A 56,493-nucleotide genomic window follows, 5' to 3' on the forward strand; every position below is an offset into this window, starting at 1 on the left:
TGAAGCTGGTGGCCGCGATCAGCTGGCGAGGTTGCCAGCGTAGAGTGGGACGAGAGGGCATGCACAGATCCAGAATTGCAGGTCAGGTGCCGACCATACCATGCCTGCGCATTTCATGCCTTTTCAGGCGGCCATAAAGCAGGAAGCCTCCCAATCTCTCGATTGGAAGGCTTCGCGGCGGTAGCTGCCTTTGCCTTTTTCGGCCCGTTCCTGGCGGCAGCGGAACAGGGGTTGGGCGATGATCGACTTGGCCTTGTTGGGGCCGTGTTTTTTGGGCTTCTTGCTCATGGTGGCTTCCCGATTTGAGTGGATTGCGGGCGCACTCTAGGCCTGTAGCGCTATGTGAGCCAATTGATTGTGTTTATGGCGCTCATCGCGGGCGTGACCCGCGATGCGCTTTATTCGGCGGGTAGCGCCAGGCGTTGTCCGGCCATCAGCAGCGACAGCCGCGCCAGGCTGGTCCAGGGCGAGCCTTCGGCCTGGCCCTTGATCTGCGCGTCGATGCGCTGGGCATCCTGCAGCAGCATGGCCCAGCGCTGCGCCGAGAGGCGTTGCAGCGCCTTGCTGACCAGCGGCCGGCGTTTGTCCCACACCGGTGGCCGGGCCTGGCTGAATGCCTTGTCCAGCGGCACGCCCTGGCTGAACTGTTGCGCCAGCCCCGCCAGCAGGCGCAATTCGCGGGCCAGCGCCCAGAGGATCACCGGTGGCTCGACGCCTTCGCCACGCAATCCCTCGAGCATGCGCAAGGCGTGCGCCGCTTCGCCGTTGAGGATGGCATCGACCAGGCCGAAGACATCGAAGCGGGCGCTGTCGGCCACCGCCGCCTGCACCGTCTCGACGGTGATCTGGTTGCCTTCGGCGAGCAACTTGAGCTTCTCGATCTCCTGGGCCGCCGCCAGCAGGTTGCCCTCGACCCGCGCAGCGATCAGGTCCACGGCGTCACGCTGAGCCGACAGGCCAGCCTGGGACAGGCGCTGGTTGATCCACTGGGGCAACTGCTGGGCGTCCACCGGCCAGATCTGGATGAACTGGCACTGGCCGCCCTCGATCAACGCCTTGCCCCACTTGGTCTTCTGCGCGCTGCCGTCGAGCTTGGGCAGGCTGATCAGCAGCAAGGTGTCTTCGGCGGGTTTGGCGCAGTACTCGATCAGCGCAGCTGCGCCTTTGTCGCCGGGCTTGCCGGAGGGCAGGCGCAGTTCCAGCAGGCGGCGCTGGGCGAACAGCGACAGGCTGGCACCGGCCAGCAGCAGGTTGCCCCAGTCGAAGTTGGCGTCGGCACTGAACACCTGGCGTTCGTCGTAGCCTTGCTGGCGCGCCGCGGCGCGAATGGCGTCGGCGGCTTCCTGGCACAGCAGCGGGTCGTCGCCACTGACGATATAGACAGGCGCAAGCGTGCCTTGCAGGTGCTTGTTGAGTTGGGCGGGGGCGAGCTTCATGGCGAAGGGCGGGGCACCTCAGGTGCCCCGTTCGGGCTCAGGGAGCCGGGATTTCCAGGGGCGATTGCTGCGGCGTCTCGTCCTGGATGCGCTGGGCTTCGCGCAGGGCGCGGGCTTCGGCTTCGGCACGCTCGTTGGCCTTGCGTTGCAAGTGCTCGAGGTGCTGCGGGGTCAGTTGTTGCAGGCGGGCCATCATGCTTTGCACCAGGTCGTGGCGGATCTCTTCGCGAACCTGGTTGGCTTCTTGGCCGGAGCCATTGATGTTGTTGCCGTCGTAGACGTAGTACTTCTGCACTTGCAGCTTGTCTTCGAGCAGCAGGGTGTCGTTCTGGCCTTGCAGTGCATAATTCAGCACGGTGGTCAGCTCGTACTCCGCCGAACGGCTACCTCCGGTATAGGTGGCGGCGCGCTGGGTTTCCTGCTCGTTGGTCAGCACCAGCTTGTAGGGGGCCGAGGCGTACACCTTGACGCCGCTGCTTTCCAGGGCGCGACGCAGTTGCATCACGGTGGCGCCGTACTGGTTACGGGCGCTGAGGTCCAGCTCCTTGATGCTCAGTTCGTTGGTGCCGGTGCCGCGCAGCTGGAAACCGCAGGCGCTGAGCATGACGGCCAGGCCCATTACCAGCAGATTGCGTTTGATCATGTTGTTGCTCCCTCGTGGACCGATTACGCCCGCCTGCGCCCTGCGCCGGCGGGCGTTGCCATCAGTTGGCGACGATATTGACCAGTTTGCCCGGTACGACGATGACCTTGCGGATGGTCAGGCCATCGGTGAAGCGCAGGACGTTCTCGTTGTTGCGGGCAGCGGCCTCGACTTCCTCGCGGCTGGCGGCGGCGGGCATTTCCACCTGGCCGCGCAGCTTGCCGTTGACCTGGACCACCAGGGTGACGGTGTCCTGTACCAGCGCACCTTCATCCACTGCCGGCCAGCCGGCGTCGATGACGGCCTGGTCGTGACCCAGCTGCTGCCACAGCTCGTGGGAGATGTGCGGGGTGATCGGCGCCAGCAGCAGGGTCACGGCCTCGAGGCCTTCCTGCAGCAGGGCGCGGTCCTGGGCGGTAGCTTGCGGGGCCTTTTCCAGGACGTTCATCACGGTCATCACCTGGGCAATGGCGGTGTTGAACTTATGGAACTGGCCCACGTCGGTGCTGGCCTGCTTGATCGCGGCATGGATGGCACGGCGGATGACCTTCTGTTCGTCGCTCAAGGCGGCGATGTCCAGGGTGCCCGGCAGGCCCTGGGCCACGTGGGCCTGGGCCAGGCGCCAGACGCGGCGCAGGAAGCGGCTGGCACCCTCGACGCCGGAGTCGGACCATTCCAGGCTCATGTCGGGCGGCGAGGCGAACATCATGAACAGACGGCAAGTGTCGGCGCCGTACTGGTCGATCATCGATTGCGGGTCGACGCCGTTGTTCTTCGACTTCGACATCTTCTCGGTGCCGCCGATTTCCACCGGCAGGCCGTCGGTCTTCAGGCGCGCGCCGATGATCTTGGCCTTGGTGTCACGCTCGACTTCGACGTCGGCCGGGTTGAACCAGTCCTTGCCGCCGTTGCTGGCGACGCGGTAGTAGGTTTCGGCGACGACCATGCCCTGGGTCAGCAGGTTCTTGAACGGCTCGTTGGAGGTCACCAGGCCTTCGTCACGCATCAGCTTGTGGAAGAAGCGCGCGTACAGCAGGTGCAGGATCGCATGTTCGATACCACCGATGTACTGGTCCACCGGCAGCCAGTGGTTGGCCGCTTTCGGGTCGACCATGCCGCCCTCGTAGTTGGGCGAGGCGTAGCGAGCGAAGTACCAGGACGACTCGACGAAGGTGTCCATGGTGTCGGTTTCGCGCTTGGCCGCGGTGCCGCATTTCGGGCAGCTGCACTCGTAGAACTCAGGCATGCGCGCCAGGGGCGAACCGGCGCCGTCCGGCACCACGTTTTCAGGCAGGGTGACCGGCAGCTGGTCTTCCGGCACCGGTACGTCGCCGCAGGACGGGCAGTGGATGATCGGGATCGGGCAGCCCCAGTAGCGCTGGCGGCTGATGCCCCAGTCGCGCAGGCGGAACTGGGTGCGCGACTTGCCCAGGTCCTTGCGGATCAGCGCGGCCTCGATGGCATCGAAGGCGCCCTGGAAGTCCAGGCCGTCGAACTCGCCGGAGTTGATCAACTGGCCGTGCTCGCCATAGGCGGCCTGCCATTCGCTGCCGACCTGGTCGCCGGCGCTGGTGCGCACCACGGCCTTGACCGGCAGGTTGTACTTGTGGGCGAACTCGAAGTCGCGCTCGTCGTGGGCCGGCACGGCCATCACGGCGCCATCGCCGTAGTGCATCAGCACGTAGTTGGCGACCCACACCGGCAGCTTCTCGCCAGTCAGTGGGTGCTCGACGCACAGGGAAGTGGGCATGCCCTTCTTCTCCTGGGTGGCCATGTCGGCCTCGGCAACGCTGCCGCCTTTGCATTCTTCGATGAACACCTGCAGCGCCGGGTTGCCCTGGGCCGCCTGGGTGGCCAGCGGGTGTTCGGCGGCAACCGCGACGTAGGTGGCGCCCATCAGCGTGTCGGGACGGGTGGTGAAGACCTTGAGGGTGCCTTCATGGCCGATGCTGGCCTGGTCGAACGGGAATTGCACTTCCATGCCGCGCGACTTGCCGATCCAGTTGCGCTGCATGGTCTTGACCTGTTCAGGCCAGCCCGGCAGCTCGTCGAGGCTTTCCAGCAGCTCGTCGGCGTAGTCGGTGATGCGGAAGTAGTACATCGGGATTTCGCGCTTCTCGATCAGCGCGCCCGAACGCCAGCCACGGCCGTCGATGACCTGCTCGTTGGCCAGCACCGTCTGGTCGGCCGGGTCCCAGTTGACGGTACCGTTCTTGCGGTAGATCACGCCTTTTTCGAACAGACGGGTGAACAGCCACTGCTCCCAGCGGTAGTAGTCCGGCTTGCAGGTGGTGACTTCACGCGCCCAGTCGATGGCCAGGCCCAGGCTCTTGAGCTGGGTCTTCATGTAGTCGATGTTTTCGTACGTCCACTTGGCCGGTGCGACGTTGTTCTTCATCGCGGCGTTTTCCGCCGGCATGCCGAAGGCATCCCAGCCCATCGGCTGCAGCACGTTCTTGCCCAGCATGCGCTGGTAACGGGCGATCACGTCACCGATGGTGTAGTTGCGCACGTGCCCCATGTGTAGCTTGCCGCTCGGGTACGGGAACATCGACAGGCAGTAGTAGGTGTCCTTGCCTGGCTGTTCGGTAACAGCGAACGATTGTTGCTCGTCCCAGTAGGTCTGGGCGGCGGCTTCGATATCACGGGGTGTGTATTGTTCGTGCATGGCTACTTTGCATTTAGGGATAAGAGACATGTTCCAGGCAGCGCAACCTCGCTGCGTCCGGCACTCCGGTGTCGTGTAAGAGTGAACGCCGTAGCATACATGAGCGCTGCGCGTCGTGGGAAACCCAGTTTGCATTGGCGCTCGCGCGGGCCGTTGGTCGCGGCGCCCGGTCGCTTTTGCGAGTGACGCTAAGCTCAGGTGTGGGGGGAGAAATTCTTACCTTCAATGAGGTGAACGGATGGGAGAGTCGCAGCTAACCACGAGCAAACCGGAGCTTTACGAACGCCTGATCGACCGCCTGGGCCTGGCGCTGGAAGTGGCCAGGACCTCGGTCAGATTGCGCGACGAGATGCCCGCCGAACTGGAGTTGCGTGGCCTGAGCCATGCCGAGTTCGAAGTGATCAAGGCCTACCTGGAATCCCTCCCGGAGGGCCGTTTTGCCAGCGCCGGTGCTTATCCGCAGCCGCAACCGTCCTCGGCCAGAATCGTCTGGCTCAAGGATCGCAAGCGTTCCGCCGCCCCAGCAAGCGCGCGGACACTGCCGTCCCGATAGTCGATCAGGGTTGTAGTCGCTGGTACTTCACAGGTGTCGCTATCGATCGGCGCCGGTTGCCCTTGAGGCCCGGTGCCGATCCTCTTAGGCTGCACGCCTTCCATGGAGGTGTGTGATGCCGTTTCGCTTTTTCCTCAAACAATGGCTGATGCCGCCCGGCGTGCTGTTGCTGTTGCTGCTGGCTGCCTGGTGGTGGCGCCGGCGTCGGCCACGGCTGGCGGCGGCCTGCTTCGCCCTGGGCCTGGGCGGCTTGTGGCTGATGAGCTTGCCGTGGGTGGTGGAGCATGCTGCCCGGGCGCTCGAAACCGAGCCGGCGTTGCGTGTCGATGACTGGGCCAGCCTGGCGTCCAGGGGCGATGCCATAGTGGTGCTCGGGGCCGGGCGTGACCGGGGTGACTCGGCCTGGGCCGATGCCGATCAGCCGAGCTACATGGCGCTGGAGCGCATGCGCTATGCCGCCCAATTGGCCAAGGCCTCAGGGTTGCCGGTGCTGACCAGCGGCGGTTTGCACTATGGCACGCCGCCTAGCGAAGCGCAGATGATGGCCGAGCGCCTGCAGGCCGACTTTGGCGTGCAGGTCAGCTGGAAGGAGCAGGCTAGCCGGACCACTTGGGAAAATGCGCTATTCAGCGCCAAGCTGGTGCAGCCGTTGGGCATCCGCCGCGTGGTGGTGGTGACCCAGGCCTGGCACATGCAACGTGCGCGCTGGAGTTTTGAGCGGGCTGGGTTCGAGGTGGTGCCGGCGCCGGTGGGTTTTCTCGGGCGCGATCATGCGCGACCGTTCGCCGGGTTGCTGCCGGAAAGCCGGGCGATGTGGCAGAGCGGGCAGTTGCTGAACGAGGCGGTGGGGTTGCTGGGGTATCGGTTGTTCTACTGATGTCCTGCGTACACGGCCCCCTGTAGGAGCGGCACGAGGCCGCTCCTACAGGAGGGCGTCGTGGATCAGACGGTCTTGGCAATTCGCCCGGCCAGCAGCGCCCAGCCCAGCAGCAAGGCACAGACGATCGCCAGCGGCCACGAGCGCCATTGCAGGTAGGGCGTCAGTTGCTGCATCGGTACCACTTCGCCGTACAGCACCGCGCGCTGGAACTGCGGGACCTGGGTGGTGATCCTGCCGAACGGGTCGATCAGCGCGGTCACGCCGTTGTTGGTGGCGCGGATCATCCAGCGCCCAGCTTCCAGGGCACGCATCTGGGCCATCTGCAGGTGTTGCAGCGGGCCGATCGAGGTGCCGAACCAGGTGTCGTTGCTGATGGTCAGCAGCAGGTCGCTGCGTGCGGCAAGGCCGGCGGCGAACTCCGGGTAGACCACTTCGTAGCAGATGTACGGGGCGACCTGGTAACCCTTGGCCTGCAACAGCGGCTGGTCCTCGGGGCCACGGGCGAAGTCCGACATCGGCAGGTTGAAGAACTCGATCAGGCCACGCAGCATGTCCTGCAGCGGTACATATTCGCCGAACGGCACCAGCTTCTGCTTGAGGTAGGTGCCGTCGCCTTCACCCGTGGCGGTGACGCCGTTGTAGTAGCGACGCTGCTGGTGCACCACCTGGCGTACCGGCACCCCGGTGATCAGCGCCGAATGCCGCTCGGCGGCAAAGGCGCCCATCATGTCGATGTAGCCCTGGGCCTGGTCCTTGAGCACGGGCACGGCGGTTTCCGGCCATACCAGCAGGTCGACGGGCTTGGAGCTGAAACTCATGTCGCGGTACAACGCCAGTTGCGCGTTGACGTGCGCCGGGTCCCATTTCAGGTCCTGCTCGACGTTGCCTTGCAGGGCGGCGACCTTGAGTGGGTCTCCAGCGGGGGTGGTCCAGGCGTGGTCTTTCAAGGCCAGGCCGATGCCCCAGGGCGCCAGCAGCAACAGCACGCCTACGGCCAGGAACGCCCGGCGCTCGCGCAGACGATACAGGTTGCACAGCAAGGCGGCGCTCAGGGCCAGGACGAACGACACCAGCCACACGCCACCCAGTGGGGCGAGCCCGGCAAGCGGGCCATCGAGCTGGCTGTAGCCGGCATAGAGCCAGGGGAAGCCGGTGAGGAACCAGCCGCGAAACGCTTCTTGCAGCAGCCACAGGGCGGCGAAGCCCAGGGCGTCGGCCAGCGGTGCTTCGTCGCGGCGCAGCCAGCGCGCCCAGAGCCAGGCGGGCAGGGCGAAGAACAATGCCAGGCAGGCGAAGAACGCCAGCAACAGCAGGATCGCCAACAGCGGCGAGGCGCCGCCGTAGGTGTTCATGCTGACGTAGATCCACCAGGTGCCGGCGCCGTACAGGCCAAAGCCGAAGCACCAGCCACGGCCCAGGGCCTGGCGCGGGGTGAGGGTGCGCAGGCCGGCGTAGAACAGGGCGATGGACAGCAGCGCCAGCGGCCAGATGTCGAACGGTGCCAGGGCCAGGAGGGTGGAGGCGCCGGCCGCCATGGCCAGCAGGTTACCGGGCCAGCCGGGGCGGGTGATCCAGCGCATGGTGTTCCTTAACGGTTGATCGGGGTCAGACGCAGCAAGTGTATCCGCCGGCTGTCAGCGTTGAGAATACGGAAGCGGTAGCCGCCGATCTCGGTGGTCTCGTTGCGCTTGGGCAGGTGGCCGAAGGCGCTCATCACCAGGCCGCCGACGGTGTCGAACTCGTCGTCGGAGAACTCGCTGTCGAAGAACTCGTTGAAGTTCTCGATCGGGGTCAGTGCCTTGACCAGGAAGTCGCCGCTGGGCAGCGGCTTGATGTAGCTGTCTTCCTCGACGTCGTGCTCGTCCTCGATGTCGCCGACGATCTGCTCGAGCACATCCTCGATGGTCACCAGGCCCGCCACGCCGCCGTATTCGTCGATGACCACGGCCATGTGGTTGTGGTTGGCGCGAAACTCGCGCAGCAGCACGTTCAGGCGCTTGGACTCGGGCACGAAGGTGGCCGGGCGCAGCAGGTCCTTGATGTTGAAGCTGTCGCCGTTCTCCTTGAGGATCAGCGGCAGCAGGTCCTTGGCGAGCAGGATGCCAAGCACATCGTCATGGCTCTCGCCGATCACCGGGTAGCGCGAGTGCGCGGCGTCGATCACCGCCGGCAGGAACTCGCGTGGCGATTGGCTGGCCTTGATGCTGATCATCTGCGAGCGCGGCACCATGATGTCGCGCACCTGCAGGTCGGCGACCTGAATGGCGCCTTCGACGATGGTCAGCGCTTCGCTGTCGAGCAGCTTGTTCTGATGGGCTTCGCGCAGCAGCTCGAGGAGCTCCTGGCGGTTTTTCGGCTCATGGGCAAAAGCCTGGGTCAGTTTACCCAGCCAGGACTTTTGCCCGTTGCTCGATCGATCTTCGCTCATGGCGGTTACTCGTGATCCTTGCAGTGTTCAGTGTGTGATTGAGTCGGTTTCGTCGTCGGCGTATGGGTCGGGGTGACCCAGTTCGGCCAGCAATTCTCGTTCCAGCGCTTCCATCTCCTCGGCCTCCTCATCTTCGATGTGGTCGTAGCCGAGCAGGTGCAGGCAGCCATGGATGACCAGGTGTGCCCAGTGCGCTTCCAGGGTTTTGCCCTGTTCGGCGGCCTCGCGCTCGACCACCGGCACGCAGATGACCAGATCGCCCAGCAGCGGAATGTCGAGCAGGTCGTCGGGTACATCGGCTGGGAAGGACAATACGTTGGTGGCGTAGTCCTTGTGCCGGTAGGTGTGGTTCAGTTCGCGGCCTTCGGTTTCATCCACCAGGCGGATGGTCATCTCCGAGTCGGCGCTGCGCTGGCGCAGGGCCAGTTCGCACCAGCGGCGGAAGGCGGCGTCATCGGGAGCGGTGGCGTCGGTGGCCCGTTGCAGGTCGAGTTCAAGCATCTTTGCCGGGCGCCTCGGGCTTGGCCTGACGGGCGTCGAAGCGGTCGTAGGCTTCGACGATGCGCTGCACCAGCGGGTGGCGCACCACGTCCTTGGGCTGGAAATGGGTGAAGCTGATGCCCGGCACGTCCTTGAGCACCTCGATCACATGGGCCAGGCCCGATTTGGTGCCACGTGGCAGGTCGACCTGGGTGATGTCGCCGGTGATTACCGCGGTCGAGCCGAAGCCGATGCGGGTGAGGAACATCTTCATCTGTTCCAGCGTGGTGTTCTGGCTTTCGTCGAGGATGATGAAGCTGTTGTTCAGCGTGCGGCCACGCATGTAGGCCAGCGGGGCGATCTCGATCACCTGGCGCTCGATAAGCTTGGCCACGTGTTCGAAGCCGAGCATTTCGTACAGCGCGTCGTACAACGGGCGCAGGTACGGGTCGATCTTCTGCGCCAGGTCGCCCGGCAAAAAGCCCAGTTTCTCGCCGGCCTCGACCGCCGGGCGCACCAGCAGGATGCGCCGCACCTGTTCGCGCTCCAGCGCGTCGACGGCGCAGGCCACGGCCAGGTAGGTCTTGCCGGTACCGGCCGGGCCGATGCCGAAGTTGATGTCGTTGGCCAGGATCTCCTTGACGTAGCGCTGCTGGTTGACGCCGCGCGGGCGAATGTTGCCCTTGCGCGTGCGCAGCGAGACGCTGACTTCATTGACGGCAGGGTTCTCGAGGGTCTCGACCGTCGATTCCTGGAGATACAGGTGCACGGTTTCCGGCGACAGGTCGGTGGCCTTGGCCTCGCGATAGAGGCGGCGCAGCAGCTGTTCGGCGGCGGAGGTGGTTTTCGGTTCGCCAATCAGTTCGAACTGATTGCCGCGGTTGCGGATTTCGATGGCCAGGCGTTGTTCGATCAGGCGCAGGTGCTCGTCGAACTGGCCGCACAAGTTGGCGAAACGGTGGGCCTCGAAGGGTTCGAGGATGAAACGATGAGGTTGTATGGGTGCGTTCAAGGTCGTTTTTAGCCGCTCGACGGCAATGAATGTGAACTCAAGAATAACCCTTGCGTGGCAGTGGTGAAAGCACTGAAACGATCAAGGGTCGGCGCAGTGTGGCAAGGCCAGTTGACGAATCGATGATGCCAGTGTGACCGTTGCCCGGCGGGATGCCGCTCAGGGCAGGGGGGAAAAGGGCGTGCGCCCTTCGGCGTTCTGCAGTTCCAGCAGGTACTTGCGGAAGATCTGGCCGAGCACCTGGGTGGCGTGCTCGAGTTCGTCGCGCGGCATCTGCTCGGTGACTTCGTCGGCCATGTCCAGGGCATCCTCGGCACCGTTGACCGCGGCGATCTTCAGCAGGATATAGGCCTGCACGTTGTTGGCCTTGACCCCTTCGCCATGGAAGAACATCGAGCCGAGTCGGTACTGGGCCTGGGCCTGGCCTTGCAGCGAGGCTTTCTCGAACCACTTGAGGGCGTTGTCCAGTTGGCGTGGCGTGGCGCTGTAGTAGAACTCACCCAGTTCGTACTGGGCTTCGGCATCCCCGCTTTGCGCCGCTTGCTCACAGGCTTTCAGCGCGCTCTCCCGGTCCTCGGGCGCCGCGTCGAGGGTGCAGCGGCCCGCCGCCGGAATCAGCAGCGAATTACCGCCCTCCGCCAGGGCCAGCAGGGGCTGAAGAAGCAACAGGCAGCCCAAGGTCAGGGCGCGGCCGGTGCGGTTCATGGGGATCGACTTACCTCTGCAAAGCTGCGGCCAATGTCTCTGGTGGCACATTATGGGATAAGCAGCGCCTACCTTACAAAGTTTTACTCAGATTTCTGTCCTGCTGGCGAATCGGCTGACTATGTAGGAGCGGCCTTGTGTCGCGAAAGGGCTGCGAAGCAGCCCCTGGGATTTCAGTTTTGATGAGAACAATGCCGGGGCCGCTTTGCGGCCCGTTCGCGGCACAAAGCCGCTCCTACCTGGGCGGTGTGAAGGCTTACTTCAGCTTGGCGAACGCCCGCTCAGCCGCATCCAGGGTGATCTGCAGCTCCTTGTCGCCGTGGGCGATGGAGGTGAAGCCGGCCTCGAACGCGCTGGGCGCCAGGTATACGCCACCGTCGAGCATCAGGTGGAAGAAGCGCTTGAAGCGCTCGGCATCGCTGGCCATCACGTCGTCGAAGGTGACGATGTCGTCCGCACCGCTGAAGTACAGGCCGAACATGGCGCCGGCTTGGGTGGTGACGAACGGGATGCCGGCGGCATCGGCACGCTGTTGCAGGCCGTCGAGCATGCGGCTGGTGAAGGCGCTCAGTTCGTCATGGAAGCCCGGGCGGCTGATCAGCTTCAGGGTGGTCAGGCCGGCGGCCATGGCCAGTGGGTTGCCCGACAGGGTACCGGCCTGGTAGACCGGGCCGAGCGGGGCGATGCAGCCCATGATCTCGCGCTTGCCACCGAAGCAGCCGACCGGCATGCCGCCGCCGACGATCTTGCCGAAGGTCGACAGGTCGGGGGTGATGCCGTAGTGGCCCTGGGCGCCGCCAAGGGAGACGCGGAAACCGGTCATCACTTCATCGAAGATCAGCACTACGCCATGCTTGTCGCACAGGCTGCGCAGGCCTTCGAGGAAGCCCGGCGCCGGCGGCACGCAGTTCATGTTGCCGGCCACGGGCTCGACGATGATGCAGGCCACGGTCTGGCCGACCTCGGCAAGGGTCTTCTCGACCGCGGCGATGTCGTTGAACGGCAGCGTCAGGGTGTGCTTGGCGAAGTCCGCCGGCACCCCGGCCGAGCTCGGCACGCCCTGGGTCAGCAGGCCGGAACCGGCCTTGACCAGCAGGCTGTCGGAGTGACCGTGGTAGCAGCCTTCGAACTTGATGATCGCGTCACGGCCGGTGTAGCCACGGGCCAGGCGGATGGCGCTCATGGTGGCTTCGGTGCCGGAGCTGACCATGCGCACCATTTCCATCGACGGCACGATCGAGCAGACCAGGTCGGCCATCTCGGTTTCCATGGCGGTCGGCGCGCCGTAGGACAGGCCGTGCTCCAGCTGCTTGCGCACCGAATCCAGGACCTCGGGATGGGCATGGCCAAGGATCATCGGGCCCCAGGAGCCGACATAGTCGACATAGCGCTTGTCGTCTTCATCGATGACATAGGCGCCTTCGGCGTGCTTGAAGAACAGCGGCGTGCCGCCGACGCTCTTGAAGGCGCGGACTGGTGAGTTGACGCCGCCGGGGATGTGTTTCTGGGCTTGGGCGAACAGGGCTTCGGAACGGGACATGGGATCTTCTCTCGAAATCAGCAAGCGAACAGGGCATTGAAGGCGCGGGCGCGGCGGGTGACTTCCTGCGCGCTATCGGCACCGAACAAGCCGTGGATCACCGCCAGCAGGTCGGCACCATGGGCGACCAGCGGGGCGGCGTTGTCGAGGGTGATGCCACCGATCACGGCGATCGGCAGCTTGACCTGGGCGCGGGCCTGCTCCAGCAGGTTGACGTCGGCAGCCGGGGCGCCCGGTTTGGTCACGGAGTTGAAAAAGCGGCCGAAGGCGACGTAGCTGGCACCTTCGCTGGCTGCTTGTTGCGCCAGCTCCAGGCTGGCATGGCAGGTGGCGCCGATGATCGCCTGGCGGCCGAGCAGGGCACGGGCCGTGGTCAGCGGGCCATCGGTCTGGCCCAGGTGCACGCCGACGCCCAGGCGCGCGGCCAGCTCAGCGTCGTCGTTGATCAGTAGTTGCGTGCCGTAGCGCTCGCAGAGCTTGAGCAGCGCTTCGCCCTCACGCAGGCGGCGGGCCGCGTCGTCGCTCTTGTCGCGATACTGCAACAGGTATACGCCGCCCTCGAGCGCCGCTTCGACATGGGAAAGGAAACGGCCGGCCAGCAGTTGGCTGTCGGTGATCGCATACAGACCGCGGAGCGTCATGGGTTGGCCTCGAGTCAGGAGCAGAAATCCAGGGGCAGGCGGCGCGGCACGTACTGGCCCTTGCCCAGTTGCTCGGCGTCACGCAGGGTGCGCCAGGTGTAGTCCAAGGCGCTGCGCACCGCGCTGCTCAGCGCCTCGCCCAGGGCCAGGCGGCCGGCCAGGGCGCTGGCCAGGGTGCAGCCAGAGCCGTGGTAGCTGCCCGGCAGGCGCTGGCAGGTCCAGGTGTGTTGCTGGCCGTCACGGCTGTACAGGCGGTTGTGGATTTCCACTTCGTCGCCGTGACCGCCAGTGATCAGCAGGTGTCTACAGAACGGCAAGAGCTTCTCGGCGCATTCGTCCGCGCTGCCTTCGGGCAACTCGGCGAGGATGCGCGCTTCCGGCAGGTTCGGCGTGGCAATGGTGGCCAGCGGCAGCAGCCGTTCGCGCAGGGTGTAGCCGACCTCGTCCTTGCCCAGTCGACCGCCGCCACCGGCACGCAGCACCGGGTCGCAGACCAACGGCAGGTGCGGGTGGGCGGTCAGCAGTTCGGCGACGGTGTCGACCATCTCGATCGAGCCGAGCATGCCCAGCTTGACCGCGGCTACCGTGGAGTCGGCAAGCACGGCGTTGGCCTGGGCCAGCACCCACTCGCGGTCGAGCACGCGGAAGTCGGAAACGTTGACGGTATCCTGCACGGTCAGGGCGGTCACGGCGGGAGCGGCGTGGCAACCTTGGGCGATCAGGGCTTCGATATCTGCCTGCAGCCCGGCGCCACCACTGGGGTCGTGGCCGGAGAGACAGAGGACAACGGGGCGGGAGCTGTAGGTATTCATGGTCGGCGAGCTTATCACCAAACCTTTTTGCGCGGATCAGCCGCGCGGGGTTAATTCCTGATCGAGTGGTCAGAAGGTGTTGGTCTGTTGCTCTGTAATGCCCGTAATAGAGCCTTTAAAGGCAAAAATGATGTGGCCTCTGGTTGGCCTGAAAAGCTATGCTAGAGTGCTCGGATAACTCGATGAACGGCACTGCCGGATCACGTCGTCTCAAATGGACAGGAGGCAACCGCGACGCGACCGTGACAGGCCATGCTGGGGCTGTATGCGCTATTTGCTGATTGTGCTGCTGGGCTGTGTGCCCCTGTTCGCTGGGGCGGTCGCGTTCGACGACAGCACCGGGCGTCTGCCGTTGGGCCGGTTCATGCAGGTCTATGAAGACCACGATGGCAGCGCCAGTATTGCCCAGGTCAGTTCGGCCGCCTTTGCCAACCGCTTTCAGGCCCATGAGCACGAGGTGCTCAACGCCGGTTATTCGACCTCGGTGTTCTGGCTGAAGGTCGACCTCGCCTACGCTGCCGCGCCGTCCGCCGCCCCACGCCAATGGTTGCTGGAACTGGCCTACCCGCCGCTGGATCACCTCGAACTCTACCTGGCGGACGCCCAGGGCGTGTACCGCCTGGCCGGGCGCACCGGCGACGCGCTGCCCTATGCCAGCCGGCAGATCCAGCAGAACAACTACCTGTTCGGACTGCCCCTGCACCCAGGCCAAGCCACCACCGCCTACCTGCGCCTGCACAGCCAGGGCTCGATCCAGGCGCCGCTGACCCTGTGGTCGACCGTGGCCTACCTGCAAGACCAGCCCACTCGCCTGTATGTACTGGGCATGATCTACGGCGTGTTGCTGGTGATGCTGGTGTACAACCTGTTCATCTACCTCAGTGTGCGTGACGTCAGCTACCTGTACTACATCCTTTATATCGGCGCGTTCGGGCTCTACCAGGTGTCGGTCAACGGCGCCGGCATCGCCTATTTCTGGCCGGATAGCCCCTGGTGGGCGAATGCCGCCACGCCGCTGTTCATTGGCGCTGCGGGGTTGTTCGGCTGCCAGTTCGCCCGCCACTTCCTGCAATTGGGCCGCCTCAGTCGTGGCTTCGACCGGCTGCTGATGCTGCTGATGGTCGCGGGCGCGCTGGTCATGGTCACGGCGCTGACCCTGCGTTATGGCGTGGCGTTGCGCATGGCCACGGTGCTGGCGCTGCTGTTCACCGTGAGCATCTTCACCGCCGGGCTATATGCCTGGTGGCGGGGGGTGCGGGTGGCGCGCTGGTTCATCATCGCCTGGACGGCGTTTTTGCTGGGTGGCCTGGTCAACACCTTGATGGTGCTGGGTTACCTGCCCAACCTGTTCATCACCATGTACGCCAGTCAGTTGGGCGCTGCGCTGGAGGTGGCGCTGTTGTCGCTGGCCCTGGCCGACCGCATCAACAGTTTGCGTGAGCAGCAGGCCCAGGCCCTGCGCGACACCGGGCGCACCCTTGAGCAGTTGAACCTGCAACTGGCCCGCAGCAACCGGCTCAAGGACGAGTTCCTAGCCACCGTGACCCACGAGTTGCGCACGCCGATGAACGGCGTGATCGGTTCGCTGGAACTGCTGCACACCCTGCCCATGAGCGCCGAGCAGGCGCAGTACCATCGTACCGCCACCGGCTCGGCCCAGGACATGATGGCGATGGTCGACGATATTCTCATCCTCACCGAACTACAGGCCGGGCGGCTGCGTAGCCATGGCGTGCCGTTCAGCCTGCGCCGGCTGCTCCAGGAACTGCGCGCCGGCTATGCCGGGCAGGCCCTGGCCAAGGGCCTGTACCTGAGCCTGGACATCCCCGCTGACCTGCCCGACAGCCTGGTCGGCGATGCGCAGAAACTGGCGCGCTGCCTGGCCTGTCTGGTGGACAACGGCTTGAAGTTCACCCACCAGGGCGGCGTCACCGTGCAGGCCCGGGGGCGGCGGACCGGGCCCGATACCTTGGCCTTGAGCCTGACCGTCAGCGACAGCGGGATAGGTTTCGACGACCTCGACCAGGCGGTTTTGTACCAGCGCTTTTCCCAGGTGGACGGATCGATGACCCGACGCTACGGCGGCCTGGGGATAGGCCTGTCGATCTGCCGGCAGTTGAGCGAGTTGATCGGGGCGAGCTTGTCTCACGAATCCACGCCTGGGCTGGGCAGCCGTTTCGAGTTGAGCCTGGTACTGGCCGTGGCGCAGGTGCAGGTAGCACCGGCGCGTGCCGCAGACCCGCAGTTACAGGATGATCGCGGTCTGCGCTTCCTGTAGGAGCGGCCTTGTGTCGCGAAAGGGCCGCAGAGCGGCCCCGGCGATCTTTGTTTCATGCTGAATTCTGGGGCCGCTGCGCGGCCCTTTCGCGACGCAAGGCCGCTCCTACAGGGACAGTGCAGGGTTTGAGGAGCCGATCAGGGCGCGAAGCGCCCCCATGTAGTCCGTTTTGTCACTTTGACTGACCGGCCTGCGGTGCTTCACTGGGTTATCCAGGCATGAGCGGATCCAGGAGGCCCCGATGAACCTGCACCAGTTCGCCGAAACCCACGAAGTCACCAACCAGCCGCCGCCCCTCGACGGCGCCAACCTGTACCGCCTCGACCTGCCGCTGCAGGAGTGGTCGCGGCGTTTCGGCGCCGGTTGGGCCGAGTCGCGGATCGACGCCTACGGTGCCCTGGCCGGTGGTCCGCTGATGGCCGCAGGCTTTCAGGCCAATGCGCACAAGCCCGAGTTCAGCAGCCATGACCGCTACGGCCATCGCATCGACCTGGTCGAGTTCCACCCCGCCTACCACGAACTGATGCGCACCGCCGTCGAGCACGGCCTGCCCTCGTTGCCCTGGGCCGAACCTCGCTCCGGTGCCCACGTGGCCCGGGCCTCGATGACCTACCTGCACAGCCAGGCCGAAGCCGGTACCGGCTGCCCGCTGACCATGACCTTCGCCGCCGTGCCGGCCCTGCGCCTGCAACCGGAACTGGCCGGTTACTGGTTGCCGAAGGTCCTCGCCCGCGAGTACGACCCGCGCAATGTCGGCGACCGGCACAAGGCCGGGGTGACCATTGGCATGGCGATGACCGAGAAACAGGGCGGTACCGACGTGCGCGCCAATACCACCCGCGCCTACCCGGTGGGTGCGCCGGGGCCGGGCCAGGCCTACGAGCTGGTGGGGCACAAGTGGTTCTGCTCGGCGCCGATGTGCGACGCCTTCCTCACCCTGGCGCAAACCGACAAAGGCCTGAGTTGCTTCCTGCTGCCGCGCCACCGGCCGGATGACAATCGCAACCAGTTCTACATCCAGCGCCTGAAGAACAAGCTCGGCAACTGCTCCAATGCCTCCAGCGAAGTGGAGTTCCGCGGGGCCCTGGCCTGGATGGTCGGCGAGGAGGGCCGTGGCGTGCCGACCATCATCGAGATGGTGGCCATGACCCGCTTCGATTGCATGGTCGGCTCCAGTGCCCTGATGCGCCAGGCCCTGACCCAGGCCGCGCACCATTGCGCCCACCGCAAGGTCGGCGGTCGGCTGCTGGCCGAGCAGCCGTTGATGCAGAACGTGCTCGCCGACCTGGCGCTGGAGAGCGAAGCCGCCCTGGCCTTGAGCCTGCGCATGGGCCAGGCCCTGGACCAGCTGGACGATCCGCAGCAGGCGCATTTCGCCCGGCTGGTGACGGCAGTGGGCAAGTACTGGATCTGCAAGCGCGCCCCAGGGATGATCAACGAGGCCGCCGAATGCCTGGGCGGCGCGGGTTATGTCGAGGACAGCATCCTGCCCCGGCTGTACCGAGAGGCCCCGGTCAATTCGACCTGGGAGGGCTCGGGCAACGTGCAGTGCCTGGACGTGCTGCGCGCGCTGTCGAAGGAACCGGGTGTGCTCGAGGCACTGTTCGTCGAACTGGGTGATGGCCATGGCGATCCGCGGCTGGCGGCGTTCATCGGCAACCTCAAGGGCGCGTTCGCCGACACCGACGACATCCAGTACCGCGCACGGCAACTGACCGAGGATATCGCCGTGGCGTTGCAGGCCAAGTTGTTGCTGGAGGCGGGCAACGCCACGGTGAGCGATGCGTTCATCGGCAGTCGCCTGGGCGCTGGCGGGCGGGTGTATGGCGCCTTGCCGCGCGGGGTGGATGCCGTGGCGCTGGTGGCCAGGGCCACGCCTGTCTGGGCTGGTTGAAAGCCGTTCGTGCAAGGAATGGCACAGCACCGACACTGGGGGTGTATTTGCCTGGCAACGCAGGCAAGATGGCTGGCATGCATGTTCCCAAGACAGGAAGCCCAGCGTGAGCCAAGCGTTTGAAGTCGTAGCTACCCCCGAACAGGCCGTCGACCGACTGGCGGCCTTGCATGCACAGGCCACCGGGGCCCTGAGCCAGGCCCTCAAGCGTTACCTCAAGGACCGCACCGAACCGGGTGACGAGGAGCGGGCGTTGTTCCGCTACCCGGCGCTGCGCCTGACCTACTTCAGCCAGGGCGAAGTCGCCGCTACCACCCGCGCCTATGCCAAGGTCCAGGTGGCCGGCACCTACAGCGTTACCGTGACCCAGCCCGCGGCCTTTCGCAGCTACCTGTTGGAGCAACTGCGCCCGCTGATGCACGACTACACCGTGACCGTCGAAGTTGGCGTCAGCGAGCAGAACATCCCGTACCCCTACGTGGTCGACCAGGGCGACGAGCTGGCCGGCAGCGGCATTACCGCCGCGCAGCTGGCGCGGGTGTTCCCCAGCACCGACCTGTCGGCGGCCACCGACAACATCGCCGACGGCCTGTACGACTGGGAAAGCGCCCAGACCCTGCCGCTGGCGTTGTTCGATGCCGCCCGCGTCGACTTCTCGCTGCGCCGCCTGGTGCACTACACCGGCAGCGACTGGCGCCATGTGCAGCCGTGGATCCTGCTGACCAACTACCACCGCTATGTCGACCAGTTCATCGCCCATGGCCTGGAGCAACTGCGCGACGACCCGCGCTTCGTGCGCATGGTGTTGCCGGGCAACGTGATCATCGACAAGGGCATGGACAACGGCGAGGCCCAGGCCCTGGTGGCCGGCGTGGTCTGGCACCGCTACCAGATGCCGGCCTACCACCTGATCGCCGCCGACGGCGATGGCGTCACCCTGGTCAATATCGGCGTCGGTCCGTCCAACGCCAAGAACATCACCGACCACCTGGCCGTGCTGCGCCCGCACTGCTGGCTGATGATCGGCCACTGCGGCGGCCTGCGCCAATCGCAGACCATTGGCGACTATGTGCTGGCCCACGCCTACATGCGCCGCGACGGTATTCTCGACCGCGTGGTGCCGCCGAACATCCCGATCCCGGCCCTGGCCGAAGTGCAACTGGCGCTGCAGGAAGCCGCGGCCCAGGTTACCGGCGAGCGTGGCGAGCAGTTGAAGAAGCGCCTGCGCACCGGCACCGTGCTCACCTACGACGACCGCAACTGGGAGCTGCGCTGGGCCCAGGAGCGGCCGTTGATCAACCTGTCCCGGGCCGTGGCGGTAGACATGGAAAGCGGCACCATCGCGGCCCAGGGCTATCGCCTGCGGGTGCCGTACGGCACCTTGCTGTGCGTGTCGGACAAGCCGCTGCACAGCGAGATCAAGCTGCCAGGCTCGGCCAACGCCTTCTACAACCGCGCGGTCAGCCAGCACCTGAAGATAGGCATCGCCGCCCTCGACTTGCTGCGCACCGAGCTCAACTCGCTGCACTCGCGTAAACTGCGCAGCTTCGATGAGCCGCCGTTCCGCTGAGGATCCATGCCCCTGCCACCCCGCAACCCACCGCGCCGCCCGGCGGCGCGTCCTGCCGGCCCAAGGCGCCAGCCCAAGGCACCGCCGACCGAGCCGCGCCTGATCCTGTTCAACAAGCCGTTCGATGTGCTCACCCAGTTCAGCGACGGCGAGGGGCGCGCCACGCTCAAGGACTATATCGACATCCCCGGCATCTACCCCGCCGGGCGCCTGGACCGTGACAGCGAAGGGTTGTTGCTGCTGACCAACGACGGCCGCCTGCAGGCGCGCATCGCCGACCCCAAGCACAAACTGGCCAAGACCTACTGGGTGCAGGTGGAGGGTGAACCGAGCGCCGAGCAGTTGCAGCGCCTGCGCGAGGGCGTCGAGCTCAATGACGGGCCGACCTTGCCGGCCGAGGCGCGCCTGCTCGACGAGCCGACGCTATGGCCGCGCAATCCGCCGGTGCGCTTTCGCAAGAGCGTGCCGACCGCCTGGCTGGAACTGGTGATTCGCGAAGGGCGCAACCGCCAGGTGCGGCGCATGACCGCGGCGGTGGGCTTGCCGACCTTGCGTCTGGTGCGGGTGAGGATTGGCGACTGGACCCTCGACGGGCTGGACCAGGGCTGTTGGCGCGAGGTGCCGGCCAAGCTTTAAGCCGCACGCGTCCCCGGCAATTTCTGCCTTGATGCTGAAATCTGGGGCTGCTTTGCAGCCCTTTCGCGACACAAGGCCGCTCCTACAAGGAAGGGTGGAGGGCGTCGGGCCGCTACACCCCTTCGAGAAACCCCACCACCACGCTCTTGATGATGAACGCCAGCACGCCAAGGCCCAGCACGAAGAACAGGATCAGCGTGCCGAAGCGCCCAGCCTTGGACTTCTTCGCCAGGTCCCAGACGATGAAGCCCATGAAGGCGATCAGTACGGTGACGAGGATGATCATCATCCATTCTTCGAATACTGCGGGATCCATCGGTTCACTCCAGGCAGATTGAGCCCACGATCATACGCCGGGCGCGCAGGGATTCAACGCAGGTGGGTCAAGGGCAGCTCGGTGCTGGCCAGTACCTGGTTGAGCACGAAGCTCGAACGCACGCTGGTCACCCCCTCGATACGGGTCAGGCTGCCGAGCAGCAGTTTCTGGTAGTGGTCCATGTCTGGTACCACCACTTTAAGCTGATAGTCGGCGTCCATCCCGGTGACCAGGCTGCACTCGAGCACCTGCGGCAGGCTGCGGATCGCCGCCTCGAAGGTCTCGAAGCGCTCGGGGGTGTGGCGGTCCATGCCGATCAGCACGTAGGCGGTCAGGCTCAGGCCGAGCTTCTTGCGGTCCAGCAGCGCCACCTGGCGCGAGATGTAGCCATCGTCTTCGAGCTGCTTGACCCGGCGCGAGCAGGGCGACGGCGACAGGCCAATACGTTCGGCCAGCTCCTGGTTGGAGATGCGCGCATCGCGTTGCAATTCGGCGAGGATGCTCAGGTCGTAGCGGTCGAGCTTGCTCATGGAAAAGGCCTTTTCTGTTCAGATTGCGGCGAATTATCGATCCTGAGTGAAAAATTGCGCAAGTGCTATTTATCAGAGCAATCTTAGCAATCCTCTGCTCCGGCGTCTGGCCTATCTTTATCACCAGAATCACTGCCCGGACATCAGTCCACGGCGACGCGCCCTAGGCGGGCGGTCGCGGCCAGCCATCCAACAGGATCCGCCAGGCCCCCGGGCTACGCACTGTCCAGAAGACGGCGCGAGGTGAGCCGGTGTCACAAGCGCCGAGCACGGACGACAATTGCAGAAGGGAGACCCTGAGGTCTCCCTTTTTTATTGCGTCTGTCCCGCGATCGATACGCGGCGCCGTGGCCAGGCGGCCACCAACAGCACCAGCAGCCCGCCGGCCAATGCAATGAAGAAGCCGTTGCGCGGCGTGGTGGCGTCCACCCACTGACCAGCGCTTGCAGCCCCGATCGCCACGCCGATGTTAAGGCCGGCGAGCAGCCAGGTCAGGCCCTCGGTCAGTTGGTGTTGCGGCACGCTGCGCTCGACCAGGGCCATGGCCACGATCATGGTCGGTGCGAAGAAGATGCCGGCCAGCAGCACCGCGCCGCCGAGTTGCATGACAGTGTCGGCCAGCAACAGCGGCAGTGTGCTCAGCGCGGTCGCCAGTGCCCCGAGCAACAGTTGGCGATGTAGCGCCAGGCGCCAGTGCCGCGCTCCGAACATCAGCCCGGCGAGGCATGAGCCGGCGGCATAGGCCGACAATACCAGGCTGGCGGCGGCAGGCTGGCCCTGTTCGCTGGCGAAGGCCACGCTGACGATGTCCACCGTGCCTACGATCATTCCCATAGCCATCATCAGCAACGTCAGTTGCGCCACGGCGCGGTGTCGCCATAGCGCAGGCGCAGGTGTTGCCAGCTCGCGGGGCGCCAGTGGCGGTTCGCTACGTGCCTGGCAAACCAGTGCCAGCGTTCCCAGTGCCAGCAACAGCGTTGCCGCCAACAGGCCAGCCGGTGGCCATAGGCTGACACTGAGGCCGACCGCCAGAGGTGGCCCGGCGATGAAGCTGATTTCGTCGAGTACGGTCTCCAGCGAGTAGGCCGCCTGCAGTTGTGGCCGGCCACGGTACAGATGGGTCCAGCGCGCCCGGACCATGGCCGACATGCTCGGCATGCAGCCGCTGAGCAGGGCGGCGACGAACAGCACCCAACTGGGGCTGCCCAACCAGGCGCCGGTGGCCATCAGCACCAGGCCCAGCACGCTCAGCAAGGCGGCCAGGGGCAGCACCCGGCGTTGCCCCCGGCGGTCCACCAGGCGCGAGACCTGGGGCGACAGCAGGGCGTAGGTCAGCACGAAGGTCGCGGATACCGCGCCGGCCAGGGCATAGCTGCCGCGTGTTTGGGCCAGCAGGGTGATGATGCCGATACCGGCCATGGGCAAGGGCAGTCGCGCCAGCAGCCCGGCTGCGGTAAAGCCGCGGGTGCCAGGGAGGGCAAACAGTTCGGCGTAGGGGTTGGGCATGAAGGCTGTTCCTTTTACATTCAGTTCGTATGATTGTTTATTCATACGCTATGTATGTAAATGCTGCAAGCCAAGCATTGCTGTCGTCACTTTCATCTGCTGGTATGGGCAGTCGCGGTAGACTTTGGGCCTGCAAGGGCAAGTGTTGTCATCGAGAGGAAGATCATGAGGTCGCGCATCTGGCAGTGGGCCGGTATTGGTGTGCTGGGCATGGGTATCAGCCTGGGCGCCTGGGCCGAGGAATCCGGGGCAGGGCATGACGGCCAGGGAGCGCAACGCGGCTCGCCGCTCACTTCCCGGGAGGAAGTACGCCAGACCCAGCCGCCGCGCCAGGGTTACTACCAGGACATTCCCCGCCGCCATGGCGACAACCGTTACTGGGCAGCCGGTGGCCCGGGGCAGCGACCGGGCGGTGACTGGTCGGGCCGGCCGGACGGCCATGGCAATGGCTGGGGGCCGGGGCCGCAATACCATCCGGGACACCAGGTCGAACACTTCCCGGATCGCTATTGGAAAGTGCCCTATCGGGGGCAGGATTACTTCTACTCCGGCGGCTACTGGTATCGCCCGCACAGCGGCGGTTACGTCGTGGTCACGCCGCCCTATGGGGTGAGGGTCGGCTACTTGCCGCCTTATGCCCGCGAGGTGTGGCTGGGTGGGGCGCTGTTCTTCCTGGTGGCGGATACCTACTACCAGTACCAGGCCGACAGCCGTGACTATGTGGTGGTCAACCCACCCTCGCTGGCGCCTGCGCCGGCTGCGCAGCAGCCCCAGGGTTATGACGTGGTGGCCTACCCGATGTACGGGCAGGGGCCGGAGCAGCAGGAGCAGGACCGTTTCCAGTGCCACCGCTGGGCAGTCAGCCAGTCGGGGTTCGACCCGGCGACGGCCAGCTATGCGCCACCGGCGAATGTGGCGGACAACTACCGGCGGGCACTGGCAGCGTGCTTGAGCGGGCGGGGATATAGCACCAACTGAGGCCGTCGTTACACGGGGTCGGCATGCACCATCACGTCGGCCCGTGGGTAGCGCGCCCGAATCGCCTGCGATGCCTGCACGCACAGGGCATGGGCCTCGTGCAGCGGCAACTGTCCCGGCAGCTCCAGGTGCAACTGCACGAACCAGTGGCTGCCCGACACCCGCGTGCGCAGGTCGTGCGCGCCTTGCACCCCGGGGATCGCCAGCACCAATTCGCGCATGCGCTCGCTGACATCCGTCGGCAGCTCCTGGTCCATGAGGATCGCCGTGCTTTCCCGGGCAATCTGCACCGCGCTCCAGAGGATGTACAAGGCGATCCCCAGCCCGAACAGCGCATCCAGCTGCGGCCAGCCAAACCGTGCCAGCAGCAGCGCCAGCAGGATGCTGCCATTGAGCAGCAGGTCGGAGCGGTAATGCAGGGAATCGGCCCGCACCGCGGTGGAGCCGGTCAGGCGCACGACCTTGCGTTGGAACGCCAGCAACGCCACGGTCAGCACCAGTGACAACAGCATCACCGCGATGCCGGCGGCGGTGTCGCCCAACGGCTCTGGCTCTTGCAGGCGCTGCACCGCCTGCACCCCGATCAGCACCGCGCTGACGCCGATGAACAGGGCCTGGGCGATGCCGGCCAGGGCCTCGGCCTTGCCATGGCCGAAACGGTGGTCGTCGTCGGCTGGGCGCAGTGCGTAATGCACCGCCAGCAGGTTGAGCAACGAGGCGACCGCATCGAGCGCCGAGTCGGTGAGCCCGGCCAGCAGGCTGACCGAGCCGCTGAGCCACCAGGCCACGGCCTTGCTCAGGACCAGGATGCTGGCCACGGCTAGCGAGGCGCGGGTGGCCAGGCGCAGCAGGCGTTGGTGTTCGGCCGAGGTGGTCATGCCTTGGAGGTCTTCCTTGAGGGGCTCAGGCTGCTGGCACCAGGCCGAGGCTGGCCAGTTGCTCGACGCTGCCGCGTTGCTGGATCAGGCGTGGGTCGTTCAGCGGCAGGCGCTGGCCCAGTTCGGTCTCCAGGATAGCCTGCAGCTTGAGCCTGTCGACCTGGCCGTTGGCGTCGACCGCCGGGGCCAGCTTGGCCGGGTCGACCTGGGCGGTCTTGCCGCCGGGGTAGTAGATGGCCCCGGTGGCGAAGTCGATGCCGAAGGCGATCAGGCCTGGCAGCACGTAGAACAGGATACCAATGGCGTCCATGGCCGCGACGACGGGGTCGATCTTGCCTTCGATCTGACCACGGCGGTCCGGGTAGAACAGGGTGCCGCAGGCCGTCAGTTGGGTCAGCAGGGTGGCGACCAGGGCGCCACCGATGACGCGGGAAGGGATGCGCATGTAAATCTCCGGGAAGGTAGCACTGCAAGGGCGCGGCAAACGTCCGCGCCTGAGCTTAAGACCATGTTAGGCCAGCCTCGGTTCGCCGTTATACTCGGACGATTGTTCGAGGACCACCATGATTTCATTACCGATCGATGCCGTACTGTCCGACCTGCGCCTGGCCCTGGGCGCGCGTGACGAAGCGGTGCTCGAGGCGCCGCCCGGCGCCGGCAAGACCACCCGTGTGCCGTTGGCGTTGCTCGACGAGCCGTGGCTGGCCGGGCAGACCATCCTCATGCTCGAGCCCCGGCGCCTGGCCGCCCGCGCCGCCGCCGAGCGGCTGGCCAGCGAGCTGGGCGAAAAGGTCGGCCAGACCGTGGGCTATCGCATCCGCCTGGACAGCAAGGTTGGCCCGAACACGCGTATCGAGGTGGTCACCGAGGGCATCCTCACCCGCCGCCTGCAAGCCGATCCGGCGCTGGAAGGGGTGGGCTTGCTGATTTTCGACGAATTCCACGAGCGTAGCCTGGATGCTGACCTGGCCCTGGCCCTGAGCCTCAATGGCCGGGCCCTGCTGCGTGACGAGCCGCCGCTGAAGATCCTGCTGATGTCGGCGACGCTGGAGGGCGAGCGCTTGTCGCGCTTGCTCGACGACGCGCCGGTGGTGAGCAGCCAGGGCCGTATGCACCCGGTGGACATCCGCTGGGGCAGGCCCTTCCAGCTCGGCGAGTTCGTCGAACCACGGGTGGTCGACTGCGTGCTCCAGGCGCTGGCCGACGAGAGCGGCAGCCTGCTGGTGTTCCTGCCCGGCCAGGCGGAGATTCGCCGGGTCCACCAAGCCTTGCAGGAGGCCTTGGGCGAGCACCTGGGCATCTTGCTGTGCCCGTTGCATGGCGAGCTCGACCTCAATGCCCAGCGCGCCGCGATCGATCCAGCGCCCAAGGGCCAGCGCAAGGTGGTGCTGGCCACCAACATCGCCGAGACCAGCCTGACCATCGACGGCGTGCGCGTGGTGATCGACGCAGGCCTTGCTCGGGTACCGCGTTTCGACCCAGGCAGCGGCATGACCCGCCTCGATACCCAGCGCATCTCCCGCGCCAGTGCCACCCAGCGCGCTGGCCGGGCCGGGCGCCTGGAGCCGGGGGTGTGCTACCGGCTGTGGTCCGAGGCCCAGCACGACCAGTTGGCCGCCCACGGCAGTGCCGAGATCCTCCAGGCCGACTTGTCCGGGCTGGCCCTGCAACTGGGCCGCTGGGGCATGCCGCCGGAACAGTTGAGCTGGCTCGACCAGCCCCCTGCGGCGGCCTACGCCCAGGCCCAGGACCTGCTGGCGCGGTTGGGGGCCTTCAAGCCTGGCAGCCGCGACAACCTAAGCGCCCATGGCCAGGCCATGGCCGAGTTGCCCGCGCACCCTCGCATCGCTCATTTGCTGTTGCGTGGGCAGGACCTGGGGCTGGCCGACATGGCCTGCGACGTCGCGGCCCTGCTTGGTGAGCGCGACATCCTGCGTGGTGGCGGCGCCGATCTGCATTCGCGGTTGAGCCTGCTCAGCGGCGAATCCAAGGCATCGCGTGGCGGCCAGGGCGGGGTGCAACGCGCCCGGCAACTGGCCCGGCAGTACCGTGGCCAGTTGCGCGGCAAGGCCAGCGCCGCTGTGGCCGATCCCGACCATCCGCGCTGGCTGGGCGCCTTGCTGGCGCTGGCCTACCCTGACCGTGTCGCCCAGCAGCGCCGCGAAGGCGGTGGTGAATATCGCCTGGCCAATGGTCGCGCGGCCTTGTTCGGCGAAGCCGATGCCTTGATGAAATGCCCCTGGCTGGTGATCGCCGACCTAGGCAGCCGACAGGGCCAGCGTGAAGAGCGCATCTACCTTGCCGCTGAGTTCGAGCCGACACTGTTCGATGAGGTGTTGGCCGAGCAAGTGCAAACCCTCGACCTGCTGGACTGGGATGATCGCGAACAGCTGCTGCGCGCCGAGCGCCAGCGCAAGGTTGGCGAACTGGTGCTCAGCCGCGAACCACTGCCGGGGCTGGATGATGACGCTCGCGCCAGGGCTCTGCTCGGCCTGGTACGGCGCAAGGGCCTCAACCTGCTGACCTGGACCCCTGAACTGCGCCAGTGGCAGGCCCGGGTTGCCCTGCTGCGCCAGCTGGACCTGGACAAGGACGGCCAGAGCGAATGGCCCGACCTGGGCGACGAAGCGCTGCTGGCCAGCCTGGAAGACTGGCTGCAACCCTACCTGGGCAAGGTATCGCGCCTGAGCCATTTCGCCGCGCTGGACCTGGCGTCACTGCTGCGCAACCTGCTGCCCTGGCCACTGCCCCAGCGTCTGGACGAACTGGCCCCGGCGCACCTGAGCGTGCCGTCGGGTTCGAGCATCCGCCTGGACTACAGCGAGCAGCCGCCGATTCTCGCGGTGCGCCTGCAGGAGCTGTTCGGCCTGGCCGACACCCCGCGCATTGCGGGTGGTCGCCAGCAGGTCAAATTGCACCTGCTATCACCGGCACGCCGCCCCGTGCAGGTCACCCAGGACCTGGCCAACTTCTGGCGCACCACCTATGCCGAGGTGAAGAAGGATTTGAAAGGGCGCTACCCCAAGCATTACTGGCCGGATGACCCACTGGTGGCCGAGGCCACGGCGCGAGCCAAACCCAGGGGGACTTGACCTGGGCGTTGCCGGTAACCGTTGTCATGGCGCACCTGGCAGATGCCGAGCGCTTTGATGATCTGCGGGCCGGCAATGATTAGACCTCGGTGGTGGAGGTGCCAGCGTTGACGACCGGCTTACTGTTTGGATTCAAGGAGGGGCATTGATGAACAGACCTCCTCGGCTTACTGCGTGAAACGCGCAGGTTGAGCCGGCGGCCACTCAAGTGTTCAATTGCGTGCACAACAACGAATTGTCAGGATAACCAGGACATACCTTCCAGGCCCGGCAGTACAACTTGTTTGACGAGGAACTTACTGACGGACTTCCCCTCCGTGTTGAGATAGTAGTACTTATGGTTTTTTATAAACGTATGTTCGCTGCTCACGACGACACGGTAATCGCGGAAGTCTCGCAGGTAGCACAACATTTCCGTCCCGGTCCATTCCAGCGGTTCCAGCTTCCACGCCTGCGTATTGGTGTGATAGTCATACAAGCCGAGGTACCCGTTTCGACTGCGGCCAACGCGTTGCAGAAGGCCGCGGTGGTTGTGGGCGGACAGGTTCATCGTCAGGCGGTTGTTCAGCTTGCTGGTGAAGTCCATGGCGAAGAGGGGGGAATCCCCCTCACCGCCTGCTTGTAGCCATCCGCCATCCGAGAACAGCCTCTCCTCGGTAGGCTTGGTAAAACGCAATGGCGTTCGGACTCCGTTATCGTATTGATAGATGCGCGCCTGGAAAAAACTGGGAAGCGGGGCGTTGAAGGTGGCTTGGATCATTTCGTCGCTGGTCATGTTACTACCTTCATGAAAGAGGAAAGTCTCGTGCTGCTGAACACGCGCGTTCACTGTGATTTCAGTTGGCAGTTCGCATCAGCGTGAATGATTTCCTAACCAATGGAGGTATTGGAGTAGCCCACATGTCGGATGTGTTGCAACTTCAAAGGTGAGCACAATGCTCTGGCGCTACAAACATCAGGCGTCACCATGGCAGACTTCGATTTCGCCATTGTTGTCGAGGCGAACATACCGTGGCTATCGATCCAGCAACGGCTCAGCCAGCTCGCGACTGTAGCCAAAGTGTTGGGAATTGGCGTTCGATTTGCAATTGCGGGATCGCCTTGCAACCCTTTTCGACCGCTACGACGCCTCTGCAAGGCCGCTCCTAACAGGCGCCCGAGCTGCCTTGTTTGGTCAAGGACCATAAAGCAGCCCCGGTCATCCTGAAATGACGCGGCCATACTCCAAAAACGCCAAGACCTTGATAGCTCTGGGCTTTAGAGGCGAGTGATGACGAAGCTGACCTCGTCTCCGTTCTGCACATTCAGGTACGTTGGGTTTTCATAGGCCACTTTAACGGCATGCCCTTGATGGTCGCGGATACGGCAACGCAGGGTGTTAGCGGTCCACTCCAGCGGCTCGAGCTTCAGCAGCTCGGAGGCATTGGCGTACAGGCCGAGATAGCCATTGCGGCTGATATCCACTTGCTTGTCCTGGTCAGTGCCCGTGCCGTGGATCCTGACATAAAGCCGATCCGTGGTGCGCGAGTGGAACTCGAACTTGAATGTCGCCGGTTGCTTGCGATTGTCGATGATCAGCCAGTTGTCCAGGCTTGAACCGCCAGTGCTCAGATTGACGGGGAAAGCGATGTCGCAGCTTGTGCCTGGTAGGCAGCGCACGGGCGTGTAGAGCTGCAGCAAATCGCTCCACTGTTTCTTCACGCCGTGACAGTGGATATGTGCGGTGAATGTGCCAGCGTTTTCGATCCAGTTATCAATGTCGGGGTACACGGGGGACGTGGCGAGCGTTGGCGGGGTATGAGAGAGGGTAGAGGTCATCAGGAATATCTCCAGGTTCATGTGTGAAATGGCGCATGTACATGCCATTTCACACACTACCGAACCTGATTTTGGTCGGATAACTGGAGGTTGTTCCCCGGAAAAAGCCTGGTAGTGGCCCGGTTTGCGGGACGCGCCCGAGGCAAGGCGTCAGGTGCTCGCCTCGCCTTCCAGCAACATGAACAGGCGATACAGCACCACGGTGCTGAACAACTGCAGGAAGCCATTGAGGCTGTCCAGCGCCAGTTGCACGCCGGGCTGCGGGTCGGGGAACAGGCCCAGCAGCAGGCCTTCGAGTAGCCACAGCGGCGCCAGCACCGACAGCATGCAGACCATGATGCGCAGGAAGTGCCCGGTGGTCATGCGCGCGCTGGTGCGCATCGACTCGATCACCGGCAGGCCGCGCAGCACCAGCAGGTACTCGGCGAACACCAGGTTCACCATGATCCACACGCCGGGGAAGATGAACAGCGCCAGGCCCGCCATGATCAGCAGCGAACTGATCACCACCAGCAGCGCCAGCGCTGGCCACAACTGCAAGGCGCGGGCGAACAGGTCGCGCTTGGCGATGCTCTGGCCGTTGCTGCGGGTATCGAGGTAAAGGATCAGCGCGGCGCTGTACAGCGGGTAGAACAGCAGGCTGACCAGCATGCCGTAGGCCGGCGAGGCCTGTTCGCCCAGTTGTCGGTAGAGCAGTTGGTTGGCCAGGGCCTCGAGCACCACCAGCGGCAGGCACAGCTGGAGGATGCTCGCCAGGTGGCGGCGGAAGAAGTACAGGGAGTCGCGCAGAACGCTCAGCGGATTCATCGGTCAACATCGCATGGCAGAAAAAGCAGGGCGTAACTGTAGCCCAGTCGGCCCCCTTGCTGAAAAAAGTTTCATGGCCCAGGCAATTGCAACGCCGCCCCCCGGCCCCCATCTTTGACGCTGTCCGATGTCCTGTTCAGCCCATGAGGTCGCCCCGATGAACACTGAAGAACAAACCCTGATCGATGGCCTGTTCGGCCGTCTCAAGCACGCCGAGGATCCGGCCCAGCCGCGCGATGCCCAGGCCCAGGCGCGGATCGAGGAGCACCTGCGCGAGCAGCCGGCCGCGCCTTACTACATGGCCCAGGCGATCCTGGTGCAGGAAGCGGCGATCAAGCGCCTGGACGAACAGAACAAGCAGCTCGAGGCCGAGCTCAAGCAGGCCCGTGCCCAGCTCGAGGCGACCCGCGCCAACAGCCCCAGTGGCGGTGGCGGTTTCCTTTCGAGCATCTTCGGTGCCGGCACCCGCAGCCCAGCGCCAGAGCCGCAGCGCGCGGTGGCGCCGACGTCATCCGCCGGCGGTGGTTGGCGTGACCCGGCGCCCCAGGCCTATGCCCCGCCAGCCGCGGCACAAGGGTTCGGCGCGGCGCCCGCCCCGGCGCGCGGCGGGGCCAGCAGCTTTCTCGGCGGCGCCATGCAGACCGCCGCAGGCGTGGCCGGTGGCGTGTTGCTGGCCCAGGGCATCAGCAGCCTGTTCAACCACCATTCGCAGCCTGAGGAGGTAGTCGAGGTGATCAAGGAAGAGCCGGCACCGGCCAGCGACCAGGGCGGCTGGAGCGATCAGGACAGCCAGCGCCAGGTGGCCGACAACGGTGGCTGGGGCAATGACCAGGGCGGTTTCGCCGACAGCGACTACAGTGGCGACGGCGGCGGCTTCTTCGCCGACGACGACTACGTCTGAGGGCTCTGGCATACTGCCGGTCCAGATCGCGGGGCAGTGGCTTGCCCGGCGATACTGCTCCACTGCCAGAGAGAGCCCCAGGTGAAGAAAATCGCGTTGTTCGCCGACGTGCAGAACCTCTACTACACGGTTCGCCAGGGCCATGGCTGCCACTTCAACTATGCCGCGCTGTGGGCCGAGGTCAGCCGCGAAGGGCAGATCGTCGAGGCGCTGGCCTATGCCATCGACCGTGGCGACAGCAAGCAGCAACAGTTCCAGCAGATCTTGCGCAACCTCGGCTTCGAGGTGCGCCTCAAACCCTATATCCAGCGTGCCGACGGTTCGGCCAAGGGCGACTGGGACGTCGGCATCACCCTGGATGTGATCGAGGCAGCGGCGCGGGTCGATCAGGTGGTACTGGCTTCCGGCGACGGTGACTTCGACCTGCTGCTGGAGCGGGCGATGCAGCGCCATGGCGTGGAAACCGTGGTGTACGGCGTGCCGGGGTTGACGGCGTTGTCGGTGATTCGCGCGGCCAGTCGCTATGTGCCGATCGAGGGCAAGCTGCTGCTGCGCTGACCCCCTGTGTAGGAGCCAGCTTTGCTGGCGAGCCAGGCGCCGCGGTGGCTGGCACCGGCGATGCCGGTGTTCGCCGGCAAGCCGGCTCCTACGGGTTTGCCGGCCGTCTCGGTCCTGTAGGAGCCAGCTTGCTGACGAACCAGGCGCGGCGGAGGCTGGCACCGGCGATGCCGGTGTTCGTCGGCAAGCCGGCTCCTACGGGTTTGCCGGTCGGCTCGGTCCTGTAGGAGCCAGCTTGCTGGCGAACCAGGCACCGCGGAGGTTGGCACCGGCGATGCCGGTGTTCGCCGGCAAGCCGGCTCCTACGGGTTTGCCGGTCGGCTCGGTCCTGTAGGAGCCAGCTTGCTGGCGAACCAGGCGCCGCGGTGGCTGGCACCGGCGATGCCGGTGTTCGCCGGCAAGCCGGCTCCTACGGGTTTTGCCGGCCGTCTCGGTCCTGTAGGAGCCAGCTTGCTGGCGAACCAGGCGCCGCGATATCACCATCGGCGGCACCGCCTATCGGCTCGATTTGCTGTCCAGATGCCCTAGCGGCACCCGCCGCTGCACCGCGCTCGACAGGATGATCGAGGTCTTGCTGAAGCCCAGTTGCGACACGCGGTTGATCAAGGCTTCCAGCTCGCCCATCGACGCCACCGCCGCCTGCATGATCACACAGGGGTCGCCGGTGACCCGGTGGCACTCGGTGAGCTCGGGGATCTTCTCCAATGCCTCGTAGGCCTGCTGGTTGCCATGGCTGGTCAGGCGCAGTTCGATCACGCACTGGATCGGCAGGCCGATCTTCTCCAGGTCGACCTTGGCCGTGTAGCCGCTGATCACCCCGCTGGCCTCAAGCTTGGCCACCCGCTCGGCCACCGCCGGGGCAGACAGGTTGACCTGGCGCGCCAGCTGCGCGTAGGTGGCCCGGCCGTTTTTCAGCAGGGCGGCGAGGAGCATGCGGTCGTATTTGTCCATGGCGATTCCTGGTGACTTTGCAATCGATGGGAAAGCGTGCGCACAACCATCCATTACAAAGTATTTCGGTGTTTTAAAGCTGTTTTGTAACTTAAGTTTGGCGGCGACCCTTTCTAAACTAAGTCACCCGTAAACGGATTTCGAGCCCTTCGTCATGCCAGCCTCTCGTCGCTTCCCGCTGTTGCTCATCGGTGCCTTCCTAGCCCTGTACCTGGTCTGGGGCTCGACCTACCTATTCATTCGCATCGGCGTGGAGTCCTGGCCGCCGATGCTGATGGCCGGGGTACGCTTCGTCATTGCCGGCAGCCTGCTCTATGGCTTTTTGCGCTGGCGCGGGGCGCCGGCACCGACCTGGCCGCAATGGCGTGCGGCCGGGGCCATTGGCTTCTTGCTGCTCAGTTGCGGCAACGGTGGCGTGACCCTGGCCGAGCACGCCGGGGTGGCCTCGGGCGTGGCCGCCCTGGCGGTGGCCACCGTGCCGCTGTTCACCCTGGTGTTCGGGCTGTTCTTCGGCCATCGCAACTCACGCCTGGAGTGGGCGGGGATCGTCCTCGGCCTGGTCGGCATCGGCATGCTCAACATGGGCTCCAACCTGCAGGCCAGCCCCATGGGCGCGGCGCTGATCCTGTTCGCCGCGGCGGCCTGGGCCTTTGGTTCGGTGTGGAGCAAGAGCCTGCCACTGCCCCAGGGCGCCATGGCCAGCGCCGCAGAAATGCTGGTGGGTGGCGCCGCATTGCTGATCGGCAGCGCGGTGAGCGGCGAGCGCCTGACCCAGATGCCCACCGCCGCCGGTTGGGGCGCGCTGGCCTACCTGGTGTTGTTCGGCTCGATCCTGGCGTTCAGCTCGTACATGTACCTGCTCAAGCACGTACGCCCGGCGGCGGCCACCAGCTACGCCTACGTCAACCCGGCGGTGGCGGTGCTGCTGGGGATTCTGTTCGCCGGCGAGCAGATCGGCGCCGAAGAGTGCGTGGCCATGGCGGTGATCATCGGCGCGGTGGTGCTGATCGGCCTGCCGCAATGGCGCAAGGCGCCGCAGCCGCCGGCAGCGTTGAAAGGCGAAATGTGCAAGTAGGCAGGGACGTTGCGGTAAACTTGCCGCCTTCGCTGAACCCCTGACGGTATTGCCATGAACTTCGCCCAACTCGGCCTGATCGAACCGCTGCTGCGCACCCTGCAGACGCTGGACTACACCACCCCCACCCCGGTCCAGGCCAAGGCCATTCCCGCCGTGCTCGCCGGCCGCGACCTGATGGCCGCGGCCCAGACCGGTACCGGCAAGACCGCCGGCTTCGCCCTGCCGGTGTTGCAGCGCCTGGCCCTGGAAGGGGAGAAGGTGGCCAGCAATTCGATCCGCGCGCTGGTGCTGGTGCCGACCCGCGAGCTGGCCGAACAGGTGCACGCCAATGTGCGCGAGTATGCCGAGAACCTGCCGCTGTCCACCTATGCGGTGTACGGCGGGGTCAGCATCAACCCGCAGATGATGCGCCTGCGCCGTGGTGTCGACCTGCTGGTGGCCACCCCAGGGCGGTTGCTCGACCTGTTCCGGCAGAACGCCATCAAGTTCGGCCAGGTGCAGACCCTGGTGCTCGACGAAGCCGACCGCATGCTCGACCTGGGCTTCGCCGAAGAGTTGCAGGCGGTGTACGCCGCGCTGCCGCGCAAGCGCCAGACGCTGCTGTTTTCCGCCACCTTCTCCGAGCAGATCCGCCTGCTCGCCGGCCTGGCCCTGAACGACCCGCTGAGCATCGAGGTCAGCCCGCGCAACACCACCGCCAGCACGGTCAAGCAGTGGCTGGTGCCTGTGGATAAAAAACGCAAGGCCGACCTGTTCTGCCACCTGCTGCGCAAGCAGCGCTGGAAGCAGGTGCTGGTGTTCGCCAAGACCCGCAATGGCGTGGACCAACTGGTCGAGCGCCTGCTGGCCGAGGGCGTGAATGCCGACGGCATCCACGGCGATCGCCCGCAAGCGACCCGCCAGCGTGCGCTGGACAGCTTCAAGGCCCGTGAAGTCCAGGTACTGGTGGCCACCGATGTCGCTGCCCGCGGCCTGGACATCGACGACCTGCCGCTGGTGGTCAACCTCGACCTGCCGATTGTCGCCGAGGACTATGTGCACCGTATCGGCCGCACTGGCCGTGCCGGCAACAAGGGCGAGGCGATCTCGCTGGTGTGCGCCGATGAGGTGAACCTGCTGGCCTCGATCGAGACGCTGATTCGCCAGCAGTTGCCACGCCATGAAGAGCCGGACTTCATCCCCGACCACCGGGTGCCGCAGATCGACGCTAGCGGCCAGGTGGTGAAGAAACCGAAGAAGCCGAAAAAGCCCAAGGAGAACAGCGCCAAGCGCGGCCTGGGGCGTTGGATGGACAGCGCCGAGGCTGGCGCCGCGCAGCCGCCGGTGAAGGCCGTGCGCAAGGTCCCGAGCTTCGGCGCGAAGCCGGGCAAGCGCAAGCCCTGAAGCGCTTCGCCGGCAAGGCCGGCTCCTGCAGGTGACTGCGTAGGAGCCAGCCTTGCTGGCGAACAGGGACTTACGCCGGGCGCATCAGCCAATCCGCCGCGGCATTTCCCGCGCGCAAACCACTGGCGAAACACGCCGTCAGCAGGTACCCGCCGGTTGGCGCCTCCCAGTCCAGCATCTCGCCGGCGCAGAACACCCCAGGCAAGCCCGTCAGCATCAAGCCCGGGTCCAACTCTTCGAAACGCACGCCCCCGGCGCTGCTGATCGCTTCGTCCAGCGGCCGCGCGCGCACCAGGGTGATCGGCAATGCCTTGAGCGCCGCCGCCAGCCGCTGCGGCTCGGCAAAGGTCGCGGGGTCGGTGAGTTCGCGCAACAGCGCAGCCTTCACCCCGTCGATACCCAGCTGACCGTGCAGGTGCTTGGCCATCGATCGCGAACCCCGGGGCTTGGCCAGGGCCTGGGCGATCTTGTCCACAGGCCGGTCCGGTAGCAGGTCGAGTAGCAGGGTGGCCTGTCCGTCACGATTGATCGCCTCGCGCAGGGGCGCGGACCATGCATACACCAGGCTGCCTTCCACGCCCTGGGCGGTGAGGATGAATTCACCCTTGCGCGGCGCGACGCCTGGCATGGCCAGGGCAATGTTCTTCAGCGGCGCGCCGGCGAACTTACTCTTGAGCAGGTCGCTCCAGCCCGCCACCTCGAAGCCGCAGTTGCTCGCCTGCAACGGCGAGATATCCACACCGCGCTCGGCCAGCAGCGCCACCCAGGCGCCGTCCGAACCCAGGCGCGCCCAGCTGCCACCGCCCATGGCCAACACCACGGCGTCGGCGCGCAGTTGCAACTCACCCTGTGGATAAGCGATCCGCAAGGTGCCATCGGCGTTCCAGCCCAACCAGCGGTGACGGGTGTGGATAACCACCCCGGCCTCGCGCAGGCGCTTGAGCCAGGCGCGCAGCAGCGGCGCGGCCTTCATGTCGCGGGGGAACACCCGGCCCGAGGTACCGACGAAGGTTTCGATGCCCAGGCCGTGAATCCACTGGCGCAGGGCCTCGGCGTCGAAGCCGCGCAGCAGCGCGTCGATGTCGCCCTGGCGTTCGGCGTAGCGGCCGACGAAGGCGGGGTAGGGCTCGGAATGGGTGATGTTCATGCCGCCGACCCCGGCCAGCAGGAACTTGCGACCCACCGAGGGCATGGCGTCGAACACCTCGACCGCCACCCCGCGTCGGGCCAGGGCCTCGGCGGCCATCAGGCCGGCAGGGCCGCCACCGATCACGGCGACAAGGGGACGGGAACTGGGGCGGGGATCGTTCATGGTGGGCGACAGGCTGTGGAAAAGAGCGCGCATTCTACCCCAGCGCGCCCTGCCCAGGTACTGCTCAAAAAATGAGCAACCCTTTGCAGCTCACGCAGTTAAAGGGCTGGCGCGGCTTTCCCGCAGGTTATCCACAGGCGGTTCCACAGTCATTGTGAACAACCGATGACCCGCGCGGCGCTGTGATGGAGGATGCCGTGGCGCCGGGCCAGGGCGAGGCGGTCCTTGCTGTAGCCACCGCCGATCACCCCCACCACCGGGATGTCGCGGCCCAGGCACTGGCGCAGCACGTGCTCGTCGCGGGCGGCCAGGCCCGCGTCGGTCAGCTGCAGGTAACCCAGGGCGTCGTCCTGGTGCACGTCGACCCCGGCGTCGTACAGCACCAGGTCGGGCTGGTACAGCGGCAGCAGGTAGTTCAGCGCGTCTTCCACCACCTTGAGGTAGGCCTGGTCGTTCATGCCGCGCGGCAGGGGGATGTCCCAGTCGCTCTGGGCCTTGCGCGCCGGGAAGTTCTGCTCGCAGTGCAGCGACACGGTGATCGCCTCGGGGGTGTCATGGAGGATGCGCGCGGTGCCGTCGCCCTGGTGCACGTCGCAGTCGAAGATCAGCACCCGCTGCACCCGCCCGGCCTGCAGCAGGTACTGGCTGATCACCGCCAGGTCGTTGAAGATGCAAAAACCGGCGGGGTGATCGTAATGGGCATGGTGGGTGCCGCCGGCCAGGTGGCAGGCGATGCCGTGCTGCAACGCCTGCTCGGCGGCCAGCAGCGAGCCGCCGACCGCGCGCACGGTGCGTCGGGCCAGGGCTTCGCTCCAGGGCAGGCCCAGGCGGCGCTGGTCCTCGCGGGACAGCTCGCCATTCATGTAGCGCTCGATGTAGTCGCGGTCATGGGCCAGGGCGAGGATGTCATTGGGGCAGATTTCAGGACGCAGCAGGGCCTCGTCGCTGGTCAGGCCACTGTCCACCAGGTGATCGCGCAGCAGGCGGAACTTGGCCATCGGGAAGCGATGGTCAGGGGGAAATTCAGGGCTGTAGTCGTCGTGGTAGATCAGCGGCAGGGGCATGGTGTCGGCGCGGTGGGGGCGAGTGCCGATCTTGCCAGTATTGCTGGCGCCGATGCCAATGCAATCGAGCGTGGCTGGTGTCGGCTTGCCGGCGAACAGTGGCACAGCCGGTGCCACCCGCCGCGCCGACGGGTTCGCCAGCAAGCTGGCTCCTACAGGGGGTGTGGGCTCAGCGGCTGCTGGAGGCCAGCACCCGCTGCCAGTCTGGCTCGTTCAGGCGCCCGAGGATGCGCGCCTTGCCGCTACCATCCACCGAGACGAACAGCGCGCTGGCATAGCCGCTGGCACGCTCGCCACCAGGAACATGCTGCACGCGGGCGAAATGGTCGATGCAGCCGTTGTGGGTCACCAGCAGCAAATTGTGCCCAGGCCGCAGGCGGCGCCGAGGGGCATGGGCGAACAGCGGCGCCGGGGGCGGGCCAGGATGGCCGGGTTGGGCAAGGTGTTGCTGGGCAGCATGCGTCACTCCGATGGCAGTGCGGCGTCGACGGTGGCCGCTGTGTCTGCCAGCATTCTGCGCAGCCGGCTGTCGGAGGGCGGTGAAGCCGATGTGAAAAAAGCATCGCACTGGGTACGGGCGCGCGGATCGGCCTACGCTGTACACTGGCGCACTGCGATTCTGGAGCCCCGCGATGCCCCCCATCCTCGAACTGGAAAGCCCGCGCCTGGTGTTGCGCCAATGGCAGGACGACGACCTGAGCGAATTCGCCGCGCTGTGCGCTGATCCGCAGGTGATGCGCTATTTCCCCGCGCCGATGAACCGGGTGGAGGCTGCCGCATTGATCGGCCGCATCCGTGGCCACTTCAACGAATACGGCTTTGGCTTGTGGGCGCTGGAGCGCAAGGACAGCGGCGCCTTCATCGGCATGACCGGGCTGCTCAACGTCAGCTTCGACGCAGCGTTCGCCCCGGCCGTGGAGATCGGCTGGCGCTTGGCCCGGCGCCACTGGGGCCTGGGCTTTGCCAGCGAGGCGGCGTGGGCCTGCCTGCGCTGTGCCTTCGCCCAGTTGCAGCTGGACGAGGTGGTGTCGTTCACCAGCGAAAACAACGTGCCCTCGCAGAAAGTCATGCAGGCCATCGGCATGGTCCAGGACCTGGACGGCAGCTTCGAGCATCCGCGCCTGGCGGTTGGCGATCCATTGCGTGCCCATGTGCTGTATCGCATCGACCGAGCGCGCTGGCAACAGAACCTGCGCGGTTGAATGCACGGGTATTCACTCGACGGGTTGAATGACAAACCTTGTATCATTTGCCGACATAACAGCACCGTGACGCCTTGCCAGGAGATGCCCATGAGCCATGTACTCGACGATCTGGTCGATTTGCTGAGCCTCGAGTCCATCGAGGAGAACCTGTTCCGCGGACGCAGCCAGGACCTGGGCTTTCGCCAGCTGTACGGTGGCCAGGTGCTCGGCCAGTCGTTGTCGGCGGCCAGCCAGACGGTCGAGGACGCGCGCCATGTACATTCGCTGCATGGCTATTTCCTGCGCCCAGGCGATGCCAGCATGCCGGTGGTCTACTCGGTGGACCGCGTGCGCGATGGCGGCAGTTTCAGCACCCGGCGGGTGACGGCGATCCAGAAGGGCCAGCCGATCTTCACCTGCAGCGCGTCGTTCCAGTACGACGAGGAGGGTTTCGAGCACCAGGCGCAAATGCCCGAGGTGGTCGGCCCGGAGAACCTGCCCAGCGAGGTCGAGCTGGCCCACAAGCTGGCCGACAAGCTGCCCGAACGCATCCGCGAGAAAGTGCTGTGCGCCAAGCCCATCGAGATCCGCCCGGTGACCGAGCGCGACCCGTTCGACCCCAAGCCGGGCGACCCGGTCAAGTACGCCTGGTTCCGTGCCGACGGCACGCTCCCGGACATCCCCGCGCTGCACAAGTACCTGCTGGCCTACGCCTCGGACTTCGGCTTGCTGACCACCTCGCTGCTGCCCCATGGCCGCTCGGTGTGGCAGAAGGACATGCAGATCGCCAGCCTCGACCACTCGCTGTGGTTCCACCGCGACCTGCGCGCCGACGAATGGTTGCTGTACGCCACCGACAGCCCCTGGGCAGGCAATGCCCGTGGCTTCTGCCGTGGCAGCATCTTCAACCGCGCCGGCCAGTTGGTGGCCTCGTCCACCCAGGAAGGCTTGATCCGCCATCGCCAGGACTGGGCATGAGCCTGGGCGAGATCCGCCACTGGGTGTTCGACATGGACGGCACCCTGACCGTGGCCGTGCATGATTTCGCGGCCATTCGCGAGGCGCTGGGCATCCCGGCCACGCACGATATCCTCACCCACCTGGCCGCGTTGCCGGCAGATGAAGCGGCGGCCAAGCACGCTTGGCTGTTGGAGCACGAGCGCGACCTGGCGCTGGCCTCGCAGGCCGCGGTCGGGGCGGTGGAGCTGGTGCGTGAGTTGGCCGCGCGCGATTGCCGGCTGGCGATCCTCACCCGTAACGCCCGCGAGTTGGCCCATGTGACCCTGCAAGCCATCGGCCTGGCCGACTGCTTCCCGGTCGAGCAGATTCTTGGGCGTGACGAGGCCGCGCCCAAGCCCAGCCCGGATGGGCTGCTGCAGATCGCCCGGGCCTGGGGCGTGGCGCCTGGCGAGATGGTGATGGTCGGCGACTACCGCTTCGACCTCGATTGCGGCCGCGCCGCTGGCACCCGCACCGTGCTGGTGAACCTGCCGGACAACCCCTGGCCGCAATTGGTCGATTGGCATGCGCCGGATTGCCGGGCGTTGAAGGCGTTGCTGCTGGACGCTCAGTGACACTGGATTTTTCCTGGCGCCGGTGTTCGCAACGGTTACGGCCTGCAATACCCGTAGGAGCCAGCTTGCTGGCGAACCAGGCGACGCGGAGGATGGCACCGGCTGCGCCGGTGTTCACAACGCTTACGGCCTGCAATACCCGTAGGAGCCAGCCTTGCTGGCGAACCAGGCGACGCGGAGGATGGCACCGGCTATGCCGGTGTTCGCGGCTAAAGCCGCTCCTACAGGGACCGTGCCGGTTCGCCATTGGCGATGGGCGCACACCAGGCTGGAGACCTGTCTAAGCTGCACTGCACCTTTCCCCCGATGGAGACGCCTCTCATGAGCAGCAAAGCCATCTACATCCAACCCGGCGGCGGCTACGACAAGGTCCAGGTCGGCACCTGCGAGGCCGTCGCGCCCAAGGCCGGCGAAATCACCGTGCGCCTGCACGCCAGTTCCCTCAATTACCATGACTTTGCCGTGGTCAGCGGCATGTGGGGGCCGAGCGAGCGCCGTATCCCCATGGCCGATGGTGCCGGCGAGGTCATCGCGGTGGGCGCCGGTGTCAGCGAGTTCCAGGTCGGCGATGCGGTGGTCAGCACCTTCTTCCCCGACTGGCTCGACGGCCAGGCCCAGGTCGAAGGCTTCGCCAGCGTGCCGGGCGATGGCATCGACGGCTACGCCCGCGAGCAGGTGACCGCCCGCGCCACCTCGTTCACCCATGCGCCCAAGGGCTACAGCCATGCCGAGTCGGCGACCCTGACCACCGCCGGGCTCACGGCCTGGCGCGCGCTGATGAGCGATGACCACCTCAAGCCGGGTGACAGCGTGCTGGTGCAGGGCACCGGTGGCGTGTCTATCTTCGCCTTGCAGTTCGCCAAGCTGGCCGGCGCCACGGTGATCGCCACTTCGTCCAGCGATGCCAAGCTCGAGCGCCTCAAGGCTCTTGGCGCGGACCACCTGATCAACTACAAGACCACGCCGGCATGGGGCGAGAAAGTGCGTGAGCTCACTGCTGGACGTGGCGTGGACCATGTGATCGAAGTCGGCGGCCCGGCCACTCTGGAGCAATCGATGATCGCCGCGCGCATCGGTGGGCATGTGTCGTTGATCGGCATCCTTACCGGTGTCGCCGGACAGTTGCCGTTGGTCCAGGCGCTGGTGCGGCAGATCCGCCTGCAAGGGGTACTGGTGGGCAGCCGCGCGCAACAGCAGGCGATGGTCCGCGCCATCGACGCCAATGGCCTGCGGCCGGTGGTGGACAAGCACTTTGAACTGGAGCAGATCGTCGAGGCGTTCCGCTACCAGGAGAGCAACCGGCATTTCGGCAAGATTTGCCTGACCTGGTGATGCAGCAGATGGCTTGCGGGTGATCTCATGGTCCTCGCTGGCGCAATCCCTGCAGGAGCGGGCCGCGAACACCGGCGCGGCGGGTGGCAGACACCGCGGCGCCTGGTTCGCCAGCAAGGCTGGCGCCTACAAGAGGAGCGCTTCAGGTATGTGAGAGCAGTGGGAACATCAGCGGCTGCGCTTGCAGGGCGGTGGCGGTCGAACCCCAGACGAACAACGCATCGTCGTTATCCACAAGCCGGGTGGCGAACCCTTCGCCCTGCAACGGCGTGAAGCCCAGCACCACCTCGCGGGTCTCGCCGCGGACCAACTCCCCGACAATCTCCAGCAACGCGACCGGCCGTGCGCAGTACACCTCGGCCAGCAGCATCCGGCCTTGCTCGTGCTCCACCACCACATAGGCGTCATGCGCCGTCGAATAGTGCAGCGCCTCGCGGTACGGGCCCTGGCAATAGAACATGGTCTGCGACACATGCGGCTGCAGGCTCAAACGTGCCTGTGGACAACTGCTGGCGACCGTTGCCATGAAATGGCGGCGTTGATCGCTGGCATCGAGGTCAACCGGTTTGAAGCTGCTGGCACGCGGGGAGGCCGACCACGGCAGGTAATGCTCGTGCTCGACCACCCGGCGAAAGCCGAACTTCGGGTACAGCTCCAGCACCGTGCTGTTGGCAAACAGGTACAGCAGGTCGCAGCGCTTGGCCCAGCGCGACACCAGGCGCTCCATCAGGTAGCGGCTGTAGCCATTGCCTTGGGCCTCGGGTGCGGTCATCACCGTGCCGATCTGCACGGTGCGCAGGTGCTGGCCGTCGAGGCTGAAGTCGAGTCGGTTGCTCGAGGCGTTGGCCAGCATCTGGCCCTGGCGCACCAGCGAGCAAGGCTGGTGGTCGTCCGGCCAGAAGCCGGCCTGGTACCAGGCTTCGAAATCGAAGCCGTAGGTCTGTTGGGTCAGGGCATTGAGTGCGCCGCGCAGGTGCGGGTCGTCGCGGTAGTGCTCGACCAGGCGCAGGCTGGGGTCATCGAGAATGACGGTCATGGCATCCCTTGCTGTTGGTGAAGTGGGATGAACGTTACCTGCCGCGCGTTTGCAAAACTGTAAGGCTTTGTGCGGCGGGCTTGCCCCGAGACAGTGCCGGCAGCGTGCTCATCGCCAGCCATTCTTGACGGGGGAATCCCTGGCGCGACGCGGATTGACGCAAATGGACAAGCCGAACGCGACATCTGCCGCGATCGGGCATGGGGTGTCGTGATCGCGCACCTACGGGACGTTCTCGAACAATTTTCCCACCGCCCGGGGGGCTTAAATGAACCCCGAAATCGCCGGTGCGTTGCTCTGTGAAAGCGTGAACAAGGTCAACAACAGAGCGTGAGCGACGTGTCATTCTTATTGCTTTTCAAGGAGATACTGTTTCGCCTACGCCTGCCCATCCCGTCCTTGTGTCCGCAAAAAGAGAACAATATCAATGAACACCGTGGGAACTGATGGCAACCTTGCACAAGGTTTCAAGCCACGTCATGTAACGATGCTGTCGATCGCCGGCATCATCGGTGCCGGACTTTTCGTCGGCTCCGGCCACGCTATCGCGGCCGCCGGGCCCGCCACCATTCTTTCCTATTTCGTGGCCGGCACCCTGGTGGTGCTGGTGATGCGCATGCTCGGCGAAATGGCCGTGGCCCACCCCGATACCGGTTCGTTTTCCACCTATGCCGACCAGGCCATCGGCCGCTGGGCCGGCTACACCATCGGCTGGTTGTACTGGTGGTTCTGGGTGCTGGTGATCCCCATCGAGGCGCTGGCCGCCGGGCATGTGCTCAATGCCTGGTTCCCCCAGGTGGACAGCTGGATCTTCGCCCTGGGCTCGGTGTTGCTGCTGGCCTGCACCAACCTGTTCAGCGTGGCCAAGTACGGCGAGTTCGAGTTCTGGTTCGCCATCCTCAAGGTCACCGCGATCCTCGGCTTCATCGGCCTGGGCTTCGCCGCCTTGATGGGCTGGCTGCCCGCGCGCGAGGTCAGCGGCCTGAGCAGCCTGATGGAGGAGCACGGCGGCTTCGCGCCCAAGGGCTGGTCGGCGGTGGTGGGGGCGTTCATCACCGTGATGTTCAGCTTCATCGGCACCGAGGCGGTGACCATCGCGGCGTCCGAGTCCAGCGACCCGGCGCGCAACATCGCCAAGGCCACCCGCTCGGTGATCTGGCGCATCAGCACCTTCTACATCCTGTCGATCTTCGTGATCATTTCGGTGGTGCCGTGGAACGATCCGCAGTTGGCCGTGGTGGGTTCGTACCAGCGGGCGCTGGAAATCATGAACATTTCCAACGCCGCGTTGATGGTCGACTTCGTGGTGCTGATCGCGGTGACCAGTTGCATGAACTCATCGATCTACATCGCCTCGCGGATGATGTATTCGCTGGCCAAGCGCGGTGACGCCCCGGCCATGCTCAAGCACACCTCAAAGGTCGGCGTACCGCGCGCGGCGGTGTTCGGCAGCACGCTGATCGGCGCGGCCATCGCCATCCTCAACTACTTCGCGCCCAAGGGCGTGTTCGAGTTTTTGCTGGCCAGTTCCGGCGCCATCGCCTTGCTGGTGTACCTGGTGATCGCCATTTCGCAGTTGCGCATGCGTGGGCGCCTGGAGCGCGAGAACGCCAACCTGAAGTTTCGCATGTGGCTGTTCCCCTACCTGACCTGGGCGGTGATCCTGTTCATCAGCGGCGCCTTGGCGGTGATGATGTTCACCGAGGAGCACCGCGCCGAGGTGACCGCCACCTTGAGCCTGGCGATTTTGATTTCGTTCCTCGGCATCGTCACCAGCCGCGGCCACGGCCGTAGCGTGGCAGCCCAAGCATGACCCTGTAGGCGCCGGTGCCATCCACCGCGTTGTCTGCTACAGGGCAAAGTAGGCTGCACTCTGCGTAGGAGCCGGCTTGCCGGCGAACACCGGCACAGCCGGTGCTATCCACCGTGTTGCATGGTTCGCCAGCAAGCTGGCTCCTACAGGGCACGGGCAGTTGCTCTGCGTAGGAGCCGGCTTTGCCGGCGAACACCGGCGTAGCCGGTGCCAGGCACTGCGTCGCCAGCAAGCTGGCTCCTGCGGACCGGGGCCGCAGGTGGGGCCTGCTATCTGGCCCCTAACGCTCGCTGGGAAACAGCCAGCTAGCCACCTGCGGGCTGGCCAGCAGCTGCGCGGCATTGTGCCCGACCCCGGGCACCACGAACTGCCGATGAGCGATGTCGACAGCCCAGGCGCGCGACACAAACCTCTCGTAACGCAGATAGCCGAGCTGGCGCTCGACGCGGTCGCGCCCCTGCGCCTCGGCGCCACAGCTGTGGTCCATGATGCGGCTGGTGGCATGGGTATCGCGTTCGCCCACCAGGTAGGTCACGTTGCGCGCCGCATAGCGGCGAAACAACTGTTTGGCGTCCAGGCCTTGGCTGACCAGGTAGGCGGGAGGCTGCTCGAGGCCATAGCGATACTGGTTGTAGCCCGGGCAATGCTTGCCCGGCAGCGGCGCGAAGCCCGTGGGCGTTGGCCGATTGGCGTCCAGGTACAGGTACGAGGATGGGCTGGAAATCACATAGCGCACCGGCAGGCCCGCGACCGCCTTGCCCAGCACGGCGTAGCGCTGCATGAGCTGGGCACCGGCCGAGTGGCCGATCAGCACGACTTCCTTGAGACGCGGGAAGCGCCTGCTGTCGGCCAGGTAGGCCAGCAGGTCGTCGAGCACGCTGAAGGTGGCGATGCCGCGGCGACCGGCGCTCGATTCGCTGCCTTGCATCCACCGGTCCTTGGGCCATAGCGGCATGGCGTCGGTGGCAGGCGAATCGTCGGCGCTGAGGAAATTGGGCGCGATCAGCAAGACGGCGGGGCCGCCAAGCCCGGCGTTGGCCAACAGCTGCTGCGCGCCAGCGTAGTAGTCCAGGGCATTACGGCGCACGCCATGGACAATCACCACGGCACGTTCGGCCAGCTCGGGCCGGAGCTGGTCGGCATTGCTGTAGGCAAGCAAATCGTAGGGCTGGGCCCGGCCAAGCTGCAGCACTTGCACCGCCGCCAGGGTGACGTTGCTGAACAAGGTCAGTAGCAGAGCCATGCTCCAGGTTTTTACGGTGCAACTGACGCGCATCCTGGCGGACTCCTTTGCAAGGGCCAAGCATCACGGCCAGGCGTAGTGGCGAACTGATGCTTTTGCCGCTGGCGTGATGTCATCTGAATGTTACATGAGCGCTTTAGCTAATCAATGGTGTGCTTCGCAAGCGCAATGTTATTCATTTGGGTGGTTATGCCTGTGCACTGAACGTGAACTTTTCATTTAATCGATGAAATGCGACTTTGCACGTATTGACAGCTGCCGCGGGCTCCTCAAAAATCTGTGGCCTGAGCGTCGCTTCGGTTGGAACCGAAGAAAATATAACAAGGGATAATGATAATGCTTGGATGTCTTTGGCAGCACCTGAAAATAAAAACAACTGCTTCCAGTATGGATTTCCTTGCACGGATAGCCGCTCACCACGCCTCCTTTTCGCCACACCCTGCCTTTTAGTTAATCCTGCCCATTTATCGCGCGACCACTGACTTTTCACAAAAGACGTGGGGCCGCATTGTGCCTGAAACTTAGTATGCCGTGCCCGCTGGGGTAGGGTTGCCAAGTGCTGGGTGCTCGAAAAAAGTAGATTGATACTTTGACGGCTATTGTTTGCCCGCAATAAATACAACGCCGTTAATGGAATGAATTGTAATCCAATGGAGTGGCTTGACCATGTTCAAGAGTCGCAAACCCGTTGCGCTTGATGATCCTTCGCTCGAGCGCGTAAAACTCACGCCGCAGATGCTCGATTACGACCGCTTCGCCAATCGCGGCCGTTCGCAATACCTGCCCTATGTCATGAGCTTCAATGCCGCAGGCTATCAATCGGCGTCGATCAACACCGACCGCCTGGGCTTTCGCTTCGCCCACGACAAGCAAGGCCGGGCGATCAGTGCCGGCCAGCTCCAAGACTGTGCCGATGGCCCGGTAAACATTCTTGTCGGCGCGTCGCCGGCCTTGGGCTATGGGGCTTCCAGCGATGCCGCCTCGGTGGTCAGCAGGCTCGCGGCGCATGACCCGCAAGGCACCCCCTGGCTGAATTTTGCCGGCCACTGCTTCAACGCCACCCAAGAGCTGACGCTGTTCATGCTGCATATGCACCGGCTGCCGAAAATCCGCCGGATCGTGGTCATGGGGGGCTTCAACACCCTGGTGATGGCGCGGCTGCCAGAGTTCGTCCGCGGTGAACTGCCAGCGTTTTATTTCTGCGGCGAATATTACGAGAAGTTCGACGAGATCGCCGAGGAGCACGGGGCGAAGCTGCCGCCGGCAAAACTTCCCAAGTGGCCCAATGAAACCACCGCGGTGCCACCTGTGGCGCAGACTCTGGCGCGGGCCACGGCCGATACGCTGAACTGCCTGAAAACCTGGAAGTGCCTGGCGCAGTCGCTGGGTGCGGAACTTTCCTTCGTCATGCAACCCTTGGCGACCTGGGTGCGTTCGCCTTGCGCCGAAGAACAGAAGTTGTTTGACGAACTGGACCGTATTTCCCGGCTGGGGACCTGGCAACACTTGTACGGTGATATTTCCGACCCGGCGGTGGCTGCCCAGTACGCGGACAAACTCGCCAGCGGCTGCCATGCCCTGGGCATCCCGTTCAGCAACTTGGTCGACGCGCTGCAAGCGCGCCCGGCGGATGAATGGTTCTTTGTCGACCGCGCGCACTTTACCGACCTTGGAAACGATGTAGTGGCGCAGGCCATTCATGACCATCTGCAATGACATGTGAGGAAAAGACCATGTTCAAACGTATTCGCCAGGCCCTCGGATCGCTCTTCAAACGCAAGAAGAAGTCCAAGAAAAAGAACAATTCCTCTATTTATCCAATGCACTGATGAACAACCATCGGCAGTTATTTTCCAGCCTGCTCGGCGCCGAGTCGGGGGACCAGGCCCGGCGGATGTTTTCATCCGCCAGCCTGCGCGCCTGCCTTGCCGCCGCGCCCGGCGCCGCGCAGGTCGAGGCCGACTTCGCCTGCCCGCAGCAGCTGGCCGGCCTGGCCGCCGACGCCGCGCAGCGCTTGCAGGCCATCGGCCAGGGCTGGCGGCAGCTGCAGCAGCGTCTCGGCGAGCACGAGGGCCAGCTGCTGCGCGCCAAGGCCGTGCGTGAGGCCGCGCCGCTGTTGCTTGGCAGCCAGCACCTGATCCACGCCGTCTGCGCCAGTTGGAACAACGAAGCGCGCTATGCCATGGCCATGTTGCAGGTCCATGCGCTGGATGTTGGCGGTGGCCGGCCCGGCGCCAGCCGTATCCAGCGTTATCGCGAGCTGATGCGTGAGCTGGCGCCGTCGGATGCCGGCGAGGATCCCCAGTCCATCGGTGACGATTCCAGTGTCTGCGACGGTGCGTTCAACCTGGCGGCGATGCTGGTGCTGCTCGGGCATTTTCCCGAGTCGCTGTTGCCGCAGATCCTCGGGGCCAACCTCTACCTGCGCCATTGTGGCGTGTTGCCGATGTTCGCCTTCATCGCCGATGGGCAGCCTGGGCGCGAGCGCCTGCTCGACCTGCGCCGCGACCCGTGCGGTTCGGCGCAAGACCTGGCAACGCTGGCCGAGGCCGCGGTACGCGAGTACCTCGCCCAGGCCGCGCCCGAGGCCCAGCAAGGCATGCGCCAGGGGTATGGCTGGGCGCGCGGGCAGGTCGAGTCGGCGAACACCGCGCTGCTCGCCGTGCTGGAACGCTGGCTCGACCCGCGCGAGGCCGCCCGTGACCTGATCAGCCGGCGACGCCCGGATGCCTGCCAGTACCACGAGAAAGCCCGCTTGAACAAAGTGCCGATGCGCTCGCTGCTGGAGGAGGATGACTCGCTGCGGTTTCTCGAGCATCTGGCCGCCAGTGCCTATGTCCGCGCCGGCAACCCGCAAGGCAGCCCGTTGCTGACCACCCTGGTATCGCCGCGGGGCAAGATGTTCCGCATCTTCAGCCGCGACGACCTGGCCATCCTCGAGCGCTGGATCGCCGGGCTGCCTTACGCCGAACAGCCTCAGCCACAGCCGGCTCGCGCGCTGTGGAAGGATGACGGCCTGCTGGCCGGGCTGCTGGGCGAGGAGGTCGAGGCGCCGATCCTGGCGACTCGCCTGGCACCGCGCCAGGCCTACCCGCGCTTGCTGCACGTCGAGCTGACCCCAGCCGAGCAGAACCATGCCCGGCACTACGTCAACCGCTGGCTGGTCAAGGCCGCCCGCGGGGTGGCCAAGGGCCGCTGCCCGCTACCCGAACGCTGGGCCCCAGGCGTGCTGCGCGAGTGGCTGCAACAGCAGCACGCGTTGTCCAACCAGGCGCTGGAGCAGCCTCAGGACCTGCCCAGCCGCGAAGAGGTGATTGCCGACATCGTCGCCCTGGCGCCGCTGACCATGATCGACGGCGCCTGGCTGGCCGGTTTCGCCCATCCGTCCCTGGCGGCCTCGACCTTTGGCAGCCGCCTGTTCGAGACCCTGTACGACGAGCTGGGCAACGGCCTCGAGGCACAGAACCACCCGGTGATCTACCGCCAGTTGCTGCGGGCGGTGCATGGCGAACTACCGGCCACCGCCGCGCCAGGCTATGCCGGCGCCGAGTGTTTCGCCGACGAGGACTTCGAGCTGCCGGTGTTCTGGCTGGCCATCGGCCGTTATCCCCAGAGCTACTGCCCGGAAATCCTCGGGCTCAACCTGGCGATGGAGTTGTCCGGCGTGGGCGGTGGCTACCGGCGCACCCACAAGGCCTTGGTCGCCTATGGCTACCCGACCCTGTTCGTCGACCTGCACAACGCCATCGACAACATTTCCACCGGCCACAGCGCCTGGGCTGCCGCCAGCCTGGACGCTTACCTCAGCGCATTTTCCACACGCGACCGCGACGAACTATGGGCGCGTATCCGTACCGGATACGTCGCGCTCAATCCACCCAGGGAGGACACCATGCTGGACAAGTTCAAGGAAACCATGAGGTCGCTGCTATGACCTGCACTCTCGGCATCTCCGCCTTCTACCACGACAGCGCGGCCACGCTGGTGATCGATGGGCGCATCGTCGCCGCGGCCCAGGAAGAACGCTTCAGCCGCATCCGCCACGACCCAGGGTTCCCGCGCCAGGCCATTGCCTACGTGCTGGCCGAGGCGGGCTTGCGCCTGGACCAGGTCGACCACGTGGCCTACTACGAGGACCCGGCCCTGAAGTTTCGCCGGGTGCTGTCCACCGCGGCGGTCGCTGGCCTGTCGGCGGTGCGCACCTACGCCCCGGTATTGGCCGACTGGCTCAGCACCAAGCGGCGCATGGACCGAGAAGTGCTGCGCCACCTCAAGGAGATGGGCGACCGCGCCGACCGACGCATCGAGGTGCATGGCCACCATGCCTCCCATGCCGCCTCGGCCTTCTTCCCCAGCCCCTTCGAACGGGCGGCGATCCTGTGCATCGACAGCGTCGGCGAATGGGCCACCACCACGCTCTGGCACGGCAAGCCCGAAGGCCTGGAGAAAGTCGCGGAGCTATCGTTCCCGCATTCGCTTGGCCTGCTCTACTCGGCGTTCACCTACTTCTGCGGCTTCAAGGTCGACTCCGGCGAGTACAAGCTCATGGGCCTGGCGCCCTATGGCAAGCCGGTGTACGCCGAGCGCATTCTCGCCGAGCTGATCGATGTGAAGCCCGACGGCAGCTTCCGCCTGGACTGGACCAAGTTCGAGTTCATCCGCGGTGAAGTGATGACCGGCGAAGCCTTCGTGCGCTTGTTCGGCGGCCCGCGGCGTTTGCCCGAGGCGCCGCTGACCGAGCGTGAGTTCGACCTCGCGGCCTCGGTGCAGAAAGTCACCGAGTTGATCGTTTCGCGCCTGGCCAAGACCGCCCGCGAACTTACCGGCGAGCGCAACCTGTGCATGGCCGGAGGCGTGGCCCTGAACTGCGTGGCCAACGGCGTGGTGTCCCGCGAGCGGACCTTCGAGCGCCTGTGGATTCAACCGGCCGCCGGTGATGCCGGAGGCTCGCTGGGAGCGGCGTTGCTCACCGATCGCCGGCAGCGCCAGGTTACCCAGCGCGAGCTGCCCGAGGCGGTCGATGGCATGAGCGGCTCGCTGCTCGGGCCACAGTACAGCGCCGAGCAGATCCGCGCCGAGCTGGATGAATGCGGCGCCGTGTACCAGCAGCTGAGCCAGGAGGAATTCGACCACCGGGTGATCCTGAGCATGGAGGAAGGCGGCGTGGTGGGCTGGTTCCAGGGGCGCATGGAGTTTGGTCCGCGCTCGCTGGGCAACCGCTCGATCCTCGGTGACCCACGACGCTCCGACACCCAGTCGACGATGAACCTGCGCATCAAGTTCCGCGAGTCGTTCCGCCCGTTCGCCCCGGTGGTGCTGGCCGAGCGCGCGGCCGACTGCTTCGACATCGTCGAGGAGAGTCCCTACATGCTGGTGGTGTCGCCGGTGGCCCAGGCGATTCGCAAGAGCGTGCCGGGGCACCAGGCGCAGTTGACCGGCATCGACCTGCTCAAGGTGGTGCGCAGCGACCTGCCGGCGATCACCCATGTCGACTTCTCGGCGCGGGTGCAAACCGTCGACAGCGAGCGCAACCCGCGTTTTCGCGCCTTGCTCGAACGCTTCCACCAGCGCACCGGCTGCCCGGCGCTGGTCAACACCTCGTTCAACGTGCGTGGCGAACCCATCGTCAACACGCCGTTCGAGGCCTACCGCTGCTTCATGCGCACCAACATGGACGTATTGGCCATCGGCGATTTCTACCTCGAGAAAGCCCAGCAGCCACAGTTCGAGGAAGCGGTCGACTGGCGCGAGACCGTGCCGCTGGACTGAACATTTCATCTACTAGGGAAGGTGCAACATGGAATACGTTCTGCTCTACCTGATCTTGCCTCTCGGTGTGTTGCTGCGGCGCGGCGCGCGGTTTGCCCATCGTCCGGATCCCAAGGTCGCGTCCTACCTGAAGCGCCAATCATGAGCCTCATGGCGCTGGATGTGCACCAGGCCTCGGTGGTCCAGGTGCTGACCGTGAGCGATGCCGACCTGTCCGGGCTGGCAGCCTGCCGCGAACGTCTGGCCAGCATGCCGCACCGCGCCGACAACGTCGGCGCGGTGGGCGCCGACTGGCTGCGCTCGCTGCTTGGCCCAGCCCTGGTCGAGAGCATCCGCGGGTTTGCCGGGTGCAGCCACAAGGCCCTGCTGTTGCGCGGCATCGGCCTGTCCACCGCGGTGCCGTCGCCGAGCAACGGCTTCTTGCCCGATGCCCAGTGCGTGCTGGATTTCGACCTGCTGCATTTCGGCATGCTCAACCTGCTGGGGGTGCGCTCCCACGCCGTGGAGTACGAGAACCACGGCAAGCTGGTGCGCAATGTGGTGCCGGTGGCGCAAGCGGCGGGCACCACCAGTTCCTGGGGCGCGGATGTGGATTTCTCGTGGCATACCGACAACCCCAACTGGCCATTCGACGACCAGGCCAGCGATGTCGCCCGCAGCGTGCCCAACTACCTGGCGTTCATCGCCGTGCGTAACCACGAGCAGGCCTCCACCGACATCGTCTGCGTCGACCATGTGCTGTCACGCCTGCCGGCCTGGGCCATCGAGCACCTCAGCCAGCCGGCCTTCGCCTTCGGCGCGCCGGCCTCCAACGAAGGCCATGACGGCGAGCAACGGGTGATGCCGATTCTCGAGCGTGGCGCCAACGGCTATCGGCTGCGCTTCGACGACGGCATCGTCAGCGCCAGCGCCGCGCCCGCCCAGGCCGCGCTCAGCCTGCTGCGCCAGGTGCTCAAGGACATCCAGGGCATAGAGCTGGTGCTGCAGCCCGGTGACTTCTTCATTTTCAAGAACGCCCGCGTGCTGCATCGGCGCAAGGCGTTCAAACCCCTGCCCGATGGCCAGGCGCGCTGGTTGCGCCGGGTCTACGGCAGCTGATGCTTTGCTGACAAATCTCACGACGAACAAGGAGTTTCCATGAACAAGCGTATTGCAGTTATCGGTGGTCGTCCGGCGCCTATCCACGGTGCCAAGGAAATGGGCATCGATGTCGTGCTGGTGCACCAGGAAGGTGACTACGAGCAGGAGATCGTCAGCCATTGCGAGCGCGTGGTGCATGCCCGCATCGACGATGCCGAGGCGATCATCAAGGTGCTCGAACCGCTGCACCGCGAGCGCCCGTTCGAGCGCATCATCACCACCACCGAGGTGGCGGGCGAGTCCACCGGCAAGGTGGTCGACCACTTCAAGCTGACCGGTGTCTCCTACAAGACCGCGCACCTGCTCAAGGACAAGGTGGCCATGCGCGAGCTGCTGGCCAAGCACGACCTGAGCCCGGTGGCCTTCCGTCACGTCACCTGCGCCGAGGACGCCATCGCGTTCGTCGCCGAGCATGGCCGCTCGGTGCTCAAGCCGGCCGAAGGCGTCGCCAGCCTGCACATCCACCCCTGCGAGGATGCCGCCAGCGCCACCCGTGCCTGGCAGGCGCTCAAGGACGCCGAGGTGCGCCACATCATCATCGAAGAGTACCTGGACGGCCCGGTGGTCAGCGTCGACTCGTTCTCCTTCAAGCGCCGCCACCTGCCGATCGGCTACTCGCAGTACCGCATGAACGACAAGTACGTCGAGTGGGAAGTCAGCACCCCCAGCACCGACGCCAAGCAGTGGCTCACCGAGCTCAAGGACATGACCTGCCGCCTGCTCGACGCGGTGGAGCTGGAAGAGGGCCCGTCGCACAGCGAGTTCGTCCTCACCGCCAAGGGCCCGCGCGTGCTCGAGTCCCATGCCCGCCTGGCCGGCTCCGGCGCCCCGGAACTGGTGCGCCGCGCCTTCGGCCTGGACCTGAACCGCATGTTCCTCACCGTGCCGCTGGGCATCGACGAACTGCCGCTGGAGTCGCCAGAGCCCAAGGCCGGTGCCGCGATCCAGTTCTTCGTGCCGACCCCGGGCAAGGTGCGCAAGGTCGAGCTCGACCTCAAGCCTGACGTCGACGTGCGCCACACCCGCCCAGGCGAGACGCCGCTGGTGTTCCTGCCGTTCCTGTTCGAGCTGGGCGAGGCCGAGCGCGCGGTGGTCATCCAGAAGCACGAAGGCGATGTGATCCCGCCGCTGGACACCGTGGCCGACTGCGTTTCCGGTTATGTGCTGGCCACCGGCACCTCGCGCGAGGACGCGGTGCGCATCGGCGATGAACTGGTCGCCGCCGTGCACTTCATCCAGGAGCCCCAGGCATGAGCTACGTGCTCTGCCTGCATCGCTGGGTAGGGCGCCAGGCACTCTACGACGAGTATGAGCTGCCCGCTGGCAGGGTGATTCGGGCGATCTGCACGCCCGAGTCACTCGGCTCGCTGCCGGCAGCGCGGCTGGCGTCGAGCTCGACGCTGGCCTCGCTGGACGATGCCGACGCGGTCATGGCCGAGGCTGGGCGGGTGATCGCCCAGTACGGCGTGCCCGAGCGCGTGGTGGCGTTGAACGAAGGCGACCTGCTCAATGCCGCCGCGATTCGCGAGCGCTGGGCCATCCACGGCGACGCGCCGGCCTGGGTCGAGCGCTTTCGCGACAAGCTCAGCATGCTCGCGGTGGCCAACCGGCAGACGGCCATCGCCGTGCTGCCGGCGGTGGCCGCGGACGATGCGCAGGGGGTGCGCCAGTTGCTGCAAAGCCACGGCTACCCGCTGGTGCTCAAGCCGCGCTTCGGCACCGCCAGCCGCGGCGTCAGGATCCTGCGCCAGGCGCAGGACCTGGCGCTGCTGCAGGACGCGCAGCCAGAGCCGATGATGGTCCAGGTGTTCTGCGCCGCGCCGATTTTGCATGTGGATGGCTGGTGGGATGGCGAGCAGGTGGTGGTGCTGACCGCATCGCGCTATGTGAACAGCTGCGCCGACTTCGGCCCGGACAGCCCGCTGGGCAGCATCGAGCTTGCCGAAGGCGATGACGAGCGACGCATCGCCAGCCGCGTCGCCGAGCTGCTGGCGGCCTTCGCGCCAGGGCGCGAGATTGTCTTCCACCTGGAACTGTTCGATGACGGCGACGCCTTGCGCTTTCTCGAGATCGGCGCCCGCGTCGGCGGCGCGGAAATCCCGTTCCTTTGGCGCGAGGTGCGCGACATCGACCTGGTGGGCATCGCCTGGGAGTTGCAGACCGAAGCTTCCAGCCGCTACCGCGAGCAGGCGCGCAGCCGCAGCCGCGACGGCCGCCCGCTGCATGGCGAGCGTGGCGCCTGGGTGATTGGCCGGCGTGCCAGCACGCCCGACGCAGGCCTGGGCACGTTGTATTGGTCGCTGCCCCAGGAGCTACAGCGCACTGCCAGCGGTGTTTATGAAGGGGCGAAGACCCGCCTGCGCCTGCGCAGCTTCGACCGCCAGGCGCTGGAGCGCGATGTCGAGTCGATCTTCGCGCAGTTGTCCCACGCCTGGAGCGTGCAAGCATGAGGGCCGCGCCGCGCGCCCTGGTTACATTGAACGATGCCGGCCGCGGCGCTGCCTTGCAGCGCCGTTGGGCCACCCAGCCATGCGAAGGAGCATGTTGAGATGCCGTTGGAGAATTTGATAGGTGTGGCGATCATCGCCCTGGGCATGGTCTTGACCCCCGGCCCGAACATGGTCTACCTGACATCCCGGGCGATTTCCCAGGGCCGCCTGGCCGGGATGATCTCCCTGGCCGGCGTGGCGCTGGGGTTCATCTGCTACCTGGTGGCCTCCGGGCTTGGCCTGTCGGCGCTGTTCAAGGCCGTGCCGGTGGCATATGACGTGGTGCGCATCGCCGGCGCCTTCTACCTGGGTTACCTGGCCTGGAACATGGTACGCGGCGCCTCGCCTTTCGAGGCGCGGGAACTGCCGCCGCATTCGCCGCGCAAATTGTTCACCATGGGGCTGGTGACCAACCTGCTGAACCCGAAGATCGCGTTGATGTACTCGGCGTTGATTCCGCAGTTCATCGACCCAACGGTGGGGTCGACCTTGCAGCAGTACATGCAACTGGGGTTGGTGCAGATCGTCATTGCGGTGACGGTGAATGGGCTGATCGTGCTGGCGGCGGCGCGGGTGAGCCGCTTCCTGACCGCCCGGCCCGCGGCGATGAGGACCCAGCGGTGGGTGTCCGGGGCGGTGTTGGGGGTGTTTGCGGTGGATATTTTGTTGAGGAAGCCGTTGGATTGAGGGGGGTGGGAGTTAGAAAGGCGCCATTTGGCGTCTTTTTTATTGGGCCGGGGTAATTTGAAACAAGTCGGTATCTATCTGTTTTTTCTGATTAATAATTTATTGGTCAACTTGCCTGGAATACCAGTTGGAACGCTGCGTGGTCTGGATTCCGATGGACGGTGCTTTTTGAGCTCCGCCCAAAAAAAAGAATCGGGATCGAGTCTATCAACTAAATGGTCGCGCTGTTGATTGTTGCCCCTGCGCGTACGATGTCCCCACTCGCAGGTACAGGGGTTCCTAGCAAACGATACCGTCAATGATTGCTGTGTTGGCTAAGCCGACTCTCGAAGTACTGCGCAGTCTCTTTGTCGGTGCAGTACAGGTAGCAACCCTTCATCCCACGTGTCATCAGAGTTCGGTATGTATTTTTGATGATCAGGTCTGTTTCTTTTTTCGCTAGGGTAGGTTGCTCTTTCATCATTTTTTTCCAGCCGCGAATCGATTTATCGTGCTTGTCGCGCTCGGCCGGGGATGTCACTACCTTACCGTCACGTACGATTAGGTCTGGCCCGATGATCACCCCAATGTAGTCGACTTCCAAACCTTGGCAGGTATGAATACAGCCAACCTGCTCAATGGAGTTCTCAGCGATGATCCATAGGCTGCCATCCTGATCCAGGTTCCATTGGCGTTTGTAGTCACCAATGACGATATCAGCAGCGGTGGAGTCTTTCTTGCTCAGCCAAGGCCAGCAATAGCCCGCGACCACACGAGCTTTGTTTCCGTGGTTTTTCTCGTTGATTGCTTCATGCATCGCCTGAGGTGAGTCGAACACCTTAAACTCGTACTCTTGAGTCTCAAGCGTCGGATTTGCCGTCGAACGAATGCCTAGCGTG

Annotated in this window: 50 protein-coding genes and 1 pseudogene (1 of these 51 only partly in view); 24 read left to right on the forward strand and 27 right to left on the reverse strand. The window is 65.4% G+C overall.

The window, feature by feature from the left end:
• Positions 1-123: 123 nt before the first annotated feature.
• From arfA to leuS, 4 genes are all read right to left on the reverse strand, one after another.
• On the reverse strand, positions 124-288 hold the full coding sequence (gene arfA, locus E3U47_RS14740) for an alternative ribosome rescue factor ArfA (protein ID WP_134692271.1): 165 nt from the start codon (positions 286-288) through the stop codon (positions 124-126).
• A gap of 110 nt (positions 289-398) precedes the next feature.
• Positions 399-1,436, reverse strand: a complete 1,038-nt coding sequence (gene holA / locus E3U47_RS14745; protein WP_134692273.1) for a DNA polymerase III subunit delta — start codon at positions 1,434-1,436, stop codon at positions 399-401.
• 37 nt (positions 1,437-1,473) lie between these two features.
• Positions 1,474-2,079, reverse strand: coding sequence for an LPS assembly lipoprotein LptE (lptE, locus tag E3U47_RS14750; RefSeq protein ID WP_134692275.1), 606 nt, complete (start codon positions 2,077-2,079; stop codon positions 1,474-1,476).
• Between the two features lie 61 nt (positions 2,080-2,140).
• A complete protein-coding gene (gene leuS, locus E3U47_RS14755; protein ID WP_134692277.1) occupies positions 2,141-4,747 on the reverse strand; it encodes a leucine--tRNA ligase in 2,607 nt (868 codons plus the stop codon).
• 238 nt (positions 4,748-4,985) lie between these two features.
• Here leuS and E3U47_RS14760 point away from each other — a divergent pair, with 238 nt between their 5' ends.
• A complete protein-coding gene (locus tag E3U47_RS14760; protein WP_134692278.1) occupies positions 4,986-5,300 on the forward strand; it encodes a hypothetical protein in 315 nt (104 codons plus the stop codon).
• Positions 5,301-5,415: 115 nt separating this feature from the next.
• A complete protein-coding gene (locus E3U47_RS14765; protein ID WP_134692280.1) occupies positions 5,416-6,177 on the forward strand; it encodes a YdcF family protein in 762 nt (253 codons plus the stop codon).
• Between the two features lie 65 nt (positions 6,178-6,242).
• Here E3U47_RS14765 and lnt read toward each other — a convergent pair whose 3' ends face one another.
• The 8 genes from lnt to E3U47_RS14805 all read right to left on the reverse strand — a co-directional run bounded on the left by lnt (position 6,243) and on the right by E3U47_RS14805 (position 13,798).
• Complete coding sequence (gene lnt / locus E3U47_RS14770; RefSeq protein ID WP_134692282.1) at positions 6,243-7,760, reverse strand: apolipoprotein N-acyltransferase; 1,518 nt, start codon at positions 7,758-7,760, stop codon at positions 6,243-6,245.
• A gap of 8 nt (positions 7,761-7,768) precedes the next feature.
• Entirely contained in the window at positions 7,769-8,608 is an 840-nt protein-coding gene (locus tag E3U47_RS14775) for an HlyC/CorC family transporter (RefSeq protein WP_134692284.1), read from the reverse strand.
• 27 nt (positions 8,609-8,635) lie between these two features.
• Positions 8,636-9,109, reverse strand: a complete 474-nt coding sequence (gene ybeY / locus E3U47_RS14780) for an rRNA maturation RNase YbeY (protein WP_134692286.1) — start codon at positions 9,107-9,109, stop codon at positions 8,636-8,638.
• Positions 9,102-10,100, reverse strand: a complete 999-nt coding sequence (locus E3U47_RS14785; protein WP_050707047.1) for a PhoH family protein — start codon at positions 10,098-10,100, stop codon at positions 9,102-9,104. Before E3U47_RS14785 ends, ybeY begins: the two co-directional genes overlap by 8 nt.
• A 159-nt stretch (positions 10,101-10,259) precedes the next feature.
• The gene (locus E3U47_RS14790; RefSeq protein ID WP_134692288.1) at positions 10,260-10,805 is read right to left on the reverse strand and encodes a tetratricopeptide repeat protein; all 546 of its coding nucleotides are present in this window, start codon (positions 10,803-10,805) and stop codon (positions 10,260-10,262) included.
• 256 nt (positions 10,806-11,061) lie between these two features.
• On the reverse strand, positions 11,062-12,345 hold the full coding sequence (gene hemL, locus E3U47_RS14795; RefSeq protein ID WP_134692290.1) for a glutamate-1-semialdehyde 2,1-aminomutase: 1,284 nt from the start codon (positions 12,343-12,345) through the stop codon (positions 11,062-11,064).
• A gap of 17 nt (positions 12,346-12,362) precedes the next feature.
• A complete protein-coding gene (gene thiE / locus E3U47_RS14800; RefSeq protein ID WP_134692292.1) occupies positions 12,363-12,986 on the reverse strand; it encodes a thiamine phosphate synthase in 624 nt (207 codons plus the stop codon).
• A gap of 14 nt (positions 12,987-13,000) precedes the next feature.
• Positions 13,001-13,798: a hydroxymethylpyrimidine/phosphomethylpyrimidine kinase gene (locus E3U47_RS14805; protein ID WP_134692293.1), complete on the reverse strand. Its 798-nt coding sequence runs from the start codon at positions 13,796-13,798 to the stop codon at positions 13,001-13,003.
• Positions 13,799-14,063: 265 nt separating this feature from the next.
• Between E3U47_RS14805 and E3U47_RS14810 the strand changes: the two genes are divergently transcribed.
• From E3U47_RS14810 to E3U47_RS14825, 4 genes are all read left to right on the forward strand, one after another.
• Positions 14,064-16,076, forward strand: coding sequence for a hybrid sensor histidine kinase/response regulator (locus tag E3U47_RS14810; RefSeq protein ID WP_134692295.1), 2,013 nt, complete (start codon positions 14,064-14,066; stop codon positions 16,074-16,076).
• Positions 16,077-16,317: 241 nt separating this feature from the next.
• On the forward strand, positions 16,318-17,970 hold the full coding sequence (locus tag E3U47_RS14815; RefSeq protein WP_134692297.1) for an acyl-CoA dehydrogenase family protein: 1,653 nt from the start codon (positions 16,318-16,320) through the stop codon (positions 17,968-17,970).
• Between the two features lie 106 nt (positions 17,971-18,076).
• A complete protein-coding gene (amn, locus tag E3U47_RS14820) occupies positions 18,077-19,540 on the forward strand; it encodes an AMP nucleosidase (protein ID WP_134692298.1) in 1,464 nt (487 codons plus the stop codon).
• A 6-nt stretch (positions 19,541-19,546) separates the two neighbouring features.
• Positions 19,547-20,176: a pseudouridine synthase gene (locus E3U47_RS14825; protein ID WP_134692300.1), complete on the forward strand. Its 630-nt coding sequence runs from the start codon at positions 19,547-19,549 to the stop codon at positions 20,174-20,176.
• A gap of 112 nt (positions 20,177-20,288) precedes the next feature.
• Here the strand turns inward: E3U47_RS14825 and E3U47_RS14830 are convergent, their stop codons facing one another.
• The 3 genes from E3U47_RS14830 to E3U47_RS14840 all read right to left on the reverse strand — a co-directional run bounded on the left by E3U47_RS14830 (position 20,289) and on the right by E3U47_RS14840 (position 22,528).
• Positions 20,289-20,492 (reverse strand): DUF2788 domain-containing protein, encoded by a 204-nt coding sequence (locus E3U47_RS14830; RefSeq protein WP_023631482.1) that lies wholly within the window; start codon positions 20,490-20,492, stop codon positions 20,289-20,291.
• Between the two features lie 53 nt (positions 20,493-20,545).
• A complete protein-coding gene (locus E3U47_RS14835) occupies positions 20,546-21,022 on the reverse strand; it encodes an Lrp/AsnC family transcriptional regulator (protein WP_011535815.1) in 477 nt (158 codons plus the stop codon).
• Positions 21,023-21,334: 312 nt separating this feature from the next.
• Positions 21,335-22,528, reverse strand: a complete 1,194-nt coding sequence (locus E3U47_RS14840) for an MFS transporter (RefSeq protein ID WP_134692302.1) — start codon at positions 22,526-22,528, stop codon at positions 21,335-21,337.
• A gap of 165 nt (positions 22,529-22,693) precedes the next feature.
• Between E3U47_RS14840 and E3U47_RS14845 the strand changes: the two genes are divergently transcribed.
• The gene (locus E3U47_RS14845; RefSeq protein WP_134692304.1) at positions 22,694-23,506 is read left to right on the forward strand and encodes a DUF6515 family protein; all 813 of its coding nucleotides are present in this window, start codon (positions 22,694-22,696) and stop codon (positions 23,504-23,506) included.
• 8 nt (positions 23,507-23,514) lie between these two features.
• Here E3U47_RS14845 and E3U47_RS14850 read toward each other — a convergent pair whose 3' ends face one another.
• Positions 23,515-24,384, reverse strand: coding sequence for a cation diffusion facilitator family transporter (locus tag E3U47_RS14850; protein ID WP_134692306.1), 870 nt, complete (start codon positions 24,382-24,384; stop codon positions 23,515-23,517).
• A 25-nt stretch (positions 24,385-24,409) separates the two neighbouring features.
• Positions 24,410-24,829, reverse strand: a complete 420-nt coding sequence (locus E3U47_RS14855; RefSeq protein WP_134692308.1) for a polyribonucleotide nucleotidyltransferase — start codon at positions 24,827-24,829, stop codon at positions 24,410-24,412.
• 118 nt (positions 24,830-24,947) lie between these two features.
• On the opposite strand from E3U47_RS14855, the gene hrpB reads away from it, so the two are divergent.
• Positions 24,948-27,476 carry an ATP-dependent helicase HrpB gene (gene hrpB, locus E3U47_RS14860; protein ID WP_134692310.1) on the forward strand — a complete coding sequence of 843 codons (2,529 nt, stop codon included), beginning with the start codon at positions 24,948-24,950 and terminating at the stop codon, positions 27,474-27,476.
• Between the two features lie 238 nt (positions 27,477-27,714).
• Here hrpB and E3U47_RS14865 read toward each other — a convergent pair whose 3' ends face one another.
• From E3U47_RS14865 to E3U47_RS14875, 3 genes are all read right to left on the reverse strand, one after another.
• Positions 27,715-28,251: a hypothetical protein gene (locus tag E3U47_RS14865; protein ID WP_134692312.1), complete on the reverse strand. Its 537-nt coding sequence runs from the start codon at positions 28,249-28,251 to the stop codon at positions 27,715-27,717.
• A gap of 482 nt (positions 28,252-28,733) precedes the next feature.
• Positions 28,734-29,294 carry a hypothetical protein gene (locus E3U47_RS14870; protein WP_134692314.1) on the reverse strand — a complete coding sequence of 187 codons (561 nt, stop codon included), beginning with the start codon at positions 29,292-29,294 and terminating at the stop codon, positions 28,734-28,736.
• A gap of 150 nt (positions 29,295-29,444) precedes the next feature.
• Positions 29,445-30,101: a YciC family protein gene (locus tag E3U47_RS14875; protein ID WP_134692316.1), complete on the reverse strand. Its 657-nt coding sequence runs from the start codon at positions 30,099-30,101 to the stop codon at positions 29,445-29,447.
• A 157-nt stretch (positions 30,102-30,258) separates the two neighbouring features.
• Between E3U47_RS14875 and E3U47_RS14880 the strand changes: the two genes are divergently transcribed.
• Together E3U47_RS14880 and E3U47_RS14885 are read left to right on the forward strand one after the other, a co-directional pair.
• On the forward strand, positions 30,259-31,002 hold the full coding sequence (locus E3U47_RS14880) for a DUF2076 domain-containing protein (protein WP_134692318.1): 744 nt from the start codon (positions 30,259-30,261) through the stop codon (positions 31,000-31,002).
• A gap of 81 nt (positions 31,003-31,083) precedes the next feature.
• Positions 31,084-31,560 (forward strand): NYN domain-containing protein, encoded by a 477-nt coding sequence (locus tag E3U47_RS14885; protein ID WP_134692319.1) that lies wholly within the window; start codon positions 31,084-31,086, stop codon positions 31,558-31,560.
• Between the two features lie 495 nt (positions 31,561-32,055).
• On the opposite strand, the gene E3U47_RS14895 is transcribed toward E3U47_RS14885, so the two are convergent.
• Positions 32,056-32,511 (reverse strand): Lrp/AsnC family transcriptional regulator, encoded by a 456-nt coding sequence (locus tag E3U47_RS14895; RefSeq protein ID WP_134692323.1) that lies wholly within the window; start codon positions 32,509-32,511, stop codon positions 32,056-32,058.
• Between the two features lie 154 nt (positions 32,512-32,665).
• Between E3U47_RS14895 and yedA the strand changes: the two genes are divergently transcribed.
• Together yedA and E3U47_RS14905 are read left to right on the forward strand one after the other, a co-directional pair.
• The gene (gene yedA, locus E3U47_RS14900; RefSeq protein WP_134692325.1) at positions 32,666-33,586 is read left to right on the forward strand and encodes a drug/metabolite exporter YedA; all 921 of its coding nucleotides are present in this window, start codon (positions 32,666-32,668) and stop codon (positions 33,584-33,586) included.
• Positions 33,587-33,640: 54 nt separating this feature from the next.
• Positions 33,641-34,972, forward strand: coding sequence for a DEAD/DEAH box helicase (locus tag E3U47_RS14905; protein WP_134692327.1), 1,332 nt, complete (start codon positions 33,641-33,643; stop codon positions 34,970-34,972).
• A 70-nt stretch (positions 34,973-35,042) separates the two neighbouring features.
• Here E3U47_RS14905 and E3U47_RS14910 read toward each other — a convergent pair whose 3' ends face one another.
• The 3 genes and pseudogenes from E3U47_RS14910 to E3U47_RS14920 all read right to left on the reverse strand — a co-directional run.
• Entirely contained in the window at positions 35,043-36,284 is a 1,242-nt protein-coding gene (locus tag E3U47_RS14910; RefSeq protein ID WP_134692329.1) for a TIGR03862 family flavoprotein, read from the reverse strand.
• Positions 36,285-36,433: 149 nt separating this feature from the next.
• Entirely contained in the window at positions 36,434-37,348 is a 915-nt protein-coding gene (locus E3U47_RS14915) for a histone deacetylase (protein ID WP_134692412.1), read from the reverse strand.
• A gap of 169 nt (positions 37,349-37,517) precedes the next feature.
• Positions 37,518-37,721 (reverse strand): annotated as a pseudogene (locus E3U47_RS14920) (histidine phosphatase family protein); the annotation flags it as partial.
• A 259-nt stretch (positions 37,722-37,980) separates the two neighbouring features.
• Between E3U47_RS14920 and E3U47_RS14925 the strand changes: the two are divergent.
• The 4 genes from E3U47_RS14925 to E3U47_RS14940 all read left to right on the forward strand — a co-directional run bounded on the left by E3U47_RS14925 (position 37,981) and on the right by E3U47_RS14940 (position 41,438).
• Complete coding sequence (locus tag E3U47_RS14925; protein WP_134692331.1) at positions 37,981-38,550, forward strand: GNAT family N-acetyltransferase; 570 nt, start codon at positions 37,981-37,983, stop codon at positions 38,548-38,550.
• 90 nt (positions 38,551-38,640) lie between these two features.
• Positions 38,641-39,510: an acyl-CoA thioesterase II gene (gene tesB / locus E3U47_RS14930; protein ID WP_134692333.1), complete on the forward strand. Its 870-nt coding sequence runs from the start codon at positions 38,641-38,643 to the stop codon at positions 39,508-39,510.
• On the forward strand, positions 39,507-40,106 hold the full coding sequence (locus tag E3U47_RS14935; protein WP_134692335.1) for an HAD family hydrolase: 600 nt from the start codon (positions 39,507-39,509) through the stop codon (positions 40,104-40,106). Before tesB ends, E3U47_RS14935 begins: the two co-directional genes overlap by 4 nt.
• Before the next feature lie 321 nt (positions 40,107-40,427).
• On the forward strand, positions 40,428-41,438 hold the full coding sequence (locus tag E3U47_RS14940) for an NAD(P)-dependent alcohol dehydrogenase (protein ID WP_134692337.1): 1,011 nt from the start codon (positions 40,428-40,430) through the stop codon (positions 41,436-41,438).
• Positions 41,439-41,580: 142 nt separating this feature from the next.
• On the opposite strand, the gene E3U47_RS14945 is transcribed toward E3U47_RS14940, so the two are convergent.
• Positions 41,581-42,474 (reverse strand): GNAT family N-acetyltransferase, encoded by an 894-nt coding sequence (locus E3U47_RS14945; RefSeq protein ID WP_134692339.1) that lies wholly within the window; start codon positions 42,472-42,474, stop codon positions 41,581-41,583.
• A gap of 427 nt (positions 42,475-42,901) precedes the next feature.
• Here E3U47_RS14945 and E3U47_RS14950 point away from each other — a divergent pair, with 427 nt between their 5' ends.
• On the forward strand, positions 42,902-44,287 hold the full coding sequence (locus E3U47_RS14950) for an amino acid permease (protein ID WP_134692341.1): 1,386 nt from the start codon (positions 42,902-42,904) through the stop codon (positions 44,285-44,287).
• 280 nt (positions 44,288-44,567) lie between these two features.
• Here the strand turns inward: E3U47_RS14950 and E3U47_RS14960 are convergent, their stop codons facing one another.
• Complete coding sequence (locus E3U47_RS14960; protein ID WP_256660284.1) at positions 44,568-45,563, reverse strand: alpha/beta fold hydrolase; 996 nt, start codon at positions 45,561-45,563, stop codon at positions 44,568-44,570.
• A 633-nt stretch (positions 45,564-46,196) separates the two neighbouring features.
• Between E3U47_RS14960 and E3U47_RS14965 the strand changes: the two genes are divergently transcribed.
• The 7 genes from E3U47_RS14965 to E3U47_RS14995 all read left to right on the forward strand — a co-directional run bounded on the left by E3U47_RS14965 (position 46,197) and on the right by E3U47_RS14995 (position 55,615).
• Entirely contained in the window at positions 46,197-47,246 is a 1,050-nt protein-coding gene (locus tag E3U47_RS14965; RefSeq protein ID WP_134692346.1) for a hypothetical protein, read from the forward strand.
• Positions 47,247-47,358: 112 nt separating this feature from the next.
• Positions 47,359-49,464 (forward strand): iron-containing redox enzyme family protein, encoded by a 2,106-nt coding sequence (locus E3U47_RS14970; protein ID WP_256660285.1) that lies wholly within the window; start codon positions 47,359-47,361, stop codon positions 49,462-49,464.
• Entirely contained in the window at positions 49,461-51,299 is a 1,839-nt protein-coding gene (locus E3U47_RS14975; RefSeq protein ID WP_134692348.1) for a carbamoyltransferase, read from the forward strand. Before E3U47_RS14970 ends, E3U47_RS14975 begins: the two co-directional genes overlap by 4 nt.
• 141 nt (positions 51,300-51,440) lie before the next feature.
• Complete coding sequence (locus tag E3U47_RS14980; protein ID WP_134692350.1) at positions 51,441-52,397, forward strand: TauD/TfdA family dioxygenase; 957 nt, start codon at positions 51,441-51,443, stop codon at positions 52,395-52,397.
• Between the two features lie 39 nt (positions 52,398-52,436).
• The gene (locus E3U47_RS14985) at positions 52,437-53,693 is read left to right on the forward strand and encodes an ATP-grasp domain-containing protein (RefSeq protein WP_134692352.1); all 1,257 of its coding nucleotides are present in this window, start codon (positions 52,437-52,439) and stop codon (positions 53,691-53,693) included.
• Positions 53,690-54,889, forward strand: coding sequence for an acetyl-CoA carboxylase biotin carboxylase subunit family protein (locus tag E3U47_RS14990; RefSeq protein WP_134692354.1), 1,200 nt, complete (start codon positions 53,690-53,692; stop codon positions 54,887-54,889). The genes E3U47_RS14985 and E3U47_RS14990 overlap by 4 nt, the downstream gene beginning before the upstream one ends.
• A gap of 99 nt (positions 54,890-54,988) precedes the next feature.
• Entirely contained in the window at positions 54,989-55,615 is a 627-nt protein-coding gene (locus E3U47_RS14995) for a LysE family translocator (protein ID WP_134692356.1), read from the forward strand.
• A 295-nt stretch (positions 55,616-55,910) separates the two neighbouring features.
• On the opposite strand, the gene E3U47_RS15000 is transcribed toward E3U47_RS14995, so the two are convergent.
• A protein-coding gene (locus E3U47_RS15000) for a DUF2075 domain-containing protein (protein WP_134692358.1) crosses the window boundary here: on the reverse strand, positions 55,911-56,493 show its 3' end. Its footprint extends 1,286 nt past the window's final position; only the last 583 of its 1,869 coding nucleotides appear in the window; the start codon falls outside the window, past its right edge; its stop codon occupies positions 55,911-55,913.

This window comes from Pseudomonas sp. RIT623, from assembly GCF_004519305.1.
Lineage (GTDB): Bacteria > Pseudomonadota > Gammaproteobacteria > Pseudomonadales > Pseudomonadaceae > Aquipseudomonas.

Coding starts and splice junctions, on each gene's coding strand:
- ybeY (WP_134692286.1), bottom strand. CDS start 9,109: ATGCTTGAACTCGACCTGCAACGGGCCACCGACGCCACCGCTCCCGAT.
- leuS (WP_134692277.1), bottom strand. CDS start 4,747: ATGCACGAACAATACACACCCCGTGATATCGAAGCCGCCGCCCAGACC.
- E3U47_RS14765 (WP_134692280.1), top strand. CDS start 5,416: ATGCCGTTTCGCTTTTTCCTCAAACAATGGCTGATGCCGCCCGGCGTG.
- E3U47_RS14965 (WP_134692346.1), top strand. CDS start 46,197: ATGTTCAAGAGTCGCAAACCCGTTGCGCTTGATGATCCTTCGCTCGAG.
- hrpB (WP_134692310.1), top strand. CDS start 24,948: ATGATTTCATTACCGATCGATGCCGTACTGTCCGACCTGCGCCTGGCC.
- E3U47_RS14805 (WP_134692293.1), bottom strand. CDS start 13,798: ATGAATACCTACAGCTCCCGCCCCGTTGTCCTCTGTCTCTCCGGCCAC.
- E3U47_RS14990 (WP_134692354.1), top strand. CDS start 53,690: ATGAGCTACGTGCTCTGCCTGCATCGCTGGGTAGGGCGCCAGGCACTC.
- E3U47_RS14960 (WP_256660284.1), bottom strand. CDS start 45,563: ATGCGCGTCAGTTGCACCGTAAAAACCTGGAGCATGGCTCTGCTACTG.
- E3U47_RS14825 (WP_134692300.1), top strand. CDS start 19,547: ATGCCCCTGCCACCCCGCAACCCACCGCGCCGCCCGGCGGCGCGTCCT.
- lptE (WP_134692275.1), bottom strand. CDS start 2,079: ATGATCAAACGCAATCTGCTGGTAATGGGCCTGGCCGTCATGCTCAGC.
- E3U47_RS14865 (WP_134692312.1), bottom strand. CDS start 28,251: ATGACCAGCGACGAAATGATCCAAGCCACCTTCAACGCCCCGCTTCCC.
- E3U47_RS14845 (WP_134692304.1), top strand. CDS start 22,694: ATGAGGTCGCGCATCTGGCAGTGGGCCGGTATTGGTGTGCTGGGCATG.
- E3U47_RS14775 (WP_134692284.1), bottom strand. CDS start 8,608: ATGAGCGAAGATCGATCGAGCAACGGGCAAAAGTCCTGGCTGGGTAAA.
- E3U47_RS14910 (WP_134692329.1), bottom strand. CDS start 36,284: ATGAACGATCCCCGCCCCAGTTCCCGTCCCCTTGTCGCCGTGATCGGT.
- E3U47_RS14925 (WP_134692331.1), top strand. CDS start 37,981: ATGCCCCCCATCCTCGAACTGGAAAGCCCGCGCCTGGTGTTGCGCCAA.
- hemL (WP_134692290.1), bottom strand. CDS start 12,345: ATGTCCCGTTCCGAAGCCCTGTTCGCCCAAGCCCAGAAACACATCCCC.
- yedA (WP_134692325.1), top strand. CDS start 32,666: ATGCCAGCCTCTCGTCGCTTCCCGCTGTTGCTCATCGGTGCCTTCCTA.
- E3U47_RS14870 (WP_134692314.1), bottom strand. CDS start 29,294: ATGACCTCTACCCTCTCTCATACCCCGCCAACGCTCGCCACGTCCCCC.
- E3U47_RS14985 (WP_134692352.1), top strand. CDS start 52,437: ATGAACAAGCGTATTGCAGTTATCGGTGGTCGTCCGGCGCCTATCCAC.
- E3U47_RS14945 (WP_134692339.1), bottom strand. CDS start 42,474: ATGACCGTCATTCTCGATGACCCCAGCCTGCGCCTGGTCGAGCACTAC.
- E3U47_RS14840 (WP_134692302.1), bottom strand. CDS start 22,528: ATGCCCAACCCCTACGCCGAACTGTTTGCCCTCCCTGGCACCCGCGGC.
- arfA (WP_134692271.1), bottom strand. CDS start 288: ATGAGCAAGAAGCCCAAAAAACACGGCCCCAACAAGGCCAAGTCGATC.
- E3U47_RS14915 (WP_134692412.1), bottom strand. CDS start 37,348: ATGCCCCTGCCGCTGATCTACCACGACGACTACAGCCCTGAATTTCCC.
- tesB (WP_134692333.1), top strand. CDS start 38,641: ATGAGCCATGTACTCGACGATCTGGTCGATTTGCTGAGCCTCGAGTCC.
- E3U47_RS14970 (WP_256660285.1), top strand. CDS start 47,359: ATGAACAACCATCGGCAGTTATTTTCCAGCCTGCTCGGCGCCGAGTCG.
- E3U47_RS14895 (WP_134692323.1), bottom strand. CDS start 32,511: ATGGACAAATACGACCGCATGCTCCTCGCCGCCCTGCTGAAAAACGGC.
- E3U47_RS14760 (WP_134692278.1), top strand. CDS start 4,986: ATGGGAGAGTCGCAGCTAACCACGAGCAAACCGGAGCTTTACGAACGC.
- E3U47_RS14995 (WP_134692356.1), top strand. CDS start 54,989: ATGCCGTTGGAGAATTTGATAGGTGTGGCGATCATCGCCCTGGGCATG.
- E3U47_RS14975 (WP_134692348.1), top strand. CDS start 49,461: ATGACCTGCACTCTCGGCATCTCCGCCTTCTACCACGACAGCGCGGCC.
- E3U47_RS14815 (WP_134692297.1), top strand. CDS start 16,318: ATGAACCTGCACCAGTTCGCCGAAACCCACGAAGTCACCAACCAGCCG.
- E3U47_RS14905 (WP_134692327.1), top strand. CDS start 33,641: ATGAACTTCGCCCAACTCGGCCTGATCGAACCGCTGCTGCGCACCCTG.
- E3U47_RS14980 (WP_134692350.1), top strand. CDS start 51,441: ATGAGCCTCATGGCGCTGGATGTGCACCAGGCCTCGGTGGTCCAGGTG.
- E3U47_RS14940 (WP_134692337.1), top strand. CDS start 40,428: ATGAGCAGCAAAGCCATCTACATCCAACCCGGCGGCGGCTACGACAAG.
- E3U47_RS14835 (WP_011535815.1), bottom strand. CDS start 21,022: ATGAGCAAGCTCGACCGCTACGACCTGAGCATCCTCGCCGAATTGCAA.
- E3U47_RS14850 (WP_134692306.1), bottom strand. CDS start 24,384: ATGACCACCTCGGCCGAACACCAACGCCTGCTGCGCCTGGCCACCCGC.
- E3U47_RS14875 (WP_134692316.1), bottom strand. CDS start 30,101: ATGAATCCGCTGAGCGTTCTGCGCGACTCCCTGTACTTCTTCCGCCGC.
- lnt (WP_134692282.1), bottom strand. CDS start 7,760: ATGCGCTGGATCACCCGCCCCGGCTGGCCCGGTAACCTGCTGGCCATG.
- thiE (WP_134692292.1), bottom strand. CDS start 12,986: ATGACGCTCCGCGGTCTGTATGCGATCACCGACAGCCAACTGCTGGCC.
- holA (WP_134692273.1), bottom strand. CDS start 1,436: ATGAAGCTCGCCCCCGCCCAACTCAACAAGCACCTGCAAGGCACGCTT.
- E3U47_RS14855 (WP_134692308.1), bottom strand. CDS start 24,829: ATGCGCATCCCTTCCCGCGTCATCGGTGGCGCCCTGGTCGCCACCCTG.
- E3U47_RS14880 (WP_134692318.1), top strand. CDS start 30,259: ATGAACACTGAAGAACAAACCCTGATCGATGGCCTGTTCGGCCGTCTC.
- E3U47_RS14935 (WP_134692335.1), top strand. CDS start 39,507: ATGAGCCTGGGCGAGATCCGCCACTGGGTGTTCGACATGGACGGCACC.
- E3U47_RS14790 (WP_134692288.1), bottom strand. CDS start 10,805: ATGAACCGCACCGGCCGCGCCCTGACCTTGGGCTGCCTGTTGCTTCTT.
- E3U47_RS14830 (WP_023631482.1), bottom strand. CDS start 20,492: ATGGATCCCGCAGTATTCGAAGAATGGATGATGATCATCCTCGTCACC.
- E3U47_RS14950 (WP_134692341.1), top strand. CDS start 42,902: ATGAACACCGTGGGAACTGATGGCAACCTTGCACAAGGTTTCAAGCCA.
- E3U47_RS14810 (WP_134692295.1), top strand. CDS start 14,064: ATGCGCTATTTGCTGATTGTGCTGCTGGGCTGTGTGCCCCTGTTCGCT.